A 54,920-nucleotide genomic window follows, 5' to 3' on the forward strand; every position below is an offset into this window, starting at 1 on the left:
CCGAGCCGGATGCAAGCAGGCGCGCGAGCGCGGCGGCGGCTTCGCCTGCATCGGGACCGGCGGCTTCGACGTGCAGTTTGTCGCCGAACTTCGTCGCGAGCGCCATCAGCGCGACGACGGACTTCGCGTTCGCGCTCTCGCTGCCGCGCACGACGCGGATATCGGATTTGTATTTCTTCGCTTCGGCGGCGAACACCGCGGCGGGCCGCGCATGCAGGCCTTGCGGATTCGGCAGCGCGACTTCGTCGGAAAGAATCGCGCCTGCCGCGCCGCCGCTCGCGCCCTCACGCGCGCCGCCAACGAACTCGACCGACAACGCCACGTCCTGGCCCGCCGTGACGAGGCCCGTCGCGGGCACGTAGCGCGTGACGAGCTCGCCGTTCGCGATGACCATCTGCGTGAGCAGGCTCACGGCCCGCGCACCGACGATGACGGGATCAAAGCGGATCAGCGGCTGGCCTGTGGTAACCGCGTCGCCTTCCTTGACGAGCGGCGTGAAGCCTTCGCCGCGCAGCATCACGGTGTCGAGGCCGATGTGTATCAGCACTTCGAGCCCGCTCTCGCCCGTCACGGTCACGGCATGCGCCGCGCGATGCAGTTGCGTGACCTTGCCTGGAAGCGGGCAGAGCAGTTCGTCGGATGTGGGATCGATCGACACGCCATCGCCGACCATCTTCTGTGCGAAAACCGGATCGGGCACGGTTTCGAGTTGCACCATCACGCCGGAAAGCGGCGCCATCAACTCGATTCGCGCCAAACGCTGAGGAGCTTTCATCTGAACGACTCCTTGTCCCTTGACGGTTTGAGGTCGATACCCAGGACGTGCTGGACGATGCGCTGCAGAAGGACTTGAACGGGCCTGTGCTAAATCATAGGCAACGCATGCGTGATTCGCTGAGCGAATGATCGTGCACGCGATTATTAATATTGCCGAAGCGTAATGCGATATTGATTCGAGTTTTGAAACGTGCGCGTAATGGCGCCTTGCATGAGCGGACGCTATTTGCCGAGGCGCTCGGCGAGCGCGTAGCGCCGCATGCAGCGCTCCATGCTGTCGAGAAACGCGTGATCGGCCGCGTTCATCTTCCGGTCGCGATGCCACAGCAGATGCACGTCGACATCGACGAGGCCTTCCTCCGGGGGCAAGCGCCACAGACGTTGCTGCGCGATGTCGTCGCGCACGATGTGCTCGGGCAGGCAGCCCACGCCATAGCCCGCGAAAATCAGCCGGCGCACTTCGTCGAGGCTCGGTGACGACGCCACGATGCGCCCCGTGAAGCCTTTCTGGTCACGAAAAACGGTGAGCGGCGAAAGGCTGTCGCCGATCTGATCGCTCGTGAACGACACGAAGTTCTCCGCGAGCAGATCGTCCATCGTCAAGGTCGACTTGCCGAACAGGCGATGATGCCGTCCGCAGAAAATCGCATAGCGCTGCCGCAGAAAACAGCGCATTTCGAGCTTTTCGTGCGGCGTGCGGCACAGGCCCAGCCCTGCTGTCGCCGTCTTCTGCAACAGCGACGAAATGATGTCCGATGAACGCATCACTTCGATCTGCAAGTCGATGCGCGGATACGCGCGATGAAAATCCGCGAGGAATTCATCGTAGACGGGCGACTCGATGCGGCTGATGGTCAACAGACGAATGGAGCCGTTGATGTCCTCGGTGCGGTCGTCGAGCTCGGTCTCGAGCCGGGAAATATTGCCGTAAATATCGCTTGCGATGCGGTAGACCTCTTCGCCCGCCTGCGTCGGCGCGAAATACGGGCCGCGCCGCTCGATCAGCTTGCGCTCCAGCGTTTCCTCGAGCCGCCGCAACGCCTGGCTCACCGCCGGCTGCGTCACATACAACCGCGCCGCCGCGCGGCTCAGGCTGCGCTCCTGCATGATCACGAGATACGTGCGCAGCAGGTTCCAGTCGAGCCGGTCGTTCAGAAAACGCGCGATGTCGGTACGCATCGGTCTAATCATTAGTCAAATTTATGCGCTGAATAATAACGCGAAATTTGACTAATAATTTATGGCTGACGATAAAGATGCGTATCGAACATGACTGCACGTGAAGTGCATCGGAGAGCGCATGACCCAAGCCATCAGCAATACCCGTCAGCCGGGGCGTGCCGCCACGGCCGCGTTCATCGGCACGATGATCGAGTGGTACGACTTCTATATCTACGCGACCGCCGCGGCGCTCGTCTTCGGCGAGCTGTACTTTCCGTCCAGTGACCCGTTCGTCAGCACGATGGCGTCGTTCGCGACCTTCGCCGTGGGCTTTTTCGCGCGGCCGCTCGGGGGCATCGTGTTCGGCCATCTCGGCGACAGAATCGGCCGCAAGAAAGCGCTGATGACCACGCTGATGATGATGGGCGTCGCGACCGTCGGCGTCGGCCTGCTGCCGGAGTATTCGAAGGTCGGGATACTCGCGCCGGTGCTGCTCGTGCTGTTGCGCGTGGTGCAGGGCATCGCGGTGGGCGGCGAGTGGGGCGGGGCGGTGCTGATGGCGGGCGAGCATGCGCCGCAAGGGCGTCGCACGTTCTTCGCTTCGTTCGCGCAGCTCGGCAGTCCCGCGGGACTGATTCTGTCGCTCATCGCGTTCCGAGCGGTCACGTCCATGGACAAGGCCGACTTCATGTCGTGGGGCTGGCGCGTGCCGTTTCTCGCGAGCGCGGTGCTGCTGATCGTCGGTATCGTGATCCGGCTCGGCGTGAACGAATCGCCGGAGTTCCAGCGCGTAAAGGAAGCGAAGCGCACGGCGAAGCTGCCCATCGCCGAAGTGTTCAGTTCCGCGTGGGGCCTCGTGCTGCTGTGCATCGGCGCGAATACCATCGGCATTGCGGGCGTGTACTTCACGAACACTTTCATGATCGCGTACACGACGCAATATGTTGGCGTGACGCGCTCGCTCATTCTCGATTGCCTGTTCGCGGTCGCGATCATTCAGTTCCTTGCGCAGCCCATTGCCGCATGGCTCGCGGAACGCATCGGCGGTGCGCGCTTTCTCAAGCTCGCGGCATTGCTCGCGATGATCTCTCCCTATCCGATGTTCATGCTCGTGCAAAGCGGCTCGGCCGTGCCGATGGTGATCGGCATCGCCATCGCCGTGATCTGCATGGCGAGCTTCTATTCCGTGATCGCCGGGTTCGTCAGCGGCGTCTTTCCGACGCGTGTGCGCTACTCGGGCATCTCGCTCGCCTATCAGGTGTGCGGCGCGGTGGCGGGCGGGCTGACGCCGCTCGTCGGCACGTGGCTCGCGCATCGCTACACGGGGCAATGGTGGCCGCTCGCGGTGTTCTATACGTGCCTCGCGGGGATTTCGCTCCTGTGCATCGTCGCGCTCGATGCACGCCGCGCGACGCATGCCGAGCAGGCCGAATCGGTCGGTGCGATGTAAAGCGATTTCAAGTTGAACGATACGGAATCAAGCATGAAAAACCTGTTGCAAATCGAAGGCACGCGTCTCTGGCAAAGCTTGATGGACATGGCCCGGATCGGCGCGACCGCGAAGGGCGGCGTGCGGCGTCTCGCGCTGACGGAAGAAGATTCGCATGCCCGCGATCTGTTCGCGCAGTGGTGCCGCGATGCGGGCATGACGGTCAGTGTCGATGAAATCGGCAACCTGTTCGCACGCCGCGAAGGCACGCAAAAGGATGCGGCGCCGGTTCTCATCGGCAGTCATCTCGACACGCAGCCCGAAGGAGGGCGCTTCGATGGCGTGTATGGCGTGCTGGCCGCGCTCGAACTCGTGCGTGCGCTGAACGATGCGGGCATCGTGACTGAGAAGCCCATCGAAATCGTTTCGTGGACGAATGAGGAAGGCGCGCGCTTCACGCCGGCGATGCTCGGCTCGGCGGTGTTCACCGGCGCAGCGTCGCTGGACGAGGCGCTCGCGAAGCAGGACGCGCAAGGCATCACGCTCGCCGATGCGCTCGTGCAAAGCGGTTATCGCGGCCCGCGCGCCGTGCGCGCCCAGAAGGTCGATTCATATTTCGAGGCGCATATCGAACAAGGGCCGGTGCTCGAAGCGAACGGCACGACGATCGGCGTCGTGACGGGCGGACAGGCGATCCGCTGGCTCGATGTCACCGTGACCGGCGTTGCGGCGCATGCGGGCACCACGCCCATGCCTTATCGCAAGGACGCGTATTTCGCGGCCACGCATATGGCGATGGAGCTGGAACGAATCGTCGAAGCGTATGCGCCGCGCGGGCTCGTGACGATCGGACAGGTGAGCATCGCGAATGCGTCGCGCAATACGATTGCGGGGAAGATCGCGTTCACCGTCGATCTTCGTCATCACGACGACGGCGAAGTCGATGCGATGGAGCGCGATCTGTGTGCGGCTTTCGCAAGCGTCGCGGCGGCGCGCGGCGTGAGCGTATCCGTCGATACATACTGGCGCAGTCCTGCTACGCCGTTCGATGCAGATTGCGTCGCGCTCGTCGCGCGGGCCGCCGATGCGCTGGGGTATTCGAACGAGCGCATCGTGAGCGGCGCCGGTCACGATGCGATTCATCTCGCGCGCCATTGCCCGACGGCGATGGTTTTCATTCCATGCGTCGATGGGCTTTCGCACAACGAAGCCGAAGACGCGTTGCCCGAAGACGTGACGCGCGGCGCGAACGTGCTGCTGAATGCGGTGCTCGCGCGCGCGGGCGTCGCGCTCACTGTCGTTGAGCAATAGAGGATTTCCGATGAAAACATTCTTTCACCCTGAACAACTCCTACATCATCCGCGCAGTTATATGTCGCGCGGACAGATGCGCGCGCCGCAGGAAGTGCCCGAGCGTGCGGCGCGGCTCGTCGCGGCCGCGAAGTCGCTCGATTTCGACGTGATCGCGCCGAAAGATCACGGCGCGGCCGCCATCGCTGCCGTGCATGACATGAACTATCTGCGCTTTCTCGAAGAAGGACATCGCGAATGGAAGAAGATGCCCGACGATTGGGGCGATGAAGTGATGTCGAACATCTATGTGCGCGATCCCAATCCGTTGCGCGGCATTCTTGCGAAGGCAGCGCGTTATCTCGCCGATGGCAGTTGTCCGGTTGGCGCGAATACGTGGCGTTCGGCGTACTGGTCGGCGCAGAGCGCGCTGGCGGCTGCGTACGCCGTGAATGATGGCGCGCACGCGACCTATGCGTTGTGCCGTCCGCCCGGACACCATGCGCGCGCCGATGCCGCGGGCGGATTCTGCTATCTGAACAACGCGGCGATTGCGGCACAGGCGCTGCGTGGCCGCTTCGGGCGCGTGGCGATCCTCGACACCGACATGCATCACGGCCAAGGTGTGCAGGAGATCTTCTACGGGCGCGACGACGTGCTGTATATCTCGATTCACGGCGACCCGACGAACTTTTATCCGGTCGTGGCGGGCTATGAAGAAGAACGCGGCGCAGGCCCGGGCGATGGCTTCAACGTCAATCTGCCGATGCCGCATGGCTCGTCGGAGGCGGTCTTCTTCGAGAAACTGGATGATGCGCTGGGCGTGCTGAAGCGCTTCGAGCCTGATGCGCTGGTGCTGGCGCTTGGGTTCGATATCTATAAGGACGATCCACAGGCGCAGGTTGCGGTGACGACCGAAGGGTTCGGGCGGCTTGGCTCGGTCATCGGGGGGCTGAACTTGCCTTCGGTGATCGTGCAGGAAGGCGGATATCACCTGGAAAGTCTCGAGGCGAATGCGCGGGCGTTTTTTGGCGGGTTCGAGGAAGGACGCGATTGACTGGAGTTGGAGCATCCTGAAAGCGGGAACGGTTTCGGTCAGGCCCGCGGGATGCTCGCATGCACTCTTCATACCAAATGAAAATGTGCGCTAATTTGTATTATGTCAAGCTAACGCCGCCAATCGAAGAAAGTTTGTTACAGCACGCCGATCCTCCACGATGGCAAACTGCGCGCTGGTCCGCGTGCGCTTACTCCCGGCGCGCGGAACGCGGATTGCAGCCGAGGGACGATTTCTCCTTCCGGCTTCACCGCACGAGTCGATCCCCGCCCCGATGAACACCCGACTGCTCGGTCTCACGCGCATTCCCTTCTTTCTGCCGCTTGCTGGCGCCACCTTGATGCTCGGCGTCGCGATGTCCTTCACCGCGCCGTATCTGTCGCTCTTCAGCGTGGAACAGGCGGACATGAGCCCATTGAAGCTCGGCGTCTTCATGACGGCGATCGCCGCGAGCGGCGTCGTGGCCAGCGCCTTCGCCGGCAAATGGTCCGACCGGCGCGGCCACCATCGCGAACTATTGCTTGCGGCGCTCATCGCTTCGTCGCTCGGTTTTCTGCTGCTGTGCGTGGTGCGCAATTACGCGGCGCTGGTCGCGATCGGCATCGTGTTTCTCGGCGCCGGCGGCTCCGTGATGTCGCTCGTGTTTTCCTTCGCGCGTGCAGCATTGCCCGTCGATGACGAAGCCGAACGTTCGCTCGCGCTCGCCACACTGCGCACCGTTCTTTCGATGGCGTGGGTCTTCGGTCCTTCCGTCGGCGCGCTCGTGCTGGCGGCCGCCGGCTTCTATGGCCTCTTTCTGTTCGCGGCGGCGTGTTTCGTCGCGTGCGGCGGGATCGTCTGGCGCATGCACGATTCGCCCAAGGGCGACCCGCACAGCGCGCCCGCGCACTATGCGGGCGATCCGTCGTCGCTGCTGGAAGTGACCGCGCCCGACACCGAGGAACTCGTGCCGCCGCACGCCGGCGCGTCGCATACGCGCGCGGAGATCGGACGCGCCACCGTCGCGATGACGCTCATCGGACTCGCCGCGAGCGCCACCATGATCGTGCTGCCGCTCTATGTCGTGCACGGCATGCACGGCACGCGCATCGACGTATCCGTCATGCTCGGGCTCGGCGCGCTGCTCGAAATCCCGATGATGCTCGCGCTCGGCGCGCGCGCCTCGCACCTCGACAAGCAGCGCTGGCTCGCGTCCTGCGCCGTGGTGCATCTGATCTATTTCGTCGCGGTCGCAGCCTCGCCGAATGTCCACTTCCTGATTCCGATGCAGGCCTTCAACGCGTTCGTCGTGTCCGTGACATCGTGTCTCGGCATGACCTACATGCAGGACCTGATGCCGCGAAGCCCCGGCTCGGCCACGGCGCTGTTCTTCAACGCATCGCGCGTCGGGTCGATTCTCTCGGGCGTGCTGTCGGGCGCGCTCGTGGCGGCGCTCGGCTATCGCGGCACGTTTCTGGTCTGCGGCTGCATCGCGCTGGGCGCGGCGTTGCTGTTCGCCAATCCGCCGTACAGGCTCGTCGCGGGGCGCATTCGGGACTGGTGGAAAGCGCGGCGCGAGCCGGTTCGCTGACCTCGCCGGCATCGAGGGATGGCAATATAGGCGCGAACGCCGTCGATCCCACACGCCAACATGCCCCTGCGCCTCCCTCCCCTCAACGCGCTGCGTCTCTTCGAAGCCGCGGCGCGCCATCGCAGTTTCAAACTCGCCGCCGCCGAGCTCAACGTGACGCCCGGCGCCGTGAGCCACGGCATCGGCGCGCTGGAGGAGATGCTCGGCGTCGAGCTCTTCGTGCGCGAGCCGCGCGGCCTGTCGCTGAGCGCCGCCGGCGAGCTGTATCTGCCGTATATCGCGGAGGCGTTCTCGCTCATCGCGGTCGGCACGCAATCGTTGCCCGACAAACGCAAGCGCCGCACGATCGCCGTTACGTGCGCGCCGACGCTCGCGGCCCGCTGGCTCGTCCCGCGTCTCGCGGATTTCCGCGCGCGCTGGCCCAACATCGATGTGAGCGTCGACACGTCACGGCGGCAAGCGGGCTTTCCCGTCGATGGCTTCGATTTCGGCCTGCGCCTCTCGCGCGGCCCGGTGGACGGCGCATCGTGGCAGCGTCTTTTCGGCGAGCGTCTGGTGCCGGTCTGCAGCCCGTCCTATCGCGCGATGCTGACCGGCGCCGACGGCACCGTCGATCTCACGCGCGCCGCGCTCATCCATGTCGATACCGCGAGCCAGGACTGGCAGGCATGGATGGATGGCGCGCGCGTCGATGGCCTCGATCTTCGTGGCGGCCTGCGCTTCGATACCGTGCAGCTCGCATTCGATGCCGCCGCGGCCGGGCTCGGCGTCGTGATCGGGCGGCGGCCGCTCGTCGATCGCGAGCTGGCGGCGGGCATGCTCGTCGAGGCATCCCCGATGCGCGTCGAGACGCAGACTGCGTACTGGCTCTGCGAGACGCCGCAAGCGAGCGCCCGCGCCGATCTCGCCGCGTTCCGCAACTGGCTCGTCGAGCAGGCTCAGGCGTTTGCCGATAGCGAGAAAAGCGAGCAAGCAGGCCGTCACGATTGAACTGCGCTCAACCGTCCGCGAAAACTTTTCGTTTGCCAGCACGGACGTTCGCCTGCGACGATGGCCGCAAGGAGGAATTCGAGCCATGTCGTCCCTGTCGAGCACCAACAGCAACACCAGCCCGAACACGAACCGCGCAACGGCGTGGGCGCTCATCGGCGCCGCCGCGTTGATCCTCAGCGCGGCCATGGGCGTGCGGCAGACCTTCGGATTGTTCATCGGACCGTTTTCCTTCGATCGCGGCTTGCCCGTCACGTTGATCGCTTTCGCGATCGCACTGCACAACCTCGTGTGGGGATTCGCGCAGCCGTTCGCGGGCGCCGCCGCCGACCGTTACGGCGCCGCGCCCGTCGTCGCGATGGGCGCGGCCACGTTCGCCGCCGGGCTCGCGCTCGCCGCCGCCGCGACATCGGGATGGATGCTCGTGCTCGGGCTCGGCCTGCTCGTCGGCATCGGCATCAGCTGCACGAGCTTCGGCGTCGTGCTCGCGACGGTCGGGCGCGTCGCATCGCCGCAAACGCGCAGTGTCGCGATGGGCCTCGCGAGCGCGGGAGGCTCGCTCGGGCAAGTGCTGATGGTGCCTTTCGCGCAGGAAGTGCGCGTGCATGCGGGCGTGCCGGCCTCGCTCTATGCGCTCGCTTTCGTGCTGCTGCTCGCCGCGCCGCTCGGCATCGTGCTCGATCGCGCGAGCCGCCGGCACAAGGCATTGGCATCGGCATCGGCGTCGCATGAAACGCATGCTCAGCCCGCAGCGATGCCGCTGCGCGAAACGCTCGCGTATGCATCGCGCCATCGCGGCTATCGGCTGCTGACGCTCGGCTTCTTCGCGTGCGGCTTCCAGCTCGCGTTCATCGCGACGCATCTGCCGGGCTATCTGATGCTGTGCCACATGCCCGTCGGGCTCGGCGCGACGGCGCTCGCGCTCATCGGCCTGTTCAACATGATCGGAAGCTGGGGATGCGGCTGGCTCGGCGGACGCTGGCGGCAGCATCACGTGCTCGCGTGGCTCTATCTGATTCGTGGCGGCACGATCGCGCTCTTCGTGCTGCTGCCGACGACGAGCGTTTCCGTCGTCGTCTTCGCGGCCGTGATGGGCCTGACGTGGCTCGGCACCGTGCCCCTGACCAATGGGCTGATCGCGAAGGTGTTCGGCACACGGCATCTCGGCACGCTGTTCGGCGTCGTGTTTCTGAGCCATCAGCTCGGATCGTTTCTCGGCGCGTGGCTCGGCGGCTATGTGTTCGACACGACCGGTTCGTACTCGCTGATCTGGGGCGCGACGGCCATCGCCGGTCTCGTCGCGGCGCTGCTGCACTTTCCGATCGACGACCGGCCTGTCACCGAGGAGTCGCTCGTTGCGGGCTGAGCGTTCGATCCTGGCGGCGATGCATCGGACGTTTCAGCAGCCAGCTCCGCAGATTCGCCGCATCCTGAAAGTGCCCGTGCACGCTCGGCGCGCCGAGGATGACGAAGAGCGTCGGACGCCCATGCACTGTCGCAATGACGATCAGGCAATGCCCCGCCTCGTTCGTGAATCCGGTCTTCTGCAAGCCCACGCCCCAGGCCGCGTTATAAACGAGCGGGTCCGTGTTGCGATACATCAGCGGCCCTGCTCCGCCGAGCACGAGCTTGTGGTGCGAGGTCGCGTATTCGCGGATCGTCGGATAGCGATACGCGGCGCGCGCGAGCTTCGTGAGATCGCGCGCGGTCGATACGTTGCGCGGCGAAAGACCGGTCGGATCGACGAAATGGCTGCGCTTCATGTGCAGGCGCTTCGCAGTGTGGTTCATCGCGCGCACGAAGCCCGTGCGGCCGCCGGGATAGTCGCGGCTCAATGCGAACGCGGCGCGATTCTCCGATGACATCAGCGCGATATGCAGCATCGTTCTACGCAAGAGCAACGAGCCGACCGGCAGACGCGAGCGCGACCATTTGAGGCGATCGACGTCGGCATCGGTGATGCGCGCGGGCTTGAGCAGCGAGCGTTTCGAATCGAGGACGACCATCGCGGTGAGCAGCTTGGTGAGCGATGCGACCGGCATGCGCTCGTCGGCGTGCTTCGAATAGAGCGTGCGGCCGCTCGTCAGATCGACCGCGATCGCGGCGCGAGCCTGCACGACGGGTTTCGCGATGACGCGCTTCGCGTGCGCAATGAGCGGCACGAGACTCACGAAGATGAAGACGATGAAAAAGAGATGGAGTTTGAGCATGACGCGATCAGATGCGCGTCATCGGTGGATGGATACGAGGATGTGGCGGCATGGGGCAGCGACGGGCGAAAGGAGTCCGCTACCGTAAGGCGTGAGTCTTAAACGAACCTTAAAGGAAGCTTAAGACGCGCGATGCGCGCGGCGCGCATCGCGCGAGCACGCTGCTTATCCGCGCTTCAACGCGGCGAACAGATCGACCGCCAGCGCAACCGCGAGCGCCGCCGCGCCAATCGCGAAGAGCAAGCGATAATCGCCGCCGCTGTTGGAGAAGAGGAACGACAATCCATAGGCCGCGACCGCCTGCAGCACTGCGAACCCGGTGGTCGCGCGGCTCCATGCGCCCTTCTGCGCCGCCGGATGATGCGCGAGCAGTTCGTTCACGCGTCCCAGCACGAGCGGCACGATGCCCGGCGTGAACGCACCGACCATCACGCTCGACACCATCAGCAAACCGGCACTCGACGATACCGCGGGCAACGCGACGGCAATGAGCTGAAGCAGATACGCGACCCGCAGCGCAGGCCCGAAGCCCGCGCGATCGGCGAGATGACCGGCAAGCAGCGGACCGGCAATCGCGCCGAGCCCGTACAGCACCCAGAACTCCGCGCCGGCATCGACGCCCTTTCCGAGACCGCGCGCGACGAAATCGACGAGAAAGATCATGTGCGGCACGAGACCGACCGCATTGAGCGCGTACTCGGCGAACAACGCGCGCAACGCGGGCGGCGACGGCGCTTTCGCCTGCTTGTGCTCATGCGGCTGCGCGGGCGCCGGCGCATCCTGCGTCGGCCATCCGTTCCACGCGACGATCGTCAGCAGCAGGGACACCATCGCGAGGCCGAGCCACGTCTCTGTGAGCCCTTGCCGAAGCAGCAGCGGCACGATCGTCCCCGACGCGGCGATGCCGAGCCCGATGCCCGTGAAGATCGCGCCGCTCGCGAAGCCGCGACGCGACGGCGCGACATGCGCGATGATCGTTGGCGCGGCGAGCACCATCAGCGCGCCGCCGGACATGCCCGACAGAAAGCGCCACGCGAAGAACCACAGAAACGACACGGGAAACGCGCACGCGACGAACGCGATGGTGGCGAGGACCATCATCGCGCGAAGAATGGTCGCCGCACGCGCGTGACGCGCGAACAGGCCCGCCGCCAGCGCGCCCGCGAGATAGCCGCCGAGATTGGCCGCGCCGAGATAAGCCGCCGTCGACGCCGGAAACCAGTGCGCGCCGATGATCGCCGGCAAGAGCGGCGTGTAGGCAAAGCGCGCAAGCCCGATGCCCACCAGACTCGCGCTGGCGCCGGCCAGCATGCCGCGCCAGACCTGGAACGCCCCGCGCTCCGATTGATTCAAGACTGCGTATCGCATTACTGCCTCCATCGCTGCATCGGGCGCGGTCTACGCACCCTTCGATGAAGGCCAGTCTATATTCCATCGTCCACAGAGAGAATCGACGAAACCGGGAAGACAATCTTCCGCTAGGCGGTTGAATCGAGCTGCAATTGCCTGAAGTGACGTCGCAGGCGCGGCGCGGCGAAATCGACGAACGCGCGCACTTTCGGCACCGCGAGCCGCCCATGCGGCGTCAGCAGATGCACGGGCAGCGGCGCGTGCTCGCTGTCCGGCAGCACGATTCGCAGGGACTCGTCCTTCACTTCCTTCGCGATGTGATAGGAAAAGAGCCGCGTGACGCCGTGCCCGTCCACAGCCGAAGCCACCGCCGCGCGCACCGTGTTCACGATGAAGCGCGGCGCGAACTGCACGACTTGCGGAATCGTCGAGCCGCTCGAGGTCGGAAAACTCCATGAGTCGAGGCCGAAATGCGTCATTGAAATGATCTGGTGCTGCGCGAGATCGGCGGGCGTTTTGATGCGCGGATGCTTCACGAGATAACGCGGCGACGCAGTCACGACGCGCCGCACTTCGCCGACGGGAGTCGCGATCAGCGTCGAGTCCGACAGATGCGCGATGCGCAGCGCGACATCGATGCCCTCGTCGATCAGACTCACGGGACGGTCGAGCATGTGCAGGCGCACGGATACGGCGGGAAAGCGCGCGATGAAATCATCGAGCATCGGGCGCAACAGGTCTTCGCCGGCCGCGACGGGCGCGGTGATCGTCAACAGCCCGCGCGGCGCGGAACGTTCATGCGCGATCAGCAGGTCGGCTTCTTCGAGATCGGTGAGAATGCGGCGGCACGCGGCGGCATAACGTTCGCCGGCTTCGGAAAGCTTGATCGTGCGCGTCGTGCGATGAAGCAGCGCCGTGCCGGTGTGCGCTTCGAGAAAGGCGATGGCCCGGCTCACGGCGGCGGGCGAACGGCCGAGCCGCCGCCCCGCGCCCGCCAGACTGCCCTCGTCCAGCGTGGCGATGAACACCTTCATCGCGTCGATTCGGTCCATGTCGGCTCGGTGCTTGGTCGATGAAGCGCCAAGTCTACCGGACCGGATCGCGCCGATGAATTGCGTCAGACCACCTTGATCGTCACGTCGATATTGCTCTTCAGCGCCTTCGAGTACGGGCAAGTCTGATGCGCCATGCTCGCGATCTCCTCGGCCACCGCGCGCTCGATGCCAGGCAGGCTCACGTTCAGGCGCGCGCGCAGCAGATACGCTTCGCCGGCCATGCCGAGGTCCACTTCCGCATCGACGGCGGTATCGGCGGGCAGACGCGTCTTCAGCTTGGCGGCCGCCTTGCCCATCGCGCCGATGAAACACGCGGACCAGCCCGCGGCGAGCATCTGCTCGGGATTGGTGCCCGCGCCCGTCGATCCGGGCGGCGAGAGCTTCACGTCGAGACGGCCATCGGTGCTCTTCGCGAAGCCTTCGCGGCCTCCGACGACGCGGGTTTTGCCGGTGTACAGGACGGTGTCGATCTGGGTCATGATGAATTCCTTGTTCGATGATGTTCGAAAGTCGATTGGCTTAGTGATGCGCGAAAAGCCTGGCGACGTCGTTCGTCGTCGCGCCGCGCGCGCCCGATTGCGAGACCGTGTCGCCCATGCCGCCGTAGGCTTGCATCGGCATGGCGGCGCTTTCGTTGGCAATGGTCTGCGCGCTCACGCCGCGCTGCGATGCGGGCGCGCCCGCGAGCGGGTCGTAATGCGGCGCGGGACCGTAACCGCTGCTGGCGAATGCGGAACCGGCGGCGACGGCGCTGACGGCGATGACTGCGGCGGTGACGAATTGCTTGATCATGATGTGCCTCTCTTCGAGAACTTGAAAACGGGTTGGCAGGCTAATCAACTGCCTTGGTACAGGCTGCGCAATGCGGCGATCTGGCCATCGCGCTGAGCCTGCACCAGCTCGCGTTTCACTTCGGCGCGCGTCTTGCCTTCGTACGCGTGCTTCGCGACGGCCTGTTCGGTCTGCACGCTCATCGGGTTGCTGGTCACGGCGGCGTGAGCCACACCCGTCAAAGCGCCGGCGACGAGAGCAAATGCAACGATCGTGGATTTCATGGTGTTTCTCCTTGAGCGGATCAATCAGTCGGTTGAACGAGTTACGTCACTTGGGCTTCCCGGTGCCTGTCTTGCGTTTCACTCGTGAGCCGTCGTTGTGTGTATTTGAATCCCCGGAGGTATCTGGCTTGTGTCGGGAAACCCGGTGCTGTGCAATGTTTTGTATCGCGTGCGTTCCAGATACATTGCGATACGAAGGCCCGCTCAGCGCTCGGCGAGCAGCTTCTGGATCGCGGCTTCGGTCTGCGCGTAATCGCCCTCGCCGACGTGCGTGTAGGCCACGCGCCCGTGTTTGTCGATGAGATAGAACGCCGGCCAATACTGATTGCCGTACGCGACCCAGGTCGCATAGCGGTTGTCCTGCGCGACGGGATATGTAATGCCGAAGCGCTCGATCGCGCGCTGCACGTTATGCGTGTCCTGTTCGAACGGAAACTCGGGCGTGTGCACGCCCACCACGACGAGCCCCTTGTCCTTGTACCTGGCGTGCCACGACTTCACGGCCGGCAGCGTGTTGACGCAGTTGCCGCACGCGAAGGTCCAGAAATCGACGAGCACGACCTTGCCGCGCAACTGAGCGAGCGTGAGTGGCTCGCTGTTGAGCCATGTGTCGATGCCGGCGAATTCCGGCGCTGTGTTGGCGTTGAGGTTGGCGCTTGCGGGCGCGGCGGCGTGCGCGGGCGCGATGGCGGCGCACGCGGCCAATCCGGCGCATGCGGCTGCCTTTCTGATTCCGGCGAGCATGACGAAGTCCTTTGAAATGCGGTGGAAATCGGGGCGGTCCGCGATGGACCTGTCGCCCCGGCAGGCCGACGTTCGCATCGGCATGACCGCATTGGACTGCGCGCGCGTATCCCGCTTGTGTCGGGACATGACGCATTGCGCAATGTTATGTATCGCGCGGCATGCGGGATACACTGCGATACAAAACATCCGCCGGGGCGCGCTATAACGCAGTCATCGCGTCATCAGCGGGAGCTTCGAATGAAACGCATGCTGGCGGTCCTCGCCTTTCTCGTCGGCGGGATCGCGACGGAAATGGCCCATCCGGTTCAGTGTCTGCTCGTCAGCCCGAGCCGGGTGCAACTCAAGCGTCAACGACAACGATCCATCGATGGAAACCACTGATCACGTATTGATCGTCGACGACGATCGCGGCATTCGCGAGCTGCTCGCGAGCTATCTGGAGAAGAACGGCATGCGCGTGTCGCTCGCGGCGAACGGCCGGCAGATGCGCGCCGTGCTGGAGCAGCACGGCGCGCCGGATCTGATCGTGCTGGATCTGATGCTGCCCGGCGAAGACGGTCTCGTGCTGTGCCGCGAGTTGCGCGCGGGCAAGTTCCGCGATGTGCCGGTGCTGATGCTCACCGCGCGCAACGAGGAAGCCGACCGCATTCTCGGCCTCGAAATGGGCGCCGACGATTACCTGCCCAAGCCCTTCGCCGTGCGCGAGCTGCTCGCGCGCATCCGCTCGGTGCTGCGCCGCACGCGCATGCTGCCGCCGGGGATGGAAGTGACGGAATCATCGCCGATGCTGGGATTCGGCGACTGGCGCCTCGACACCACCGCGCGTCATCTGCTCGACGCCGAAGGCACGATGGTCTCGCTCTCCGGCGCGGAATACCGGCTGCTGCGCGTGTTTCTGGATCATCCGCAACGCGTGCTCACGCGCGATCAACTGCTGAATCTGACGCAAGGCCGTCAGGCCGATGCATTCGACCGCTCCATCGACCTGCTCGTGTCGCGTCTGCGTCAGCGCCTGCGCGACACCGCGCGCGAGCCGCGCTACATCAAGACGCTGCGCAGCGAGGGCTACGTGTTCTCGGCCGAGGTCAAACCGCTCGGGTCTTCCGAATGAGCACGCTTTCGTCGCATTCCCTGCTGCACTGGCCGCGCACGCTGTTCGCGCGGCTCGCGCTGATCCTCGTCGTCGGGCTGGCGCTCGCGCAGACCTTCTCGTTCCTTCTGACGATGCGGGAACGCGACGAGTCGATGACCAACGTGATGATGGGCTACGTCGAGCGCGAGGTCGCGAGCTCGGTCGCGTTGCTCGATCATCTGCCGCCGGACGAACGCGCGGCGTGGCTGCCGCGTCTCGCGCGGCGCAGCTATATGTTCATCCTCGGGCCGGGCATCACCGACAAAAGCGGCGCGGCGCCCGATGCCGCGCTCTCGGAGCGCTTCGCCCGCTCGATTGGCGAAGGCCTCGGCAAGAAGTATCGGCTGACGGTCAATGCCGTGCCCGGCGATAAAGAGCGCTTCCAGGTGCATCTGAAGCTGTCGGACGGCTCGCCGCTCACCATCGACATGCGTCCGATGGTCGGCACGCCCCTGTCTGGCTGGCTGCCGCTGGTTCTGGTGCTGCAGCTGATCGTGATCGGCGCGTGCTGCTGGCTCGCGGTGCGTCTCGCGACCGGCCCGCTCAAGCGCCTCGCCAGCGCCGCCGATACGCTCGGCCCCGATCTCAAGGCCGAGCGCCTGCCCGAGTCCGGCCCGGAAGAAGTCGCGCGCGCGGCGAAGGCATTCAACGCGATGCAGGACCGCGTCTCGATGTACATGACCCAGCGCATGCAGATTCTCGCGGCGATCACGCACGACCTGCAGACGCCGATCACGCGCATGCGCCTGCGCGTCGACGTGATGGACGACGAGACGACCGGCGCGAAGCTCCAGCAGGACCTCAAGGAGATGGAATCGCTCGTGAAGGAAGGCGTGACCTACGCGCGCACGCTGCACGGCACGAACGAGGCGCCGCGCCGCATCGATCCGGACGCGCTGTTCGAAAGCATCGTCGACGATTATCTCGATGCCGGGCAGACTGTCACGCTCTCCGGCAGCATCGGCGGCGCGTTGATGGCACCTCCGCAGGCGTTGAAGCGCGTCGTGGGCAATCTCGTCGATAACGCGATCAAGTATTCCGGCGCGGCGGAGATAGAAGTCGCCACCCGCGACGATGGCCGCGCCGTGATCTCCGTGCTCGATCGCGGTCCGGGCATCCCCGACGAATCGCTGGAAGCCGTGTTCGAGCCGTTCGTGCGGCTCGAAGGCTCGCGCAACCGGCAGACGGGCGGCACGGGGCTGGGCCTCGCCATCGCGCGCCAGCTCACGCTCGCGATGGACGCGTCGCTCACGCTGCATCATCGCGAAGGCGGCGGGCTGGAAGCGCGGCTCGTGCTGAAGAAGGCTACATAAAAATACGATGTCTTATTTCGCAAACGGCCTACATGTTAGTCCCGCTTGACGCCGCCTAGCCAACTCCGCTAACGTTTGCTCACCGACGCGCGGCCCCACGCGCGCACCCCCACATGGCTGGAGACGTCATGGTTTGTCGCGCTACAGTTGTACGACATCGTTTCTTTATTCGGCAACGTCCTGCGCTGACGCCGCACTGACGCGCGGTTCCTCTTCCCTCACATATGCCCCAAATCGGCCGCCGCGCGTCCGCGCGTCGTCGCGCCTACAGAACACACAAGGAGACATCGATGAAGCAACCGAAAAATGCATCGGCGGTACGATCCGCCGCGCGCCGCACGTTCGTTAAATTCGCCGGCATCTCGGCGGGCGCGCCGCTCATCGGCGCGATGAGCACGTTCGGCGTGCTCGCGGGCTGCGGCGGCCACGACGACAACTCCGGCTCCAGTTCCGGCTCCGGCGCGACGCCGCCCGCCGCGCAAGACCCGATCTGGGGCCCGTCCGGCTCGGCGACGCAGATCGTGAATGCGCTGCAGAGCGTGTCGAAGTCGATGTTCCCCGACCGTCAGTTTCCCGTCACCGATTACGGCGCGAAACCCTGCGCGGTCATCGCGGCGACGAACCCGTACACCGACCCGGCGAAATCGCCGCTGTCCACCGGCGCGGACCAGACCAACGCACCCGGCTCGTTCGACTCGCGCCCCGCGTTCCTCGCGGCCATCGCGGCGTGCAACGCGGCGGGCGGCGGCCATGTTGTCGTGCCCGCGGGAACGTGGTACTGCGCGGGGCCGATCGTGCTGCTGTCCAACGTCGATTTCCATCTCTCCGCGAACTGCACGATCTACTTCAGCCCGAATCCCGCCGACTACGCGAAGGACGGCCCGATCGATTGCGGCGCGAACGGCAAGCTCTACTACAGCCGCTGGCAGGCCAACGATTGCCTCAACTATGGCCCGCCGGTCTACGCGCGAAATCAGAAGAACATCGCCGTGACGGGCGAAGGCGACACATCCGTGCTCAACGGCCAGGCGATGACACCGTTCGCGGGCAGCGGCAACACGGCGACCTGCTGGTGGACCTGGAAGGGCAACAACGGCGTCTACGGCTGCGTGAACGCGTCTACGCCTTCGCAGGCATCGGTCAATCCGAACAATGTCGATCTGAAAACCGCCGTGCCCGGCATCTCCGATGCGCTCTACGCCAAGCTCACCGATCGCGCCACGCCCTGGCAGCAGGACCAGAACTATCTGCCCGCGCTATCGGAGGCGGGCGTCGCCATCGAGAAGCGCATCTTCGGCATCGGGCATTATCTGCGGCCCTGCATGGTCGAATTCATCGGCTGCACCAACGTGCTGATGGAAAGCTATCGCACGAACAACACGCCGTTCTGGCAGCATCATCCGACCGATTGCGAGAAGGTCGTGATGCGCGGCGTGACCGTGGACAGCATCGGCCCAAACAACGACGGCTTCGACCCCGACGCGTGCGACACCGTGCTGTGCGAGAACGTCACGTTCAACACCGGCGACGACTGCATCGCGATCAAATCGGGCAAGGATCTCGACACGCAATACGGCCCGGCGCAGAACCACGTCATCCAGAACTGCACGATGAACAGCGGCCACGGCGGCATCACGCTCGGCAGCGAAATGGGCGGCGGCGTGCAGAAGATCTACGCGCGCAACCTGCAGATGCTCAACAAGTTCTGGGCGACGAATTCGCTGAACATCGCGATCCGCATCAAGACGAACATGAATCGCGGCGGCTTCGTGAAGGACTTCTACGTCGACAACGTGACGCTGCCCAACGGCGTGAGTCTCACGCCTTCGGGCTACGGCAGCAGCATGCTCGCGGGCAGCCCGATCAACTCGACGGTGCCCATCGGCGTGGTGACGGCGACGGCGGCGAATCCGTCGGCATCGCAAGGCGGGATCATCACGTTCGATTGCGACTATCAACCATCGAAGGACGCGATCCGCACGCGGCCCGCGCTCGTGCAGAACGTGAATATCTCGAACGTGAAGGCGAGCAATGTGTCGCTGAACGGCGTGACGGGGTCGTGCTTTCAGGCCATCGTCGCGCAGGGCCCGGTCGCGTTCGACTACAACGGCCCCGCGCCCACGCCGGCGGTTCCCGCGATCACGGGCGTCACCATCACCGATTGCGATTTCGGCACGCCGGTCGCCGCCGGTCCCGCGACCGCGACGACGCCCGGCCCGATCTACGCGTACAACGTGCACGACATCGCGTTGAAGAACACGGTGATCGCGGGCGTGACGATGAACTCGACGGTCAGCGATCCGCGCTGATCATCGTCCGCTGAGTCTTCGCAGGATGAGGAGCGGCAATCGCAGCACGAAGCCGAAGAACAGACGCGCGTGCATCCACGTGAGCAGCGCGTTGTCGCGGCCATAGTGAAAATGCGAGACGCCGCCCTCTTCCGGCGTGAAGTAGCGCACGGGCGCGTCGAGGTTGATCGGCCGCACGCCGCGCCAGCAAAGACGCACGACCGCTTCGGGATCGAAGTCGAAGCGGCGCATGAAGGGCTGCCTGCGCATCAGCGAAGCGAGCGGCGCGACCGGATACACGCGAAAGCCGTACAGCGAATCGCCGATGCCCATCCACAGTGTTTCGAGATTCGCCCAGCCGTTCGAGATGCGCCGTCCCTGCACGCGAAGCTGCGGCGCGCTGGCGTCGAATTTCGGGCGGCCGAGGATCATTGCGTCGGGCGCGTTCATCGACGTTTCCATGAACGTGCGGATCAGCGCGGCGGGATGCTGGCCGTCCGAGTCCATCGTGAGCGCGTGCGTGAAGCCGAGCTTCGCGGCTTCGTCGAGGCCCGCGAGAATCGCCGCGCCCTTGCCGCGATTCTCCGGCAGCACGATCACGCGCAGGCCCGGATCGGCTTCGGCCATTGTCACGAGGCGCTCGGCGCTGCCGTCCGTGCTGCCGTCGACGACGACCCACACCGGATTCCACTGCTCGCGCGCGCCGCGCACCGTTTCTTCGACTTTCTCGCCGGGGTTGTAGCTCGGAATGAGGACGAGATGCGTGGATGATGCGCGTGTCGAAGGCATTGAAAAAAAACGAAAAGCGGAAAGAGATGCGACGAATTTTAACGTCTGCCGACGCTGGCGTTTTCAGCCGGGCGGACGATGCGCGTCGAGCTCGCCCGCATAGAAGCGCTGCAATTCGCCGATGAACGTCTGCAATGCGGCGTGATCGCGTCCCGGCGGCGCGAAGCGGCGGCCGAGCGTCACGCGATAGGTGATCGGCAACGCGGGCTTTTTGAAGATCTGCCAGCCCTTGCCGAGAAAGCCCGAATCCGTTTCGATGATGAGCGTCTGCACCGGCACCTGCGCGCGCGCCGCGATCAACGCGATGCCGCCCTTCAGCGGATTCACGGCCGCCTGCCCGGTGCGCGTGCCCTCGGGAAACAGCAGCAGCGGCGAGCCGCGCTGCAACTCGGCGACGGCCGCGCGAATCAGCCCGACAGACGTATCGTTGACGATATAGCCCGCGAGCAGCGCGCCCGGCCCGAGGAAGACGTTGCCGGCGACATCGCCCTTCATCACGCAGCAGGTGTCGGGCACGCGCGACGCGATCAAGAGCGCATCGAGCAGGCACGGATGATTCGGCGCGAGGATCATCGCGGGCTGGCCCGCGAGCGAATCGAGTTCCGAGAGATCGAAACGGCATGCGCCGAGCGTGCGCAGCAGCGCGAAGTACATATGCCACACGCGCTGCACGACGGTGCGCCCGACGCGCCGCCCGGCATCGACGGTCAGCACGCGCCGCAGAATCAGCGCGAACGGAAACCACGCGAGACACACGAGCGCCAGCACGACGAGCGCGAAATAAAACGCCACGCATTGCCACGCCGATTCGAGCGCGGCCACGAACGACGGCTTCCCGTCCGCGCCGCCGATTTTCCGATGCGCGTCACTCATCGCTCGATACCATTTTCGACGACTGCCCGAACACCCACGCGAGCGCCACGCCGCCCGAGAGCACGCTCTTCTGCCGCACGAGCGGGCTGTCCGCGAAGCTCGCGCCCGCGAGGTTCGCATAGCGCATGAACGCGCCGACCCAGTATCGGCTGAAGCGCCGCGACATCGACACGAGCGCCTGAGTGCCCGCGTAGCCGCCGCTCGCCTGGAACGCGGGACGGCCCGGCGTCGCGTATTGCGGCGCGACCGTGTAGTAGTGGTCGCTGTACCTGCCGTCGGCGAACATCGGCCCCGCGAGCATGCCGACGCGCAAGCCTGAAACGCCCGCGACATCGACGATATCGAGGTTCAAGTTCGGCTCGAACTGCCAGCCGACCGTCTTCGGCGACGATTCCAGCGTGATCCCCATGCGCACCGGCAGACGCAGATCGAGCAGCATGTCGCGCGATGGCGTGCGCCACAGATGCACTTCCACCGACGGGCCGATTTCGATCGTCGGCTTGAGATCGGGCATGCCGGCGCGCGCGTTGTCGTCGCGGCTGGAGACGGGCAGCGAACCGAGCAGGCTGATATTGAAGTTGACGCGGTCGGTGTCGAGCAACTGACCGCGCACGCCGTCGCGGTCCGCCCGGAAGAACTTGCCGCGATAGATCACATACGGCAACGGAAAGACCCACGCGCGCGTCTGGTCCGAGCCGGGATAGTGCGCAAACGCGGCCACGCCCATGCCGATGCCGAGCTCCCACAGCGGCTTGCTCGGCGGCGGCATGTCTTCCGCGCGCGCCGCCCCGCTCGCGATGAGCAGCAGCAACAGCGCCACGCGCGGCGAACGGATTACCGGCATCGTCATCAATTGGCCGACAACTCCGCGCGTTCCGCTTCGGTCAGATTGCGGCGGCGCTGGCGGTATGCGCGCAGCGAGTTGCGCCAGTCGAGCGCCGCCGAGATGTAATAGATGCCCTTGAACGCGCGCAGCGAATGCCAGATCGGCGTCGTGCCGAAGATATCGCCCGCGAGCAGCGACAACAGCGCTTCCTTCATGCGCAGCGGATTCCTCGGGCCCATGAAGAGATTGCGCATCGTCGGCGAGGTCATGCGATAGATGAACCACGAGAACTCGCGCGGACCGTGGCGCATGTCGCGATCGAACTTCGCGAGCGCGGCTGGCGCGCTGGCCGGATTCGCAAGCGCCTCGTCGATGGCTTCCGCGCCCGCGAACGCGCTTTGCATCGCGAGCATCACGCCGGACGAGAACACGGGATCGATGAACGCGAAGGCATCGCCGAGCAGCAGGAAGTTGCGCCCGTGCGTCATGTCGCCGGTGTACGAATAGTTGCCCGTCGCGTGGACTTCGCTGATCAGTTCGGCGTCTTTCAGGCGCTCGGCGAGCGGCGCGCACAGCGCGATGGTGTCGCGAAAGAACGCCTCGACCGACGTGCCCTTCGGACGCTGCTTCAGATACGCGGGCCACACGACCGCGCCGACGCTCGTCACGCCGTCCGCGAGCGGAATGAACCAGAACCAGCCGTGCTCGAACCAGAACACGGTGATGTTGCCTTCGTTCGCGCCTTCGTTGCGACGCGCGTTTCTGAAGTGGCCATACAGCGCCGACGAGTTGTGACGGTCGTTACGGCGCTTCGTCTTGAAGTGATTCGCAAGCAGCGTGTCGCGGCCCGATGCATCGACGACGAAACGCGCCCGCACTTCCTCCGTGCGGCCATCGTCGTGCTCGGCGTTGATCGTCGCGCTGGAACCGTCCGGCGCGAACGCGACATCGCGCGCGCGGCAGCCCTCGCTCACCTGCGCGCCGTGCTTCGCGGCATTGCGCAGCAGGATTTCATCGAGTTCGGAGCGGCGCACCTGATACGCGCTCGGCATCGACTTGTCCCAGGCATCGGCGAAGAGAAAGCGCTGCATGCGATTGTCGTGCTGCGGCGACACGAACTCGGCCGCGAGCTTGACCATGCCGATGGCGCGCACTTCATCGGCGACGCCGAGCTTGTCGAAGAGCCGCAGATTCGCGGGCAGCAACGATTCGCCGATATGAAAGCGCGGATGCCGCGCCTTCTCCAGCACGCGCACGCGATAGCCGCGGTCGGCGAGCAGCGTCGCCGCCGTCGATCCGGCGGGACCGCCGCCGATCACGACGACATCCCAGGTTTGCTGCGTTTGCGTCGCTTCGCTCATCCCGCTCCTCTGCGTTGTGTTCGCCTTACGCGATTCCGCCGTTGATCGACAAGACCTGACCGGTGACATACGCCGCCGCGTCCGACACCAGATACGCGACCATGCCCGCGACTTCCTCCGCCGTGCCCGCGCGCTGCGCCGGCACAAGCTGCTTGATGCGCTCGTGCGGAAACGCCTGGCCGAGCATCGGCGAATCGATGACGCCGGGCGCCACCGCATTCACCGTGATGCCGCGCGACGCGAGTTCCTGCGCGAGCGCGCGCGTCGCACCGATGAGGCCCGCCTTCGCCGCCGCGTAGTTCACCTGCCCGCGATTGCCCATCATCCCCGACAGCGACGACATATTGACGATGCGCCCCCAGCGCGTGCGGATCATCGGCATCAGCAGCGGCTGCGTGACATTGAAAAAACCGTCGAGCGTGACGTCGAGCACGCGTTTCCATTGCTGGCGCGTCATGCCGGCCATCGGCGCGTCATCGTGGATGCCCGCGTTGTTGACGAGAATCTGCACCGGGCCGTCCGCCAGAATGCGCGCGAGCGCGGTTTCGGTCGCGTCGGGATCGGTTACGTCGAAGGCGATCGCATGCGCCGTGCCGCCCGCCTCGCGGATCGCCTGCGCGCAGCTTTCAGCGCGGTCGATGCCGCCGTTCGCGTGAATCCACACTTCGTGCCCCGCCGCCGCGAGCGAGCGGCTCACCGCCTGTCCGATCGCCCCGCTGCCGCCCGTCACGAGCGCGCGCATGGCGTGGCTCCCGTCATCGATTCCATTTCGCTTATCCGTTTCCCGTGTTGCGTGGCCGCATCGGGAGCGCACGAGCGTGCGCGTCGTTCAGTCTCGATGCGGCGGATTTCACTTGCGTGACAGCGGGGCGCGCCCGCCTCAGCGCGTGCGATGCGCGGCGACATGCGCCGCGAGCGCGCCGAGGTTCGCGAAGATCTTCTGATTGTCCGGATTGTCCGAGCGCAGCTCGAAGCCGTATTTCTTCGAGATCAGGAGCGCGATCTCCAGGATGTCGATGGAATCGAGCCCGAAGCCTTCTTCATACAGGCGCGTATCGGCCGAGACGGCCTTGGGATCGACATCCTCGAGATTCAGTTCGGCGACGATCAGCTCGGCGAGCTCTCTTTCCAGTTCATTCATCGTATGCACAGACCAGCGCAAAAACGTGCGGCAAAGGCCGCTCGCAAGACGTGCTGGCTGCCTGTTTTCGAGATAATTGCAGTGGCGAAATTCTAGACGATGCCCTATCGGGACGCCTAGTAGAAAAGGTAACCGGCCGTGCGCTTTGCCGCGCCGCGATATTTTCGAGAAAAATCAGTGGTTTCCCGCGCCGGTCGGGTGGCCGCGCCGGTAGGGTAGAATCCGCCCGTCTGACGAATGTAAGATCATCGAACAATCGGTTACAGACCGGGCTCGCACCCGCGCGAGAAAATATCCTTCAGGCAGGCGACTGCCGTCTTTTTGTCCAACGAACGAGCGCTCATAAAGAGCGCCGCAGCCGCATCCATGTTGCGTACCTTTTTCCTTCGACCGGCCTCTTCGAGCCAGTCTTCGCCAGCGTCGCGTGCGGCGCGAGTGCGCTCATGAGCGCCGCCCGGCTCACCCGTTTCCTGCGCGCGGCGGGCGTCGTGGGCGCGATCGCCGCGTATCAGCTCGGCGCGCACCATGCCGCGTCGACGCCCGGCGCGCACGGCCTCGGCCTCGCGCTCGTGCTCGCGCCCCTGTTGCTCATCGCGCTGAACGCCGCCGTGCGCTCGCCGGCGCGCGCGTGGCTGCTGCCGTTGTGGGCGCTCGCCTGCGCCGTGTTGTGGCTCGGCCGCGCGCCGCTGACCGCGCATTTCGGCTGGGGCCTGTGGCTCGAGCACGCGAGCTTCAATCTCGCGCTGGCGTGGATGTTCGGGTGCACGCTCGGCCAAGGCCGCGAGCCGCTCTGCACCCAGTTCGCGACCATGGTCCACGGCAAGCTCGAACCGCGCGTCGCGCGCTATACGCGGCGCGTGACCGTCGCGTGGACGCTCTTTTTCATCGCCACCGCACTCGTCTCGACGGTGCTGTTCGCGTGCGCGTCGATCGTCGCGTGGTCCACGTTCGCCAACTATCTCGCGCTGCCGCTCGTCGGGCTGATGTTCGTCGCAGAGTACGGCTGCCGCCGCATCGCGCTGCCGGGCATGGAGCCGTCGAGCATCATGGACGCGGTTCGCGCGTACACGCAGTCGATGCAGATGCGTCGCAGCGGGGCGCAGTGATGCCGACGAAGTCATCGCACATGCAGACCTTTCCGCTGGTTTTCCATTCGTCGCCGGATCAGGTGATCGCCTGGCGCAGCGGCGCGCCCGTCACCGTGCGCGAATTTATTGCCGATGTGCAGCAACTTGCCGATGCGCTCCCCGAAGGCGGGCATGTGTTCAACGTCTGCACGGACCGTTACCGCTTCACGGTTAGCCTGTGCGCGACGCTCGTCGCGGGGAAGACGAGTCTGCTGCCGTCCACGCATACGCCGGAAATGGTGCGCGCCCTCGCCTCGTTCGCGCCCGACGCCTTCTGCCTGCACGACACCGACGATTGCTCGATCGATCTGCCGCGCTTCCGGTATCCCGAATCCGCCGCGGCCCGCGTTGACGGCGAAGCGAAGGTTCCGCAGATCGACGCCGCGCGCGTCGTGGCTTACGTGTTCACGTCCGGCTCGACCGGCGTGCCGGTGCCGCATCGCAAGACGTGGGGTTTTCTCGTGAAGAACGTGCGCGCGGCGGCGGCCCGGCTGGGGCTGCTCGGAGAAGCACGCGCCACGCTCGTCGGCACCGTGCCGCCGCAGCATATGTACGGTTTCGAATCGACGGTGCTGCTCGCGCTGCTCGGCGGCCTCGCGTTCAGCAACCGCCAGCCGTTCTACCCTGTCGATATCCGCGCGGAACTCGACGCCATCCCCGAGCCGCGCGTCCTCGTGAGTTCGCCGATTCACCTGCGCGCGCTGTTGGCGAACGAGGACGTCTTGCCGCGTGCGTCGCTCGTGCTGTCGGCGACCGCGCCGCTTTCCGAGAAGCTCGCGCTCGACGCCGAAGCGCGTCTGCAGGCGCCGCTGATGGAAATCTACGGCAGCACCGAAACCGGCCAGATCGCGACGCGCCGGACCGCGCGCACCGCCGCGTGGGAATTGTTCCCCGACATTGCGCTGACACCGCGCGCCGATGATTCCAACGATAGCGGTGAACCGACGATGTGGGCATCGGGCGGCCACGTGGAAGTGCCCGTGCCGATGGGCGACGCGCTCGAACTCATCGACGGCGCGCATTTCCTGCTGCACGGGCGCAAGGCGGATCTCATCAACATCGCGGGCAAGCGCACGTCGCTCGCGTATCTGAATCACCAGTTGAACGCGGTGCCCGGTGTCGTCGACGGCGTCTTTCACATGCCCGACGACGCGCATCACGCCGATAGCGAGCCCGTGCGCCGCCTGATGGCGCTCGTCGTCGCGCCCGGACTCGCGGCGGCGGACTTGCAGCGCGCACTGCGCGAGCGCATCGACGCCGCGTTCATGCCGCGTCCGCTGCTGTTCGTCGATTCGCTGCCGCGCAACGCCACCGGCAAGCTGCCGCGCGAGGTGCTCACGCAACTGATCGAGCAGGAACGCAATCGACGCGCGGCGCTCACGTTCACCGTGCCGCCGGAGCATCCCGCGCTCGCCGGACATTTCCCCGGCCGTCCCATCGTGCCGGGCGTCGTGCTGCTCGATCACGCGCTCGACGCGATCGGCTCCGTGCTCGGCCGCAACGTCGACGCGTGCAGGATCGAATCCGCGAAATTCCTGAGCCCGGCCGAACCGGGCGAGACGCTGGACATCGCTTACGAAACGGCGGCGAGCGGCGCGATCCGCTTCACGATCCGCGCAGGCGGGCGCGCGGTGGCGAGCGGCGCGCTCGCGGCGCCGATGACCGCCGCCACGGACACGGACGCATCGTGAACGAGCCGCGCAACCGCGACGACTGGGCCGACCGCCAGGAACGCAGCAATCTCGCGCTGCTGCGTTTCATGACGTGGATATCGCTGCGCTTCGGGCGGCGCATCGGGCGCGTGCTGCTGCGGGTCATCACCGCGTATTTCGTCGCGTTCGCGCCGCGCGCGCGGCGTGCGTCGCGCGCTTATCTGAACCGCGCGCTCGGGCGGCATGCGGGCTGGCGCGATGGTTACCGTCATGTGTTTTCGTTCGCGTCGACGATTCACGATCGCATCTATCTGCTGAACGAGCGCTTCGATCTGTTCGATATCCGCACGCACGGCGTCGAAGACGTGGAATCCGCGCTCGCCGGCGGGCGCGGCGCATTCCTGATGGGCGCGCATCTCGGCAGCTTCGAAGTGGTGCGCGCGATCGGGCGGGCGCAGCCGCATATCCGCATCGCGATCACGATGTACGAGGAAAACGCGCGCAAGATCAACGCGATCCTCGCCGCCGTGAATCCTTCCGCGCATCACGATGTGATCGGCCTCGGCAAGGTCGATGCGATGCTCAAGGTGCGCGAGCGGCTCGACGCGGGCAGTCTCGTCGGCATATTGGCGGACCGCACGCTGCGCCAGGCCGGCGACACCCTGAAGGAACGCGATTTCCTCGGCACGCCCGCCGCGTTTCCGCTCGGGCCGCTGCATATGGCGGCGGTGCTGCGCCGTCCGGTCGTCTTCATGACGGGGCTTTATCTCGGCGGCAACCGCTACGATATCCACTTCGAAACGCTCGCGGATTTTTCGAAAGTCGAGCGGGCTGATCGCGCCGCCGCCGTCGATGCCGCGCTCACGCGCTATGTCGCGCTGCTCGAAAAATATTGCCGTGCAGCGCCGTATAACTGGTTCAACTATTTCGACTTCTGGCAGACGAACGCCGCGCAGGAACCCGCCCGCGCACCCGATGGCGGCCTGCGGGAAGCAACGAGGGATTCCTGATCTCATGCGAGTTTTCGCCGCCGTTTTGACGGCCGCTTTGCTGTCGGCTTTTTCGACGACCGGTGTCGCCGCCGACGCGCCCTGGACGCTCGATCGCCTCATGAACACGCTCGGCGCGAAGAAATCCGGCCGCGCGCACTTCACCGAGACGCGCTATCTGAAGATCGCGCAGGAGCCGCTCGAATCGTCGGGCGAACTGGTGTTCGTCGCGCCCGATCATCTGGAAAAGCATACCGTCAGCCCGAAGCCGGAAAATCTCGTCGTCGATGGCGACATGCTCACCGTCGATCGCAGTGGCCGCAAGGTCACCATTCCGCTGCGCAATTATCCGGAACTGGGCGCGTTCATCGAAAGCATCCGCGCGACGCTCGCGGGCAACCGCTTCGCGCTGGAAAACGCGTACAAGGTGTCGATCGATGGCAAAGGCGAAGACTGGACGCTCACCCTCGTGCCGATCGATTCGCGCATGAAGCAGAAAGTCAGCTCGATCACGCTCGCGGGCACGGGCGCGGCGCTCGCGCGCGTCGAAATCCGGCAGGCCGACGGCGACCGCTCGCTGATGCGCCTGCAAGACGCGTCGGCGCACTGACACGGCATGCGCGCGGTTCTTCGTCAGCCTGCGGTCATCGTCTGGCTGGGCTTCCTGGCTGTGTGTGCGGCGATCATCGCGCGCACCAGTTTCTCCGCCGATCTCTCCGCTTTCCTGCCGCGCTCGCCGAGCGAGCAGCAGCGCGTGCTCGTCGAGCAGTTGCGTGACGGACTGGTGTCGCGGCTGATACTCGTCGGCATCGAAGGCGGCGATACCGCGGGCCGCGCGGATATTTCGCGCAAGGTCGCGTCCCGGTTGCGCGAGGACAAGCGCTTTTCGGCGATCAACAACGGCGAGCCGGTCGGCCAGGCGCGCGACGAGCGCTTCGTCTTCGAGCATCGCTATCAGCTGAGTCCCGCCGTGACGCCCGAGCGCTTCAGCGAAGCGGGCCTGAAGGATGCGCTCGCCGACAGCCTCGATCTGCTCACCTCTTCCGCCGGCATGATGGCGAAGGATCTCTTGCCGCACGATCCGACCGGCGAAGTCACCGCGCTCGTCAGTCAACTGGACAGCGCCGCGCAGCCCGCGATGCAGGACGGCGTGTGGGCCTCGCGCGACGGCAAGCGCGCCGTGCTGCTCGCGCAGACCGCGAGCGCCGGTTCCGACACCGACGCGCAAGCCAGCGCGATGGCCGCGATCCGCGATGCGTTCCGGCAGGCCGCGCCGGGCGCGTCGCCGTATCGCCTGGTGATGACGGGCCCCGGCGTCTTCGCCGTCGAAACGCGCGACACGATCATGCGCGACGTGCGCTGGCTGTCGGCGGCGAGCATCGTGCTGATCGTCGTGCTGTTGCTGGCGGTGTATCGCTCGGTGCCGACCTTGCTGCTCGGGCTGATGCCGGTTCTTTCCGGCGTCGCGGCGGGCGTCGCCGCCGTGAGCCTCGCGTTCGGCACCGTGCATGGCCTCACGCTCGGTTTCGGCACGACGCTGATCGGCGAGGCCGTCGATTACTCGATCTATCTGTTCGTGCAATCGGCGGGCATGACGTTCAGCGGGCGGCGCGGATCGCTCAAGGACTGGGTCGCGGGCTTCTGGCCGACGATCCGCCTCGGCGTGCTGACGTCGATCTGCGGCTTCGCGTCGATGCTTTTCTCGGGCTTTCCCGGCCTCGTGCAACTCGGGCTGTATTCGATCGTCGGTTTGTCGACGGCGGGCATCGTCACGCGCTTCGTGCTGCCGCATCTGTTGCCGCAAGGCTTCGCGATCCGCGATGTCTCGCGCCTCGGCAATCTGCTCGCGGGTTTCGCTGCGCACGCGTCGCGTTTGCGTGTGCCGCTCGCGGTCTTGCTCGTCGGCGCGGTCGCGGCATTGCTGATGCAGCGGCACGGACTGTGGAGCCAGGAGTTGTCGGCGCTGAGCCCGGTTCCCCAAGCGAGCCAGGATCTCGACGAACGCCTGCGCGCGGATGTCGGCGCGCCGGACGTGCGCTATCTCGTCGTCGTGTCGGCGGCGACGGAACAGGCCGCGCTCGAACATGCGGAAGCGCTCGCGAATCGGCTGCAGCCTTTGATCGATGCGCGCGTGATCGCGGGTTACGAAAGCCCGGCGCGTTATCTGCCGAGCGATGCCGCGCAGCGCGCGCGCATCGCGAGCCTGCCGCCCGCCGATGTCTTGCGCGCGCGTCTCGCCACGGCATTGCGCGATCAGACGATCCGCGTGAAGCCCGAGGTCTTCGAGCCTTTCATCGCCGATGCCGAAGCGGCGCGCGCGCAGCCGCTCCTTCGCCGCGCCGATCTGCAAGGCACGTCGATGGCGCTCGCGGTCGATTCGCTGCTCACCGAACGCGACGGCCGCTGGACCGCGATGCTCCCGTTGCGCGCGGCGGAAGGCTCGGACGTGCAGGCGCAGAAGATCCGCGCGGCGGTGGCCTCGGCGCAGGTGCCGGATGCGCTTTTCGTCGACATGAAAAACGAGGCCGACCGCCTGTACCAGAACTACGTGCACGAGGACATTCGCCTCTCGCTCGGCGGATTCGCCGGGATCGTCGTGCTGCTCGTGCTCGCGCTTCGCTCTCCCGTGCGCGCCGCGCGCACGCTCGCGCCGCTCGTCGCGGCGGTGATCGTGGTGATCGCGGGGCTGGCGGTCGCGGGCAAGTCGCTCACGATCCTGCATCTGATCGGTATGCTGCTGATCGTCGCGGTCGGGTCGAACTATGCGCTCTTCTTCAACTATCGCGCGCACGCCGAGGACAACGCGATCTCGCCGCAAACGCTCGTGTCGCTCGTGATCGCGAATCTCGCGACGGTGCTCGGCTTCGGCCTGCTTGCGCTCTCGAAAGTGCCGATGCTCGAGACCTTCGGCCTGACCGTCGGCCCCGGCGCGATTCTCGCGCTGCTGTTCTCGGCGATTCTCGCGCCGCGCTCGGGGTTCACACGATGAACGCGCCCGGCACGCCACGCCGATGGACACCCGCGCCCCTGATCGGCGGCGCGGCGGCCGTCCATGCGGGTGCGCTCGCGGCGCTGGCCGTTGCGCCCGCGACGTGGCCGTGGGCGGCGGGCGGCGTGATCGCGTCGCATCTCGCGCTGACGGCGGCCGGACTCTGGCCGCGCAGCGCCCTGCTCGGCCACAACTGGACGACGCTGCCGGAATCGGCGGGCGCGCGCATCGCGATCACGATCGACGACGGTCCCGATCCCGATGTCACCCCGCGCGTGCTCGATCTCCTCGACGCGCATCGCGCCCGCGCGACGTTCTTCTGCATCGGCGAGCGGGCGCAGCGATATCCGCGCATCGTCGAGGCGATCGTCGCGCGCGGACATGCGGTCGAGAATCACAGCCAGCGGCATCGGCATAATTTTTCGCTGATGGGACCGGGCGCGATGCGGCGCGAGATCGACGCGGCGCAAGCGACGCTCGGCGAGATCGCGGGCACGCGGCCGCTCTTCTTCCGCGCGCCGGCGGGATTGCGCAACCTGTTCCTCGAACCGGTGCTGTGCGGCCTGGGCCTGCATCTCGCGAGCTGGACGCGGCGCGGCTTCGATACCCGGACGGGCGATGCGGCGCTCGTCGCGCGGCGTTTGCTGCACGGGCTCGCCGCGCGCGACATCCTGCTCGTCCACGACGGCCACGCCGCGAAGGATGCGAACGGCGCGCCCGTCGTGCTGGCCGCGCTCGATACGGTGCTGCGCGCGGCGGCGGATCGCGGGCTCGGCACGGTGACATTGCGCGAAGGGATTGTGGGCTAGACTGCACGAGCCCACCGCTCACCCATCGTCCGCATGGTGCCGACCGCGCTCATCGAAACGGCCAGCCGTCCTTACCGCGCCGCGGGCCGTTTCGCGTGGCATTTCGCCTGCGCAAAACTCCGCAGCGATCCGTTCTTCGCGCATATCCTCGCGCACGGCCTGATTCCCGATGACGCGCGCATCCTCGATCTCGGCAGCGGCCAGGGCCTGCTCGCCGCGTGGCTCGTCGGCGCGCACGCGTGGCATCGGCAAAACGCCGAATCGGCATGGCCCGCGCGCTGGCCCGTGCCGCCCGCGCCGCGCTCGATTCATGGCATCGAGCTGACGCCGCGCGATATCGAACGGGCGCGCATCGCCTTGAAGGCGCACGACGCGCGCATCCGCTTCGTCTGCGGCGACATTCGCGTGGCGCCGTTTCCGCGAGTCGATGTCGTCGTCGCATGCGATGTGCTGCATTACGTCGACGCCGCTTCGCAGGCATCGATTCTGCGCCGCGTGCGCGCGAGCCTCGCGCCGGACGGCGTGCTCCTGCTGCGCGTGAGCGATGCCGACGCGGGCTGGCGCGCGGGCTTCGATCGCGCCGTCGATTTCGGCATGCAGATTGCGCGCTCGGGACGCGCGGGCCGCCTCACGTGCCGCAGCGAATCGCAATGGCTGGCGCTGCTCGGCGATCTGCGCTTTCGCGTGACGGTCCGTCCAATGGGCAACGGCACGCACGACGCGAATCGTCTGCTCATTGCGACGCCCGCTGGCTGAGGCGCGCCGGGGCCCAACGGCCCGCTTTGTTACAATTCATCGCACTGAACGTCACCGGATTTTTGGGGATCGAGCTCGTAGTGAACCCTCTTCTGCTTACGCATTTCACCGCCACGAGTTGCGCGGGCCGCGGCGTGGATGCAACGCTCGCCGCGCTCGTCGAAGGACGCGGCGGCCTCGCGCCGTGCGACTTCGAAGGCGCCGTGCTCAAAACGTACACGGGCCGCGTCGACGGCATCGAGGAGGCGCCGGTGCGCGCCGGTCTCGCCGAATTCGACTGCCGCAACAACCGCCTCGCGCAACTCGCGATGACGCAGGACGGCTTCGACGCACGCGTGCGCGAAGCCATCGCGCGCGCTGGCGCGGAGCGCGTCGGCGTGTTCATGGGCACGAGCACCGCGGGCATTCTGGAAACCGAGCTCGCCTATCAGCGCCGCGACGCGCAAACCGGCGCCCTGCCCGCCGACTTCAATTACGCGAGCACGCACAACCCCTACTCGCTGGCCGCCTTCGTGCGCGCGTACTTCGGGCTGCGCGGGCCGGCGGTGTCGGTGTCGTCGGCGTGTTCGTCGGGTGCGAAGGTGTTCGGCTCGGCGCGGCGCATGCTCGAAACCGGTCTCATCGATGTGGCCGTGGTCGGCGGCGTCGATACGCTCTGTCTCACGACGCTCTACGGCTTCAACTCGCTCGAACTGCTCGCGCCGGGGCCGTGCAGGCCGTTCGACGTGAAGCGCGACGGCATTTCGATTGGCGAGGCGGCGGCGTTCGGGCTGCTCGAGCGCGATTCGACCGATGCCGATGACGACGCCATCCGTCTGCTCGGCATCGGCGAATCGAGCGATGCGTATCACATGTCGTCGCCGCATCCCGAGGGACTCGGCGCGCGCATGGCGATGGAGCAGGCGCTTGCGAGCGCCGGGCTCGATGTGAGCGACATCGGCTACGTGAACCTGCACGGCACCGCGACGCCGAGCAACGATGCCGCCGAAAGCCGCGCGCTCACGAGCCTCTTCGAGCGCGTTCCGTGCAGCTCGACCAAGGGCGCGACGGGCCATACGCTGGGCGCGGCGGGCGCGCTCGAAGCGGTGATCGCCGCGCTCGCCTTGCGGCATCAACTGATTCCGGCGGGCACGAACACGAGCGAGCCCGATCCCGCGCTCGGCCTCGACTACGTGCTCACGACGCGCGAAGCGCCGTTGCGCGCGGTGCTGTCCAACTCGTTCGGCTTCGGCGGGACGAACTGCAGTCTCGTGTTCGGACGCAAGGGAGCGGCATCGGCATGACTCCACTGCGTGCATATATCGAAGGCATCGGCGTGATCGGGCCGGGGCTCGCCGACTGGCCCCGCACCGCCGACGTGCTCGCGCAACGCGCAACGCACGAAGCCGCGACGACGGTGCTGCCGCCGCCGGCGGGGTTGCCGTCCGCCGAGCGCCGCCGCACCGGGCCGGTCGTGCGCGCGGCGCTCGCGGCCGCGCACGAAGCGGTCGCGCAGAGCGGGCGCGACGCCGCCACGCTCGCCGCCGTGTTCGCGGCATCGGGCGGCGACGGCGGGAATTTCCACGCGATCTGCGAGACGCTCGCGAGCGACGAGCCGCAACTCTCGCCGACGCGCTTTCACAACTCCGTCCACAACGCGCCCGCGGGCTACTGGAGCATTGCGACACGCGCGATGGCTTCATCGAACGTGCTGTGCGCGTACGACGGCAGCTTCGCGGCGGGCTTGCTGGAGAGCCTCGCGCAAGTGAGCGTCGATGGCGCCGCGACGCTGCTCGTCGCGTACGACACGGACTATCCCGAGCCGTTGCGCCACGTGCGCCCGATCGTCGATGCGTTCGGCGTCGCGCTCGTGCTCGTGCCGCAGGAAAGCGAGCGGACGCTCGCGCGCATCGAGGCCCGCCTCACGGACGCCGATGCGTTCACCTTCGCCGATGCCGGTCTCGAAGCGCTGCGCCTGTCGAATCCGGCCGCGCGTGCGCTGCCGCTGCTCGACGCACTGGCGCGCGGGCAGGCAGCGAACGTCGTGCTCGATTATCTCGATGGCACGCGCGTCGCCGTGGATATCGAACCGTCATGACGGCTGCGCAAAATCTCGATCGCGACTGGATCGCCGCGCGCATTCCGCACAGCGGCTCGATGTGTCTGCTGGATGCCGTGGTCGCGTGGGATGCGCAGCGCATCCGCTGCACGGCGACGAGCCATCTTTCCCCCGACAATCCGCTGCGCTCGAAAGGCCGGCTCGCGTCGGTGTGCGGCATCGAGTATGCGGCGCAGGCAATGGCGACGCACGGCGCGCTCGTCGGCGAAGAAGCAAAGCGGCCGCGCGTGGGCATGCTGACGAGCGTGCGCGGCGTGCAAACGCACGTGGAGCGGCTCGACACGCTCGCCGGCCCGCTCGATATCGAAGCCGAGCGCATGGGCGGCGACGACAACACGGTGCTTTATCGCTTCAACGTGTATTGCGCAGGACGATTGCTGTTGAGCGGCCGGGCCGCCGTGATTCTCGACGCTGCTCAGGCCGCGGGTTTGGTCGCGCAATAGGCCGAGAAAATGCCGAGCTCGACATCGCGGCGCACGTTCGCGAAACCCGCGCGCCCGATGGCGGCGAGTACGGTGTCGGGCGGCACGCAGGCTTCGATCGTGTCCCAGTAGTAGCGCATCAACTCGACGCTTTCCTCTTTCTTCCCGACGACGCGCGCGATCAGCGGCACCACGCCGCGCATGTAGAACCTCAGCGCGGCGACGCCCAGGCCATGCGCGGGGCGCGTGATTTCGAGCACGCAGAGCCGTCCGCCGGGCGCGAGCACGCGGAAGTATTCATCGAAGGCACGCGCGAGATCGCTCACGTGGCGCAGCGCGAAACCCATGCACAGAAAATCGTAGGCGGCGCTGTCGCAGGGCAGATTCTCCGCGGTGCCGATGCGCGTCTCGACGCCGATCGGCAGATGCGCCTCGCCGACCATGCCCGGACTCGGATCGATGCCCGTGACGAGCGCCGGATCGCCCGTGATCGCGACCGCTTCCTTTGTGACGAGTCCCGTGCCCATGCCGACATCGAGCACGCGCATGCCGCGCGTGAGACCCGCCGAGCGCAGCGCACGATTGCGATACCACGGGCCGGAGCCGAAGGCCATCGCGCGTTCGATCGCGTCGTAGTCGGAGGCCGTGCGGTCGAACATGCCGCGCAACCACACGCGGCGGCGCGATTCGTCGGGATAGTAGGTCGTGAGGGGCTCGTGCGGGGCCTTCTGATCGATGCGTTCGATGGGGTCGCGCCGGGGGGAAGTCATCGAGTCTCCTGTTTTTGCTGAGCCGCAGGACGTTCGTCGATTGCTTTTACCACAGCGCGCGGGATCAGTGGATCGCGGTCCACGCGAGGGCGACGGAGAACGTCGCAAGAATGATCGACGCGCCGCGCTGCACGCGCTCCGGACTGAGCCACGCGAGACGTCCGGTGCCGAGCGCCGCGCCGAAGGTGATCCACAGGAAGCCGATGGGAATCAATGCGGCGGCGAAGATCGACATCGTGCGGAGATATGTGATGGGATCGGCGAAGGCGCTTGGCGGAAAGATGGCGCTCGCGAACAGCATCGCCTTGGGATTGAGCAGCGTGGTGACGAAGAGCGCGCGGATGCCGACGGAATTGCGCGCGGACGTGGGCAACGAGACGGCGGCGCGCCACATCGCGACCGCGAGATACGCGATGTAGATGCTGCACGCGATGCGCATGAACGTCGGCAGCCAGGCGAGGAAGCTCGCCGCGTGCGTGACGAGATAGCCCCAGGCGGAGATCGCGATCAGGTAGCCGGCGAGTTCGGCCGCCATGAGCGGAATTGATCGTTTGATGCCGCGGCGCAGGCCGGCGGCGGCGAGCAGCGTGTTGGTGGGGCCGGGGGTGATCAGGATGATGATGATGCCGAGCAGGAGCAGGGATGACTGCGAAGGTGCGTGCATGGATGAGGGTGAGTTTTGAAGGCGGGATGGTTAATACCATAGATTCGGCGGTTTATTGGCGTTGGCACGCTTTCTTGCCGATGGTTATCGCGAGGGAGCTGGGCCGGTGGGCTCGCTTGGACCGCTGGGGTTCAACGCACGCCGAGGGTGTTCCGCGAGCGTCTTGCCGATTCGCCTTATCTGGCGTGTCTATAAGCTTTGGGAGCGCGGCGCCTTGATGCCGCAGTTCGAATCGCGCAAACGCTGCAAACCAGCGTGGATGCGCTCATCGGACTTGGCCGCCCACCGGGTTGCACATTCATAATCCGCGGCTGCATGAGCTTTATGAACGGATGATTTGCTTTCGCACGAAGTGCGGAACGCTTCGTGACCATTCAGCAGTCACGGCGATTCAACCGCAACTGGCATAAGGCCGCCCATCTGCGCACCGAACCGCCGCTCTATCCGTGGATGAAGCTCGCCGGTCGGTGGATCGAGCAGGCGGGATTTCACGCAGGACAGCGCGTCAAGGTCAACGTTGAACACGGAAGACTTGTAATTAGCGCAGAGTAGACGAACAAAAGGGCCGCTAAGCGGCCCTGCCAAAGATCATCAGTGATTCAGTACAGGTCAATATTTACTGCACTCGATAGTAAGGTCCCTCAAAAAATCATTAGCCTTGACCACTGGCGTATCCGATCGTCCATTGACGTTAAAGACACCAATTTTAATATTGTCATCAGCCAGTCTCGGGAGAAGATCATCCATCAAATCATCGAGAAATATTTCCTTCGGAACAGAACTCGAATTTTCTTTTGAAACGCAAAGTCGAGCAAAGTCCTTCGCAGGCCAGATAGGGAAAATCAGATTCCCCTCGCCGTCCGCTAACATTGTCCAACCATCTTCGTATAAACCCCAAGCTTCTGCCCAATCAACAATTTTCTTCACGGAAAATTCATACCGACTCTTCCCGTCCGATGAAAGTAGCTTCTCAATTTGCACTTTATTCAGTTTCAGCATATCTCTCGCTGTTATCCTTCAAGCGTTTCTTCGAGCGCGGCCGCGATCAAACATCCCTTTTTACTAGACCGCTTCTTATTTTTCTTGCCGTGGTCATCATGCTTATGTTGGGTTTGATGCAGCTTTGTCAAGTTCAGGTCAGTGAAGTTGTAGTCGAAACCCTTTGCAGACTCATAACCACGCCAATGAGCCACAAATCCTGGAGGAACGCGAATCCTGCTTTTTACGTTTCCTCTCTTATTTTTGCTCTTTCCTTCCATTGCATTAATCTCTTGACGAATCCAGCCCCTAACGTAGCTAGGTTGCTTGGGATCGTTAGCGATGTCTCGTAACCGCGCCTGTCTTCCTGCCGTCGATGTAGATAGACCGAAGGGATCTATCCATCCGAACGCGTTCGGCGCATAACCATATTGATTGGTACCGCGGTTTAGTCCGATCGGATCCTGACTGATGGAATTGACCGGCCTGCGGATCAAAGTACCGATAGCGGTTGTAAACAAAGGGCCGCTTTTAGGCGGCCCTTTAGTCACGACTTATTTCATTCTTCGGACACCCCGATATATTCAAGTCCATTCATGGCTGACGCTAATCTTAAAGCACGCCCACCCGTTACGGAACGTCTCGTGACTATTCAGCAGTCACTCCGATTCCAGCGCAACTGGCATAAGCCCGCCCATCTGCGCACCGAACCGCCCGATTTCCCGTGGATCAAACTCGCCGGACGGTGGATCGAGCACGCGGGGTTTCAGGCAGGGCAACGCGTCAAGATCAACGTTGAACACGGAAACCTTGTGATTACCGCTGGGAGACGACCAAAGGGCCGATTTTCAGCGGACCATAACTTAGCCAACCGCACCTTTAACGGTGAACTTTAGACCAGTGAGGTTGGCATCTTTAGTTTCATCGATAAATTTTTGCGTACAAAAATATAACTTATTGTATTTTTTATCTCTAAAAATTTCTCTGCCCTCAATATTTTTAATATTGAATCTCATCTCTCCCGCTCTAAACAAATCCATAAAATCAGTTCCTGATAGCCCCTCATCCTCAATCGCATTTATTGGGTCAACCAGATTCGCAACACAGAAATTCCTCGGAAGCTCTGGCGTAGTTATCTCCAAGAACTCAACTTTTCCACCCGCAAGCTTCAGGATTAAATCTTTATAACTACTCTCAATTATCAGTACACCAGAGTGGTAACAACTAGCCATAAAATCAACTTTTCGTTTATCGGCCCTGCGCCGTGGATCTTTGAACAAAAAATAATCAACCGGCCGCCAACCCTCAATGAGCGAACTTCCATCTGTACTAATCACCCCAGCTTTATCGTCAATAGGAAGCAAAAATCTATAGCTTTCGTAATCAGATCCAATTGAATAAATATTCATCTCGATCACCAAATTTTTTGTTGAAAAGCAAATCGCTTTGAATTGATTCCAACTCGTCTAGTACAGTCTGTTTCGCACCAACAGAATCTGCCATAGAAATTCTTTCGTTGACATTTTCGTAATACTTATCCGTGTGTATTGCACGGTGATAGGCTCCGGGCTGCTGGCTGTTTTTATCCATATGCTTAAGATAAATGCCATTATGTTCACTGTTAATGCCGATATTTGTTTTTGCAATATTTGTCTTGCCGGATCCGCTCGATCATCGTCCGCAGCGACCATATGGTGAGCTGCAGAGCCTTTGTACTTCTTCCATGCCCGTTTCATGTAGTCTGACTTCTTGGCAAGCTCTCGATTCGCCTTATTCATGTTCTTTTTTAGTTCTTTTGTGCAGCTAAGGCCAAACGGATCTATCCAGCCAAATACGTTGGACGCAAACTCATATGGATTCAGCCCACCAGCAAGGCCAATCGGATACTGCGATACGAATATGCCGGTGTTGGGATCAAAGTGCCGATATCGGTTATAAAGGGCCGCTTTTGAGCGGCCTTTTCAATAAATCATCTCAATCTTTAACCCTTAATTAATGAATCACCTTCCACATCTTCTATATAGCGCTCTATATCAAGATTAACTTCCACCTTCTTTCCCAACCCTTCGCTCAGAGCATTTATTAGAAGAATATCAGAGAGAACATCAATTTTGCACAAGAACTGCCCTTCATGATCGTCCGCCTCAACATTTCGCCTCAATCCCTCTAGCGATAACTCAAGAAGCTTTCCACTTAATATGTCAGGGATATAGTTTTCACCCATCTCTGGAAATTTTAGCTTCGAATATCGCTCCGGCGAGGTCAGCTTAGCAAGTGCAACATCTTTATTCTTTTTGCTGCCCACATAATATTCCAAAGCCAAGCAGTAACTCGCAATATCCCACACGTTGAATTTGCCATCAAACTCTATCTGACAAACATCAGATAGAACTTCCTTCAATTCATCGGATTTTTTAGCAACAAAAAATAAATAGGCAAGAGTTTTCGCATCGGCCACATCTCTCTCGCTTTTAAGCGAGAATTTCTTCTCCAGTTTTTTTGCGATCCGTGCTTCTCGTTTGGAAAAGGCTTTTCTCTGTATCTCCGAGAATTTCATAATCCCCTCATTTAACAACAAATTTAACCTTTGTTCCATTTTTAAGATGAGCCACGGCCGCCCTAATCGAGCTACCGGCCCCCGTATTATCTGATGGTTTGATGCATTTAACGCTAGCCTTTCCGCCAGGACTGGATTTATTACTACCTCCCTCGGCAAACATGGCCATTGGCCATTCATCTCTGTGTTTGCCTTTTTGCGTGGCCTCTCCGACCATTGACTGAGAACGTCTCGTGCTCGCCCGTGATCCTCTATCAATCGTCACGACAGAGGGATGCCCTTGGGCAATAGCTTGCCTGATATGACCAGCAGTTTCAGGGTAAACAGAGCTATCAAGTTCCACAATGTGCGAAAAGCCCGAACCCGCGGGAGCTGGCTTAACTGTAACGCCCTTTAAGCCCCAAGGATCAACCCACCCAAAAGTGTTAGGTGCAAATTCATATATATTGAATCCGCCATTGAGTAGGATCGGGTCTTGAGATATGAATATGCCCGTCTGCGGATCGAAATACCTGTGGCGGTTATAAACAAACCGCTTAGACGCACTTCACCCGCACACGAGCTGCAACTCCTTACCCGGCAAGGCTTCCAGCCGACAGACCCACTTAAAGAGCAAGATTTTTCCCTAGACGCGAGTCTAGCCGATCATCGGCACCCCGAACCAGTCGATTTGTCCGAGTCGCCCCCAACATCGACCCGACGTGTCTGACGGCGGCCGCAGGCCGACGGCAGGCACGGCGGAACCGGGCCGACGCATTCCCACTTGCCACACTTGCAACCACCTGCCTTAACCGGATTTCGCGGATGTCCCATGGTGCCGGAACCCGTCAAGGCCGCGCAGCGCCCGCTAGGGCTTGGCCTTGACGGCGATCGGTTCACCACGCTCGGCAATGCGGTGCAAGACGACTTGGCGGCTTGCACCGCATGCAGACCGCGCTTTTTCGTGTTGTTGATTTCGCCGCGCAGCGGCGCACATCGGGGAGCCCCTTGGGGGCGGACGGGAGGCAGGCTGCGAGCACGGAGCGTAAGCCCGCAGGGCTGAAGCCCGAGCGCAGCAGACAGCCGGGCGGGCGGGGCCGTTCACCCTCGCGCGCAGCGCGCTGAATATGCTTTATTCGTTCTTCAATGATTTGGCCGCGACGCGGCCACTGGATTGACCTTGCGAAGCACAACCTTGGGCCGGGGGCGCAAGACATAGCGCGTATTAGCGAATTCTGAGGCGCGGGCCAGCGGCAAGCCGTTCCTTGCTGCTTGTGCCCGCGCCTCAGAATTCGCTAATGCGCCTTTGCGTTATGTTAAATGGGCGAAGCCCATTTACCCCCGGCCCTTCGTGCGCTCTCGGCCCAACGGGCCGCACTTCCTTCTATTGCTCACCGCTCGCAGCCGCGTCGATGAGGCCGGTTTTTCGTTCCTCACTTTCTTACTGCGCGTCCTCGTCCGCTTCGGCGTCGATGGCGGCTAAGAGTGAAGCGGCTGCATCATCGTCGTGCGTTCGCGCGAGCCTCGCCGGATGCGTGGCCGCGTGAATCTCTTTGAGCTTGCCAATCGCCACCTGCGTGTAAATCTGCGTGCTCGACAGATCCGCGTGTCCGAGCAACGCCTGGATGAATCGCACGTCCGCGCCGTTCTCCAGCATGTGCGTCGCGCACGCGTGGCGTAGCGCGTGGCATGCGCCATCGCGTATTCCGGCGAGTTCCATATAGCGCTTCACGAAGTCCGTCAGCCGATTGCCGCTGTACGGCTCGCCGTAGTCCGTCAGGAACAGCGTCCAATCCTCCTGGCGCACGATCAGCATTGGCCTGATTTCATCCAGATAGCGCTCGACCCAATAACACGCCCGCTCGCCCATCGGGATATACCGGTCGCGTCGGCCTTTGCCCTGGCGAACCATCACCGTGCGCCCTTCCAGATCGATGTCCGATAGCGTCAGGTTCATCAGCTCCATGCGCCGCATTCCGGTGCTGTACAACACTTCCAGCATCGCGCGATCACGCGCGCCGGTCAGTTCGCTCACGTCCGGCTGCGCCATCAGGCGCTCAACCTGCGTAACAGACAGCACCCCGCGCTCGATATCGGCATGGTAGGTCCACTTGCTCGCTCTCAGATGCGACATAAACTCGCTCCCAATGATTCGTTCCATTGCGCGTCCGCCTCGTTCAGGCCGCGTCGTTCGCGTCCACGAGTGCTCACGCCTCAGTGCTCCATTTCTCGATCAGATCGACGGGAATGGCCCCGACGATCTCCGCATAACCTTTGCCCACCAGGCTTTCCGAACGCCGCAGCAAGAGCGGAATCGGGCTGCTCGGTTCATGCTCCTCGAACCATAAGCGTGCAGTGCGTATCGAATCGAGCGCCTGGTCGCGTCCCTGCGGCCGCGCCTTGGAGCATGGCATCGGCGCTGACAGCTCGACCGGCACGTCATGAAAATCGGGGGCGCTCGTATGCATCTGCTCGTCATCGACGGCTGGCCCGCTACCGAAGGTATCCTCCATGACCAACGCCAGCGCTTGCTTCGCAGGCTGTTTCGCTCCGGTCACACGGCCTAATACGCGGCTAAGCATCGAAAGGTCCGCCGCATAGACGCCCAGGTGCTGCTGATTCCACACATCGATTTCGCCGAGACTCGCGACTGAGGCATCGAAACCAGCGAGAACCGCCGGCTGTTGCGCACGCAGGTCTTCGAGTTGCCGCGTCACGGATTCGACCGTGAGCGCGTCGCTCGCACGCGGCTGCGCGAACGCGCGCTCGACATCTCGCACCTGCAGCCGCGCGGCGCCGGTGCGCACCAGTGCAATCTCCCGCACGTCGGACAGCAGACCTTCGGTGTCGGTCAGCGCCTGCAACGCGTTCATGCGAATTTCCAGCGCAGCGTCGCGGTCCTCGTCCACACCCGGCTGCGGATGAATGGTGTCCGGAAACGCGCCGAGCCAGGAAGCGAGGAGCCGCAGCCCTTCTGCCAGACCCGCCGCGCCGGCAAGGCGGGTGCGGCAACGCGCGAACAGGACCGCAATGCGGATGTCCTTGCTGCGCATCATCATCCGGCGGCAATCGCGGTCGACATCGCTCCAGTTGACAGGCTCCGCGCTGCCGACGAAATCGCCGTACTGCACGTCCATCTTCGCCGCGACCTGTGCCGTCAGAACGACGAATTCCGGGTCGTATTCGAGATCGACTCCGCAGGGCGAATCGGGATTGATTGCGGCCAGCCAGTCGTGCGTCGGACTCTCGTTGGCTATGCGGTTCTGCGCGGCCTGTTGTTGCGGCATACGCGTGTTGCTCTTCCTGTTCATCCCTTTCCTCTGCCGGCATGCGATGTGTCGCGCTCGCGTGGGCGCCGTGCGAATTGATCGACATATCGCTCCGGATCGAAACGCATGCCCGTGACGGGCTGACCGTCCGGCGAACGTCCCAGCCACCCCGACCAGCCCAACTGCTGTGGTCCGCCAATTTTCGCGGGAGGCGCGCTATCGGAGAGAATGCGTAGTTCGAGCTCCCACTCGAACTCGTACCCAACGAAGCTGCGCACCCAATCGACCAGCATGGGCAAATCCTCGCCACGCGGCGTGAATCGCAGATACCGGTCCAGCTCGATGGGACCGATGACGATGCGAAACCGGTACTGCCGGTCCGGAACCTGCTCGCCCAGCAATGCGCCGACGCCCATCGTCGCGGCGGGGCCCGCCCGTCCGAGATGGGTATGCTCCTCGGGCGCGACTTCGATCCAGTGAAACACGTATTCCTCGATGCCCACCGGCACGCCGAAGTAGCGCTCGAGCGTCATGCGAAGGCCGTCGGGATCGCGCACCTCGCGCACGAGATTCGCCGCGGCGGCCAGTTGCGCGTGCGCCGGAAGCGCACGCCTTGTTATTTCATCGGGATCCTGTCCGGTGATGCTCGCCACATAGAACGAGAACTGCTCGTCATCGGACCGGTCGAGACCCGCAGCCGCCTGTGCGCACGACCACGCCCGGTACAGCAACGTCAGATAGCGATGGTGGAAGATATCGAGGAAATCGACGAGCGTCCTGTCGCGCCGCGACTCCTGGCGCTCGCGCGCGATTTCGGTCACGTGAAGCGGCAATGGCCCGTTGGGCCCCAGCATGCCGAGTCCGAACAGACGAACCTGCAGACGTCCGTCAAGGACGCCCACGCTCGCGATTTCCCGCGGCGCGAACGTCAGGCTCGGCTGCTGGCCGAGACGAAAAGGCTCCGCGCCCGGGCGTCGCGCCGTGCCGATCGGATCGAGAGCGGCGTTGGCGCCGATGCGGCGCATGAGCGGCAGGAAGCCATAACGCCACGGCTCGGCCTCCAGACGCGAGATCGTCTCCGAAGAGAGCCCCGAATCGCGCAGCAACGGCGCAACAGGCAGACGTTCCATCAGGCCACTCCGCGCGTGCCCATGCGCACAGGCCAGCGCATCACGCGGCCGCGCTGCATCGAGTGCAATTCGGTCTGCGTGAAAGAGTTGATCGACACATGACGCGCCAGGTAATGCTCGAGAATCAGGCCGAACAGGTATGGACTCACACCGGAGAATCCTGTTTCGTCGACGGTCAACTGGCATTCGACGCCACGACCGAAAACGAGGGGCCCACCGCCGGGCAACTTTCTCGTGACGGGATGCGTCTTGACGCCAACCAGACTCTCGATCTGACGCTGATGCTCGGTGTCCTCGGCGTTCAGGAAAAGCCTGAGCATGTCGCGAAGTCCCTGACCGCCCGGGCGATGGTCGATGTCCTCCATCGGCAGGTAGTTGAAATTGAGCTGCCGGATCAGGCGCCATGCCACCTCTCCGTCCGCATAAGGCGGTCGCGGCGCGCTAGGCGCGCGAATCAGTCCGATGCTCGCGATGGGTGCCGATTGCACCTTTTCGAAATCGTCGACACCGTTACGTGGCACGAGGCTCGGCAAGTCGCGATTGGTGAGCCACGCGTCGACCGACAGATAGCGCATGCTCTCCCGATACGGCGCCTCCTGCTGGTCGACCAGCGACACGAACGTCTCGGTGCCGATATAAGGCGTGCGCGATCCATAGCGACGCGCCGAGTCCGACAAGAGCCGGCGCTCGCGACGCAGTGAAAAGTACCGCCCGTGATTGCCTTCGTCCTCGTTGAGCGTCTGATAGAGCGGACGGAATTCCAACTTGGCCGGATTTTCCGTCACCTGACCGTATAGCGTCTCCACCGAAAAGACTTCATAGTCCAGCGGTGCGGCGCGCTTCGGCACCAGATGAAACTCCGACTCGTTGTTCGACAGTTCGACGCGATCGAGTTTTTGCGGAAAGAGATTGATGACCGGCGTGCAGAAGAGCGCGAAACGCGAGGCATCGACGAGCCCCGCGAGACGATCCGTGGACCGGTCTAGCAACACCACGATTTCTGCTTCGTTGCCGCGCGCCTTCTTCAGCCCTTCACTCAAACCCGTGAGCGTAAAGAAATAGAAGCGGCTCGGACAGGCGAAATACTCCTGAAGCAGGTTGTGCCCATGAAACTTCGACCAAACGAGCGGCAACATGCCCTGGTCGACGCCGAGCCCTTCGTGAACGACCGCTTGCGAGCTGACCGCGGCGAAGCGCCGTTCCGGCTCACCGAATGCGCCCGGCTCGCCGATGATCGACGCGACGCTTCCCGCATGCAGGAGTTCGAAGAGATTCGATGCGACCTGCTCGTCGCCAGCCAGGTAGATGGGCAACCGGTCCAGTCCCTGAAGCTGCGAGATGCGCGTGCCGCCCGTGGTCCGCACGCGCAGTCGCAGCGCACCGCGCACTTGCGCATGCGCGCTCACGTAACGCTCGAGAGCGGGAATGTCCGGCGGCACACCCGTAAGGCGCGCCCCGACGATCTCCAGCGGATAGAGCACGACGTCCTGGCTCGTGCGAAACGTGCACGCCGTGCGTTCGCCGCGCGGCACATGGGTCTTGAAGGGCGTTCCGCGCGCGATGGGGAGGCCTTCGGTGAGCGTGCCTTCACTCGTACCGGGAAAAAACCGGGCAACGGCCATCGACGGCGTCGGCGCGACATAGTTCGGATACACGACCTCGAGCAAACGCTGCGTGAAGCGCGGAAACTCCGCATCGAGCTTGATCTGCACGCGCGCGGCCATGAAACAGAACGACTCGATCAACCGCTCGACATAGGGGTCCGTCATCTCCTCGGCCTGCATGCCGAGACGCCGCGCGATTTTCGGATGAGCTCGCGCAAATTCGCTGCCGCTCTCGCGCAGGTAGAGCAACTCCTGGTTGTAGTAGTGGAGCAGGCGCGGATCCATGGATACTTGGTTAGCTGATGAAGATGACTCAGGCGCGCTGCGACGTGGCGTGCAGGCGGCTCGTTTCCAGGTCCAGCGTGCTCTGCACGAGGAACTCCAGCGGATACGGGTCCATGCGGATCAGTCCGCGGATTTCGAACGTCAGGTTGGCATGTCTGCCCAGCTTCTCTTTGTCCTGCAAGGGAACGATAGATAGCGAGTTCGCGATCAGGCGCGGCTCGAAATCCTTGATGGCCCGTTTGACGATCGCTTCGATATGCGTCCACTCGCGCGAAGCCATGAACGCTCCAGCAAGCGCCGGCACGCCAAAATTCACGGTAGATGCGGCGGCGAGCGGGTATCGCTCGCGGTCGATCTGATCCTCGAGATTAGCCGCGTTGAGCAGATAGGCCAGGTCACGTTGAATGATGTCGCGTATCTGCATGCGCGTCATCGCGTATTCCTCCGGCGCTTCGGTCTGCCGGTAAGGTGCATCGTCACGCAGACGATCGATGAGCGTCGGCAACAGATGCGCATCCGCCCTACGCGGCGCGCCGGTTGAGCCGTTTCCCTGCTTCCGCCTGGTCATTGCGCGAGCCCGCTGCCGGCACCGCCGCGTGCGCTCTCGTCCGCACGCGGCGTATCACCGAATGTGCACTCCACGAGATCGAACACCCCGAAGTCTCCCGCGCTCGTCGCCCAGGTTTTGCACCCCGACGCGAACACGCCGGTGCGGCCGGCCTCGCGCCAGACCGTGCAGCGGCCCAGCAGCAGGGCGTCGCGCTCGGTCTGCGCAAGCGCCGGCGCGTCCGGATATCGTGCGGGCAGAAAGCCATTGAGTTCCGTACCGTCGACGAGCGTCAGCGTGCCGGGCGCCCAGATCAGATCGACAAGCGAGCCCGGGCGCGTGATGCGCCAGGCCGCGATATCGGCGATTGGAACCCACCTGTAGCGCCCGGCGGCGACGAATTCGCAGACCGGCCCGAGCCTGCTGTCGCTGTCGCCGATCCACTCGAAAGAACCGAGCTGGCTCGACCCGGGGGTCAGCGGGGCCGCGTCGAGTGCGCTTTCCCGGGCGGCATCCGCTTCTTCCAGATTGCCGCATGCTGCGAGACCGAGGGCGGCATGCAAGCCGTGCATCCAGGCGGGATTGTCGTCGAAGACGAAACCCGGTTCCTGCGCTCCGGACATGACCTTGGCACGAACACGTTCGGCGCGCACGAGATCGCGATAAACGTGCGCGATCTTGCCTTGTGTCTCGTCCAGTTGCGCGAAGGCCTGCAGCTGTCGGATCGCTCGATCCCATTGCTGCATGATGCAGAGCCACTGAAAGAGCGCCCAGCGATGCGCCGCGACTGCCGGTTCAGCGCGGATTAGCGCTTCCGTCTCCCCGATCGCCCGTGAAGGCGGCAGGCTGGCGCCATGCGACACATGGCTTGTCACGATTTGTTCCATCATTTGCTATCCGAAACATACTGCTCGAGATTCCTCGCGCCATTGATTGTTTGTTGCATCGGGCTATCGATCGCGAGCGTATGGTGATCACGGCGCGCCAGTTCGGGCGCGCTGCGTGCGTTCGCCTGCGCAGCGCCCATGTGATAGTGCTCGGGCGCAAAGACTTCGAGAATGTCCGGTATGGCCCGAGGGTCCGCCATGGCGTTCTCGATGTCCACCAGCGGCCCGAAGGCCTCCTCGATCTTTTCGAAAGCGCCGAGCCATTCACTGATCGGCACATGCCTCGCCGGGTCGACGTCAGGAGCATGCGCTTCCAAGGCCGCGAGCGGCCGTGCCGCACTCGTCTGCGCCTGATCCCAGCTGTCCGCCGGCAATATGCGTGCGTTCTCCAGTGCATCGTAATAGCCTGCGGCAAGGGCGCTGATGATATCTCCCGAGCCGCCGTCCACGAACGCGGGCGCGCGTGCGACCGCTGCATCACCACGCGGACGTGCCTTGCGCACCACGCCATCTTGCAAAAAGGACGCGAATTCGAGGTCCTCGGAATTCGGATCATCGCTAAATGCAATGCAACTTTCCGCAGAAACAAGCCCAACCGGCTCCATCCGCTCTTTCATGACCATATTCGCTTCTGAAGTCCACGAGATAGGACTTCCGCCTTAATAAAAACCCGGGCAATTTTTCTGAAAATCTATATGGAGCAATTAACGCATGGTTATAGCACTTTGTCCACCGCTAATTAACTGCAAAAAAGCAGTATTATTGGATTAATTTTGGAACAGTTTCGGAAGTAATCCTTCTCCTCAGCTTTCAAAACGTAAGACAAATCTCATTTTTTGATTGACCCAAGCCAAAACCCTCGTTCTTTTAGAGCCTTACGGAGGCCATTTAATTTATCTCGCATGAGCTATTGCCGATATTTTTCAAAGCATTAAAGCAGGCGATCAGGCATATGATTGCCTTTAAGCATCGATATTGAATATTAGGCAAATATATCGGCAAGCATTGACACGCCGAAATTCGTTATTCAATAATTAATAGAAAGGTGGCAAATCGAAATATATCGTCAAGGCGAATTTCATTTCCACGTGAATCACTCGAGCAATAGTTTTTATGACGTCGCAATCGCGACGATCACCGCTCTCGCGTAACTCATGCCGGCATTTCCAAATGATTTCTCGCCACGCACTATTCGGTAAGCTCGGGTCGACGCTCTTTCGCAGCGTCGAGTCCGCAACCGCCTTCTGCAAGCTGCGCGGCAATCCATATGTAGAACTCGTGCATTGGCTGCATCAGCTCATGCAATCGGGCGACAGCGACCTGCACCGCATCCTGCGTCATGCGGACATCGATATCGCAGCGCTCGAGCGCGATATCGGACGTGCGCTGCTGACCCTGCCCTCCGGCGCCAGTTCGATCAACGACTTCTCCCATCACGTCGAAGCCGCTATCGAGCGCGCCTGGGTCCTTTCGTCGCTAGCGTTCGGCGACCGCCGGATTCGCGGCGCTTGGCTCGTCGCCGCATTGGTTGGCACACCTGAGCTACGGCGGGTGCTGCTGTCGATTTCCCCCTTGTTCGCTCGCATTCCGGTCGAAAATCTTCACGAGATACTGCCGGCATGGATCAGCGGCTCGCCGGAAACCGACGACGCGCCCTACGACAAGAGCGACTTCGCACCCGCGGTGCCGGGCGAAGCATCTCACGCGTTGGCGCCATCCAGCAAGGGCGTGCTCGACCAGTATTGCACGGACCTGACCGCGCAGGCGCGCGCAGGCGAAATCGACGCCGTGACGGGCCGCGAGCAGGAAATTCGGTCCCTTATCGATGTCCTGTTGCGCCGGCGCCAGAACAATCCGCTGCTCACCGGAGAAGCCGGTGTCGGCAAGACCGCCGTGGTCGAGGGGCTGGCGCTCGCACTCGCGAATGGCAACGTTCCCGCCGCGCTGTCCGACGTTCGGCTCATGACGCTCGACGTCGGCGCCCTGCTTGCCGGTGCGAGCATGAAAGGCGAATTCGAGGCGCGCCTCAAGAGCGTGCTGGAAGCCGCTACGAAAGCCACGGTGCCAGTCATTCTCTTTGTCGACGAGATTCATACGCTCGTCGGAGCGGGCGGACAAGCCGGAACCGGCGATGCCGCCAACCTGCTCAAGCCCGCACTGGCGCGTGGCACGGTTCGCGTCATTGGCGCCACGACGTGGTCGGAGTACAAGCGCCACATCGAAAAGGATCCCGCGCTGACGCGCCGCTTCCAGGTCATGCAGGTCGCCGAGCCTGGCGAGGCCGCTGCAATCGACATGGTGCGCGGACTCGCTCAGGCATTCTCGCGGCATCACCGCGTGATCGTGCGCGATGAGGCCGTGCGCGCAGCCGTGAAGCTGTCGCATCGCTTCATTCCTTCACGGCAACTGCCCGACAAGGCGATTAGCCTGCTGGACACCGCGTGCGCGCGCGTTGCACTGTCCCAACACGCGCCGCCGCGCGAATTGCAGGATGTGCGGCAGCGTCTGCAGGCGGCGCGCGTCGAATACGACCTGCTGGAGCAGGAGGCCCGCATCGGCATCGGAGAGGGTGACCTGCCTCGCGCGCAGGCGTACATCGATACGCTGCTCGCCGAGGAACACGCTCTCGATGCGCACTGGTGCGCACAGGCTGCGGCCGCGCAGTCGCTCGCGAGCGCGCGTGAGGCCGCGTTGACTGCGGAGCCCGGCAATGAGCACAGCGAGCCGCGTCCCCTTCTCTCTTCGTTGCGCGAGCTGGAGCGTTCCTTACGCGATCTGCAAGGCGAGACACCAATGGTCTTTCCGGAAGTCGATGAAGCCGTCGTCGCGGGCATCGTCTCCGACTGGACGGGCATCCCCGTCGGCCGCATGGTCACTGACGAGATCGCCGCGGTCCGCGCGCTGCCCGAGACGCTCGCGCACCGCGTGATCGGACAATCCGACGCGCTTGCCTTGATCGGTGAGCGCGTCCAGACGGCACGCGCCGGGCTCTCGGATCCGAGGAAGCCACTCGGTGTGTTCCTGCTTGCGGGTCCTTCAGGGGTGGGCAAGACCGAAACGGCCCTCGCACTCGCCGAGGCACTGTATGGCGGCGAGCAGAACCTGATCACCATCAACATGAGCGAGTATCAGGAAGCGCACACGGTCTCCGGCCTCAAGGGGGCGCCGCCGGGCTATGTCGGTTATGGGGAGGGCGGCGTACTCACCGAGGCGGTACGTCGGCGGCCTTACTCCGTCGTGCTGCTAGACGAAATAGAGAAGGCGCATCGCGACGTGCACGAGATGTTCTTCCAGGTATTCGACAAGGGATACATGGAAGACGGTGACGGCAGATATATCGACTTCCGCAACACGACGATTCTGTTGACGAGCAATGCAGGCTCCGAACTGACGGTGAGCCTGTGCGCCGACGCCGCTCTCATGCCCGATCAGGACGGACTTCGGGAAGCGCTGGCCTCCGAACTGCTCAAGACATTTCCCGCAGCATTCCTCGGACGGGTCACCCTCGTGCCGTACCGCCCTCTGGCGGATGCGTCGCTCGCGAGCATCGTGCGCCTGCACCTCGAACGCGTGGCGCAGCGCATGTCCGGCAGTCACGGCATTGCCGTCGCGTACGGTGACGCGCTCGTCGATTACATCGTCGGCCGCTGTCTGGTGCAGGAGACCGGCGCCCGCGTCCTGATCGGCTTCATCGAGCAACACGTTCTGCCACGGCTTTCCGCACTGTGGCTCGATGCACTCGCCGCAAATCGCGCGTTGCACCGGATCGACATCGAAATTGCCGATTCGGCCGCGGCGCCGCGCTCCGCGATCGTCCTGCACGCTTCGGAAACGACGCGTACGGACACGCGGATCGCCGTGGAAGCCACTCAATAAACCTGTCAAGTAGCTTCAACTTTAGAGAGCACGGAGTCACGCATGTCCCAGTCCAACAGTTCGCAGAAGTTCATTGCGCGCAACCGCGCCCCGCGCGTGCAGATCGAGTACGACGTCGAGGTGTACGGCTCGCAGAAAAAAGTCGAGCTTCCGTTCGTGATGGGCGTGCTCGCCGATCTCTCCGGAAAGGCAGTGGAGCCTCTGCCTCCCGTGGCCGACCGCCGCTTCCTCGAAATCGACATCGATAATTTCGACGACCGCATGAAGGCGATCAGACCGCGCGTCGCGTTCGCCGTGCCCAACACGCTGACCGGAGAAGGCCAACTGATGGTCGACATGACCTTCGAAAGCATCGACGACTTCGCGCCCGCGGCAATCGCCCGCAACGTCGATTCGCTGCGCCAGTTGCTCGAGGCACGCACTCAGCTCGCCAACCTGCAGACCTACATGGATGGCAAATCGGGAGCCGAGGCGCTCGTCAGCCAAATGCTCGCCGATCCCGCGCTGCTCAAGTCGCTGGCGTCGGAGCCGAAGCCGAAGAAGGCCGAAGCGGCGCCCGAATCGGACGTCTCGGAACAGTCCACGCACTAATCGGCACCGGCAGCGCTCGCGCCCTGCCGCACCACGCCGCGACCGAATCAAGAATGAGGAAACCCATGGCAGTCAATCAGGCACAGCACAAGGCCGCTGAGAGTACGACGCACTCCGAATTTACGCATCTCCTCGCGCAGGAATTCCGCACCAAGACCGATCAGGCACGCGAGGCTGTCGAACAGGCGGTGCAAACGCTCGCAGAGCAGGCGCTGCGGCAATCGATGACCATGAGCGACGATGCCTACAAGAGCATCGAGGCCATCATTGCGCAGATCGATCACAAGCTTTCAGAGCAGATCAACCTGATCCTTCACCATGCGGACTTCCAGAAGCTGGAATCGGCGTGGCGCGGTCTGCATCATCTCGTGTCGAACACCGAAACGGATGAGCGTCTGAAGATTCGCTTCATGGATGTTTCGAAGGATGACCTGCGCCGCACGATGAAGCGCTATAAGGGCATTGCATGGGATCAGAGCCCGCTCTTCAAGCAGATCTACGAGGAAGAGTATGGACAGCTCGGCGGTGAGCCCTATGGCTGCCTCGTCGCAGATTATTACTTCGACCACACGCCGCCCGACGTCGATCTGCTCGGTTCTATCGCGAAGGTGGCGGCGGCCGCGCATACGCCTTTCATCTCGGGTGCGTCGCCGTCCGCGCTGCAGATGGAATCGTGGCAGGAACTCGCCAATCCTCGCGACCTGACCAAGATCTTCGCCCAGAACCTCGAATACGCGCCCTGGAATTCGCTGCGCAGCACCGAAGATGCACGCTATGTCGGTCTTGTCATGCCGCGTTTCCTGTCACGTCTGCCGTATGGCGCCAAGACCAATCCGGTCGACGAATTCGACTTCGAGGAAGAAACGCACGGCGCCGATCACCGCAACTATGCGTGGGCCAACGCGGCTTACGCAATGGGCGTGAACATCAATCGCTCTTTCAAGCACTACGGCTGGTGCTCGCTGATTCGCGGCGTCGAGTCGGGCGGCACGGTCGAAAACCTGCCGTGCCATACCTTCCCAACGGACGATGGCGGCGTGGACATGAAATGCCCGACGGAAATCGCAATCTCCGACCGGCGCGAGGCCGAGCTTTCGAAGAACGGGTTCATCCCGCTGATTCATCGCAAGAACACGGACCATGCCACGTTCATCGGCGCGCAGTCTCTTCAGAAGCCCGCCGAGTACTACGACCCGGACGCGACCGCGAACGCGAACCTGTCCGCTCGCCTGCCTTACCTCTTCGCGTGCTCACGCTTCGCACACTACCTGAAGTGCATCGTGCGCGACAAGATCGGCTCGTTCCAGGAGCGCGAGGACATGCAGAAGTGGCTCAACGACTGGATCATGAATTACGTCGATGCCAACCCGAACAACTCCACCGAAGCGACGAAGGCGAGCCGTCCGCTTGCCGCCGCTGAAGTGGTCGTCGAAGAGGTCGAAGGAAACCCCGGCTATTACCAGGCGAGGTTCTTCCTGCGTCCGCACTTCCAGCTCGAGGGCTTGACGGTGTCGCTGCGGCTGGTTACGCGCCTGCCTTCGGTCAAGGAAGCGGCCTGAGCAGGACGCACGGCAATTATGTTCGCTCAGCCAGGCAACCGTAGAGGGGCGGCCTGACTAGCGAACCGGCGAAGAGCGCCAAGACCGCGATGGGTGGGCCCGAAGCAACAGGGTCACCGCACATCCAGCGAGTGAGGCGTGAAGTAAAGCAGTAGTTGGCATGTTGTTTCAACCAGGAAGGAGCTAATAAATGGCACAAGACATCTTCATCAAAATCAATGGTATCGAGGGTGAGTCGCAAGACGCCAAGCACAAGGGCGAGATCGACGTATTGAGCTGGGGTTGGAGCGTCGCGCAGCAATCATCGAGCGGCGGCAGCGGTCGTGGTCACGGGAAGGCCACCGTTGGCGATCTGGCATTCGAGCACTTCGTCGACAGGTCCAGCCCGAACCTGGTTTCCTACTGCTTCAGCGGCAAGCACATCGATCAGGTCGTGCTGACGGTGCGCAAGGCCGGCGGCAGTCCGCTCGAATTCCTCAAGATCACGATCAGCGACGTGATCGTCACGCTCGTGCAGCCGTCCGGAAGCAATAGCGATTCGGGCATACGCGAGCAGGTTCATTTGTCGTTCTCCAAGATCAAGGAGGAATACATCGTTCAGAACAAGGATGGCGGCAATGGCGGCGCGGTGAGCACCACGCTGGATGTGGCTGCCAACAAGGTGATCTGAACACCCGTCAGTTCCGGAGCCCTGCCGTCGCGGCAGGGCTTCCTTTTTCTTCCCTGTTTCTGGATTTCGAAGATGCGCTCGCCCGCTCGCATCGCCGCGCTGACCTCCCTGCTTCTCTTCGCCGCGTGCGCCGGAAGCGAAAGCAAGCCACAGCGTGAGCCGGTCAAGCTCGACATGTCCATCGTCGCATCCTCCGGGGTCAACCCGGATGATCAAAAGCGTGCTGCGCCCATCGTCGTGCGCGTCTATGAACTCAAGGACGCCGACGCCTTCAATCAGGCCGATTTCTATTCTCTTC

Annotated in this window: 57 protein-coding genes and 2 pseudogenes (2 of these 59 running past the window's edge); 27 read left to right on the forward strand and 32 right to left on the reverse strand. The window is 63.7% G+C overall.

Annotated features, from left to right (window positions below):
* Both ptsP and AC1Z32_RS03420 read right to left on the reverse strand, forming a co-directional pair.
* Positions 1–775 carry the 5' portion of a phosphoenolpyruvate--protein phosphotransferase gene (gene ptsP / locus AC1Z32_RS03415; protein ID WP_483477294.1) on the reverse strand. The gene continues 1,757 nt to the left of window position 1, outside the view, so the window shows 775 of its 2,532 coding nt (coding positions 1–775); the start codon lies at positions 773–775; its stop codon lies beyond the left edge, outside the window.
* Between the two features lie 224 nt (positions 776–999).
* Positions 1,000–1,956, reverse strand: a complete 957-nt coding sequence (locus tag AC1Z32_RS03420) for a LysR family transcriptional regulator (RefSeq protein WP_483477295.1) — start codon at positions 1,954–1,956, stop codon at positions 1,000–1,002.
* 121 nt (positions 1,957–2,077) lie between these two features.
* Here AC1Z32_RS03420 and AC1Z32_RS03425 point away from each other — a divergent pair, with 121 nt between their 5' ends.
* The 6 genes from AC1Z32_RS03425 (at position 2,078) to AC1Z32_RS03450 (ending at position 9,640) form a co-directional block, all read left to right on the forward strand.
* Positions 2,078–3,388: an MFS transporter gene (locus AC1Z32_RS03425; RefSeq protein WP_483477296.1), complete on the forward strand. Its 1,311-nt coding sequence runs from the start codon at positions 2,078–2,080 to the stop codon at positions 3,386–3,388.
* A 33-nt stretch (positions 3,389–3,421) separates the two neighbouring features.
* Complete coding sequence (locus tag AC1Z32_RS03430) at positions 3,422–4,678, forward strand: Zn-dependent hydrolase (RefSeq protein ID WP_483477297.1); 1,257 nt, start codon at positions 3,422–3,424, stop codon at positions 4,676–4,678.
* 10 nt (positions 4,679–4,688) lie between these two features.
* Entirely contained in the window at positions 4,689–5,714 is a 1,026-nt protein-coding gene (locus AC1Z32_RS03435; protein WP_483477298.1) for a histone deacetylase family protein, read from the forward strand.
* Positions 5,715–5,988: 274 nt separating this feature from the next.
* The gene (locus AC1Z32_RS03440) at positions 5,989–7,284 is read left to right on the forward strand and encodes a sugar efflux transporter (RefSeq protein ID WP_483477299.1); all 1,296 of its coding nucleotides are present in this window, start codon (positions 5,989–5,991) and stop codon (positions 7,282–7,284) included.
* Positions 7,285–7,344: 60 nt separating this feature from the next.
* Entirely contained in the window at positions 7,345–8,274 is a 930-nt protein-coding gene (locus tag AC1Z32_RS03445) for a LysR substrate-binding domain-containing protein (RefSeq protein WP_483477300.1), read from the forward strand.
* Positions 8,275–8,359: 85 nt separating this feature from the next.
* The gene (locus AC1Z32_RS03450) at positions 8,360–9,640 is read left to right on the forward strand and encodes an MFS transporter (protein ID WP_483477301.1); all 1,281 of its coding nucleotides are present in this window, start codon (positions 8,360–8,362) and stop codon (positions 9,638–9,640) included.
* Here the strand turns inward: AC1Z32_RS03450 and AC1Z32_RS03455 are convergent.
* From AC1Z32_RS03455 to AC1Z32_RS03485, 7 genes are all read right to left on the reverse strand, one after another.
* Positions 9,612–10,484: a serine hydrolase gene (locus AC1Z32_RS03455; protein ID WP_483477302.1), complete on the reverse strand. Its 873-nt coding sequence runs from the start codon at positions 10,482–10,484 to the stop codon at positions 9,612–9,614. The two genes, AC1Z32_RS03450 and AC1Z32_RS03455, sit on opposite strands and share 29 nt — an antisense overlap.
* A gap of 165 nt (positions 10,485–10,649) precedes the next feature.
* Complete coding sequence (locus tag AC1Z32_RS03460; protein WP_483477303.1) at positions 10,650–11,852, reverse strand: YbfB/YjiJ family MFS transporter; 1,203 nt, start codon at positions 11,850–11,852, stop codon at positions 10,650–10,652.
* Between the two features lie 110 nt (positions 11,853–11,962).
* Positions 11,963–12,886, reverse strand: coding sequence for a LysR family transcriptional regulator (locus AC1Z32_RS03465; RefSeq protein WP_483477304.1), 924 nt, complete (start codon positions 12,884–12,886; stop codon positions 11,963–11,965).
* A gap of 65 nt (positions 12,887–12,951) precedes the next feature.
* Entirely contained in the window at positions 12,952–13,368 is a 417-nt protein-coding gene (locus tag AC1Z32_RS03470) for an organic hydroperoxide resistance protein (RefSeq protein ID WP_483477305.1), read from the reverse strand.
* A 40-nt stretch (positions 13,369–13,408) separates the two neighbouring features.
* Positions 13,409–13,681 carry a hypothetical protein gene (locus tag AC1Z32_RS03475; protein WP_483477306.1) on the reverse strand — a complete coding sequence of 91 codons (273 nt, stop codon included), beginning with the start codon at positions 13,679–13,681 and terminating at the stop codon, positions 13,409–13,411.
* Positions 13,682–13,725: 44 nt separating this feature from the next.
* Entirely contained in the window at positions 13,726–13,944 is a 219-nt protein-coding gene (locus AC1Z32_RS03480; protein WP_062608192.1) for a DUF4148 domain-containing protein, read from the reverse strand.
* A 204-nt stretch (positions 13,945–14,148) separates the two neighbouring features.
* Positions 14,149–14,688, reverse strand: a complete 540-nt coding sequence (locus tag AC1Z32_RS03485; protein ID WP_483477307.1) for a thioredoxin family protein — start codon at positions 14,686–14,688, stop codon at positions 14,149–14,151.
* A 240-nt stretch (positions 14,689–14,928) separates the two neighbouring features.
* Between AC1Z32_RS03485 and AC1Z32_RS03490 the strand changes: the two genes are divergently transcribed.
* The 4 genes from AC1Z32_RS03490 to AC1Z32_RS03505 all read left to right on the forward strand — a co-directional run bounded on the left by AC1Z32_RS03490 (position 14,929) and on the right by AC1Z32_RS03505 (position 19,445).
* Positions 14,929–15,072 carry a hypothetical protein gene (locus AC1Z32_RS03490; RefSeq protein ID WP_167390430.1) on the forward strand — a complete coding sequence of 48 codons (144 nt, stop codon included), beginning with the start codon at positions 14,929–14,931 and terminating at the stop codon, positions 15,070–15,072.
* Entirely contained in the window at positions 15,059–15,802 is a 744-nt protein-coding gene (locus tag AC1Z32_RS03495) for a response regulator (protein WP_483477308.1), read from the forward strand. Before AC1Z32_RS03490 ends, AC1Z32_RS03495 begins: the two co-directional genes overlap by 14 nt.
* Positions 15,799–17,136 carry an ATP-binding protein gene (locus AC1Z32_RS03500; protein WP_483477309.1) on the forward strand — a complete coding sequence of 446 codons (1,338 nt, stop codon included), beginning with the start codon at positions 15,799–15,801 and terminating at the stop codon, positions 17,134–17,136. The genes AC1Z32_RS03495 and AC1Z32_RS03500 overlap by 4 nt, the downstream gene beginning before the upstream one ends.
* Positions 17,137–17,426: 290 nt before the next feature.
* The gene (locus AC1Z32_RS03505) at positions 17,427–19,445 is read left to right on the forward strand and encodes a glycoside hydrolase family 28 protein (protein ID WP_483477310.1); all 2,019 of its coding nucleotides are present in this window, start codon (positions 17,427–17,429) and stop codon (positions 19,443–19,445) included.
* On the opposite strand, the gene AC1Z32_RS03510 is transcribed toward AC1Z32_RS03505, so the two are convergent.
* The 6 genes from AC1Z32_RS03510 to AC1Z32_RS03535 all read right to left on the reverse strand — a co-directional run bounded on the left by AC1Z32_RS03510 (position 19,446) and on the right by AC1Z32_RS03535 (position 24,414).
* Complete coding sequence (locus tag AC1Z32_RS03510) at positions 19,446–20,213, reverse strand: glycosyltransferase family 2 protein (protein WP_483477311.1); 768 nt, start codon at positions 20,211–20,213, stop codon at positions 19,446–19,448.
* A 63-nt stretch (positions 20,214–20,276) separates the two neighbouring features.
* The gene (locus tag AC1Z32_RS03515) at positions 20,277–21,086 is read right to left on the reverse strand and encodes a lysophospholipid acyltransferase family protein (RefSeq protein WP_483477312.1); all 810 of its coding nucleotides are present in this window, start codon (positions 21,084–21,086) and stop codon (positions 20,277–20,279) included.
* The gene (locus AC1Z32_RS03520) at positions 21,079–21,936 is read right to left on the reverse strand and encodes a MipA/OmpV family protein (RefSeq protein WP_483477313.1); all 858 of its coding nucleotides are present in this window, start codon (positions 21,934–21,936) and stop codon (positions 21,079–21,081) included. Before AC1Z32_RS03520 ends, AC1Z32_RS03515 begins: the two co-directional genes overlap by 8 nt.
* Positions 21,936–23,273 (reverse strand): NAD(P)/FAD-dependent oxidoreductase, encoded by a 1,338-nt coding sequence (locus AC1Z32_RS03525; RefSeq protein ID WP_483477314.1) that lies wholly within the window; start codon positions 23,271–23,273, stop codon positions 21,936–21,938. Before AC1Z32_RS03525 ends, AC1Z32_RS03520 begins: the two co-directional genes overlap by 1 nt.
* Positions 23,274–23,298: 25 nt before the next feature.
* A complete protein-coding gene (gene fabG / locus AC1Z32_RS03530) occupies positions 23,299–24,015 on the reverse strand; it encodes a 3-oxoacyl-ACP reductase FabG (RefSeq protein WP_483477315.1) in 717 nt (238 codons plus the stop codon).
* Positions 24,016–24,153: 138 nt separating this feature from the next.
* Positions 24,154–24,414: a phosphopantetheine-binding protein gene (locus tag AC1Z32_RS03535; protein ID WP_014252231.1), complete on the reverse strand. Its 261-nt coding sequence runs from the start codon at positions 24,412–24,414 to the stop codon at positions 24,154–24,156.
* A 443-nt stretch (positions 24,415–24,857) separates the two neighbouring features.
* Here AC1Z32_RS03535 and AC1Z32_RS03540 point away from each other — a divergent pair, with 443 nt between their 5' ends.
* From AC1Z32_RS03540 to AC1Z32_RS03585, 10 genes are all read left to right on the forward strand, one after another.
* On the forward strand, positions 24,858–25,520 hold the full coding sequence (locus AC1Z32_RS03540) for a COG4648 family protein (RefSeq protein ID WP_483477316.1): 663 nt from the start codon (positions 24,858–24,860) through the stop codon (positions 25,518–25,520).
* A 20-nt stretch (positions 25,521–25,540) separates the two neighbouring features.
* Positions 25,541–27,232 carry an ApeI family dehydratase gene (locus AC1Z32_RS03545; RefSeq protein WP_483477317.1) on the forward strand — a complete coding sequence of 564 codons (1,692 nt, stop codon included), beginning with the start codon at positions 25,541–25,543 and terminating at the stop codon, positions 27,230–27,232.
* A 68-nt stretch (positions 27,233–27,300) separates the two neighbouring features.
* Complete coding sequence (locus AC1Z32_RS03550; protein WP_483478196.1) at positions 27,301–28,203, forward strand: LpxL/LpxP family acyltransferase; 903 nt, start codon at positions 27,301–27,303, stop codon at positions 28,201–28,203.
* Between the two features lie 4 nt (positions 28,204–28,207).
* Positions 28,208–28,792 (forward strand): LolA family protein, encoded by a 585-nt coding sequence (locus tag AC1Z32_RS03555; protein ID WP_483477318.1) that lies wholly within the window; start codon positions 28,208–28,210, stop codon positions 28,790–28,792.
* 6 nt (positions 28,793–28,798) lie between these two features.
* Positions 28,799–31,171: an MMPL family transporter gene (locus AC1Z32_RS03560; RefSeq protein WP_483477319.1), complete on the forward strand. Its 2,373-nt coding sequence runs from the start codon at positions 28,799–28,801 to the stop codon at positions 31,169–31,171.
* On the forward strand, positions 31,168–31,980 hold the full coding sequence (locus AC1Z32_RS03565; protein WP_483477320.1) for a polysaccharide deacetylase family protein: 813 nt from the start codon (positions 31,168–31,170) through the stop codon (positions 31,978–31,980). The genes AC1Z32_RS03560 and AC1Z32_RS03565 overlap by 4 nt, the downstream gene beginning before the upstream one ends.
* A gap of 33 nt (positions 31,981–32,013) precedes the next feature.
* Positions 32,014–32,736 (forward strand): class I SAM-dependent methyltransferase, encoded by a 723-nt coding sequence (locus AC1Z32_RS03570; protein WP_483477321.1) that lies wholly within the window; start codon positions 32,014–32,016, stop codon positions 32,734–32,736.
* Between the two features lie 80 nt (positions 32,737–32,816).
* Positions 32,817–34,019 (forward strand): beta-ketoacyl-[acyl-carrier-protein] synthase family protein, encoded by a 1,203-nt coding sequence (locus AC1Z32_RS03575; protein WP_483477322.1) that lies wholly within the window; start codon positions 32,817–32,819, stop codon positions 34,017–34,019.
* Positions 34,016–34,813 (forward strand): beta-ketoacyl synthase chain length factor, encoded by a 798-nt coding sequence (locus AC1Z32_RS03580; protein WP_483477323.1) that lies wholly within the window; start codon positions 34,016–34,018, stop codon positions 34,811–34,813. The genes AC1Z32_RS03575 and AC1Z32_RS03580 overlap by 4 nt, the downstream gene beginning before the upstream one ends.
* On the forward strand, positions 34,810–35,277 hold the full coding sequence (locus tag AC1Z32_RS03585) for a hotdog family protein (RefSeq protein WP_483477324.1): 468 nt from the start codon (positions 34,810–34,812) through the stop codon (positions 35,275–35,277). Before AC1Z32_RS03580 ends, AC1Z32_RS03585 begins: the two co-directional genes overlap by 4 nt.
* Here the strand turns inward: AC1Z32_RS03585 and AC1Z32_RS03590 are convergent.
* Both AC1Z32_RS03590 and AC1Z32_RS03595 read right to left on the reverse strand, forming a co-directional pair.
* Complete coding sequence (locus AC1Z32_RS03590; RefSeq protein ID WP_483477325.1) at positions 35,250–36,026, reverse strand: class I SAM-dependent methyltransferase; 777 nt, start codon at positions 36,024–36,026, stop codon at positions 35,250–35,252. The genes AC1Z32_RS03585 and AC1Z32_RS03590 overlap by 28 nt on opposite strands.
* Positions 36,027–36,090: 64 nt before the next feature.
* The gene (locus AC1Z32_RS03595) at positions 36,091–36,690 is read right to left on the reverse strand and encodes a LysE family translocator (RefSeq protein ID WP_483477326.1); all 600 of its coding nucleotides are present in this window, start codon (positions 36,688–36,690) and stop codon (positions 36,091–36,093) included.
* A gap of 366 nt (positions 36,691–37,056) precedes the next feature.
* Here AC1Z32_RS03595 and AC1Z32_RS03600 point away from each other — a divergent pair, with 366 nt between their 5' ends.
* Complete coding sequence (locus tag AC1Z32_RS03600) at positions 37,057–37,242, forward strand: SymE family type I addiction module toxin (protein ID WP_483477327.1); 186 nt, start codon at positions 37,057–37,059, stop codon at positions 37,240–37,242.
* A gap of 57 nt (positions 37,243–37,299) precedes the next feature.
* Here AC1Z32_RS03600 and AC1Z32_RS03605 read toward each other — a convergent pair whose 3' ends face one another.
* On the reverse strand, positions 37,300–37,689 hold the full coding sequence (locus AC1Z32_RS03605; RefSeq protein WP_483477328.1) for a DUF2750 domain-containing protein: 390 nt from the start codon (positions 37,687–37,689) through the stop codon (positions 37,300–37,302).
* Between the two features lie 11 nt (positions 37,690–37,700).
* The gene (locus tag AC1Z32_RS03610; protein WP_483477329.1) at positions 37,701–38,219 is read right to left on the reverse strand and encodes a polymorphic toxin type 8 domain-containing protein; all 519 of its coding nucleotides are present in this window, start codon (positions 38,217–38,219) and stop codon (positions 37,701–37,703) included.
* 45 nt (positions 38,220–38,264) lie between these two features.
* On the opposite strand from AC1Z32_RS03610, the gene AC1Z32_RS03615 reads away from it, so the two are divergent.
* Positions 38,265–38,564 carry a SymE family type I addiction module toxin gene (locus AC1Z32_RS03615; RefSeq protein WP_483477330.1) on the forward strand — a complete coding sequence of 100 codons (300 nt, stop codon included), beginning with the start codon at positions 38,265–38,267 and terminating at the stop codon, positions 38,562–38,564.
* Here AC1Z32_RS03615 and AC1Z32_RS03620 read toward each other — a convergent pair.
* The 13 genes and pseudogenes from AC1Z32_RS03620 to AC1Z32_RS03680 form a co-directional block, all read right to left on the reverse strand.
* Positions 38,532–39,077: a hypothetical protein gene (locus AC1Z32_RS03620; RefSeq protein ID WP_483477331.1), complete on the reverse strand. Its 546-nt coding sequence runs from the start codon at positions 39,075–39,077 to the stop codon at positions 38,532–38,534. The genes AC1Z32_RS03615 and AC1Z32_RS03620 overlap by 33 nt on opposite strands.
* Complete coding sequence (locus AC1Z32_RS03625) at positions 39,052–39,315, reverse strand: AHH domain-containing protein (RefSeq protein WP_483478197.1); 264 nt, start codon at positions 39,313–39,315, stop codon at positions 39,052–39,054. The genes AC1Z32_RS03620 and AC1Z32_RS03625 overlap by 26 nt, the downstream gene beginning before the upstream one ends.
* A 170-nt stretch (positions 39,316–39,485) precedes the next feature.
* Positions 39,486–39,599, reverse strand: a pseudogene (locus AC1Z32_RS03630) (RHS repeat-associated core domain-containing protein); the annotation flags it as partial.
* Positions 39,600–39,649: 50 nt separating this feature from the next.
* The gene (locus AC1Z32_RS03635; RefSeq protein ID WP_483477332.1) at positions 39,650–40,225 is read right to left on the reverse strand and encodes a DUF6707 family protein; all 576 of its coding nucleotides are present in this window, start codon (positions 40,223–40,225) and stop codon (positions 39,650–39,652) included.
* 7 nt (positions 40,226–40,232) lie between these two features.
* The gene (locus AC1Z32_RS03640; RefSeq protein WP_483477333.1) at positions 40,233–40,442 is read right to left on the reverse strand and encodes a NucA/NucB deoxyribonuclease domain-containing protein; all 210 of its coding nucleotides are present in this window, start codon (positions 40,440–40,442) and stop codon (positions 40,233–40,235) included.
* Between the two features lie 171 nt (positions 40,443–40,613).
* Positions 40,614–40,751 (reverse strand): annotated as a pseudogene (locus AC1Z32_RS03645) (RHS repeat-associated core domain-containing protein); the annotation flags it as partial.
* Between the two features lie 894 nt (positions 40,752–41,645).
* The gene (locus tag AC1Z32_RS03650) at positions 41,646–42,338 is read right to left on the reverse strand and encodes a tyrosine-type recombinase/integrase (RefSeq protein WP_483477334.1); all 693 of its coding nucleotides are present in this window, start codon (positions 42,336–42,338) and stop codon (positions 41,646–41,648) included.
* A gap of 73 nt (positions 42,339–42,411) precedes the next feature.
* On the reverse strand, positions 42,412–43,515 hold the full coding sequence (locus tag AC1Z32_RS03655; protein WP_483477335.1) for a type VI secretion system protein TssA: 1,104 nt from the start codon (positions 43,513–43,515) through the stop codon (positions 42,412–42,414).
* Positions 43,512–44,603 (reverse strand): type VI secretion system baseplate subunit TssG, encoded by a 1,092-nt coding sequence (gene tssG / locus AC1Z32_RS03660; RefSeq protein WP_483477336.1) that lies wholly within the window; start codon positions 44,601–44,603, stop codon positions 43,512–43,514. The genes AC1Z32_RS03655 and tssG overlap by 4 nt, the downstream gene beginning before the upstream one ends.
* Positions 44,603–46,492 carry a type VI secretion system baseplate subunit TssF gene (gene tssF / locus AC1Z32_RS03665; RefSeq protein ID WP_483477337.1) on the reverse strand — a complete coding sequence of 630 codons (1,890 nt, stop codon included), beginning with the start codon at positions 46,490–46,492 and terminating at the stop codon, positions 44,603–44,605. The genes tssG and tssF overlap by 1 nt, the downstream gene beginning before the upstream one ends.
* 28 nt (positions 46,493–46,520) lie before the next feature.
* Positions 46,521–47,060 carry a type VI secretion system baseplate subunit TssE gene (tssE, locus tag AC1Z32_RS03670; protein ID WP_483477338.1) on the reverse strand — a complete coding sequence of 180 codons (540 nt, stop codon included), beginning with the start codon at positions 47,058–47,060 and terminating at the stop codon, positions 46,521–46,523.
* Positions 47,057–47,926, reverse strand: coding sequence for a type VI secretion system accessory protein TagJ (locus AC1Z32_RS03675; RefSeq protein ID WP_483477339.1), 870 nt, complete (start codon positions 47,924–47,926; stop codon positions 47,057–47,059). Before AC1Z32_RS03675 ends, tssE begins: the two co-directional genes overlap by 4 nt.
* A complete protein-coding gene (locus AC1Z32_RS03680) occupies positions 47,926–48,549 on the reverse strand; it encodes a TagK domain-containing protein (RefSeq protein WP_483477340.1) in 624 nt (207 codons plus the stop codon). The genes AC1Z32_RS03675 and AC1Z32_RS03680 overlap by 1 nt, the downstream gene beginning before the upstream one ends.
* Before the next feature lie 547 nt (positions 48,550–49,096).
* Here AC1Z32_RS03680 and tssH point away from each other — a divergent pair.
* From tssH to tssJ, 5 genes are all read left to right on the forward strand, one after another.
* Positions 49,097–51,802 carry a type VI secretion system ATPase TssH gene (gene tssH, locus AC1Z32_RS03685; protein WP_483477341.1) on the forward strand — a complete coding sequence of 902 codons (2,706 nt, stop codon included), beginning with the start codon at positions 49,097–49,099 and terminating at the stop codon, positions 51,800–51,802.
* Between the two features lie 42 nt (positions 51,803–51,844).
* Positions 51,845–52,393, forward strand: a complete 549-nt coding sequence (gene tssB / locus AC1Z32_RS03690; RefSeq protein WP_483477342.1) for a type VI secretion system contractile sheath small subunit — start codon at positions 51,845–51,847, stop codon at positions 52,391–52,393.
* 65 nt (positions 52,394–52,458) lie between these two features.
* Positions 52,459–53,952, forward strand: a complete 1,494-nt coding sequence (gene tssC / locus AC1Z32_RS03695; RefSeq protein WP_483477343.1) for a type VI secretion system contractile sheath large subunit — start codon at positions 52,459–52,461, stop codon at positions 53,950–53,952.
* Between the two features lie 190 nt (positions 53,953–54,142).
* On the forward strand, positions 54,143–54,622 hold the full coding sequence (locus AC1Z32_RS03700) for an Hcp family type VI secretion system effector (RefSeq protein WP_483477344.1): 480 nt from the start codon (positions 54,143–54,145) through the stop codon (positions 54,620–54,622).
* Positions 54,623–54,694: 72 nt separating this feature from the next.
* Positions 54,695–54,920, forward strand: the start of a protein-coding gene (gene tssJ / locus AC1Z32_RS03705) for a type VI secretion system lipoprotein TssJ (RefSeq protein ID WP_483477345.1). Its footprint extends 284 nt past the window's final position; 226 of the gene's 510 nt are visible here — the first part of the coding sequence; it begins with the start codon at positions 54,695–54,697; its stop codon lies off the right edge, out of view.

The sequence above is a fragment of the Caballeronia sp. 11_S32 genome (assembly GCF_056930355.1).

Bases quoted from the DNA above. Each gene is read 5' to 3' on its own strand.
- AC1Z32_RS03420 (WP_483477295.1), bottom strand. From the start codon at position 1,956: ATGCGTACCGACATCGCGCGTTTTCTGAACGACCGGCTCGACTGGAAC.
- AC1Z32_RS03425 (WP_483477296.1), top strand. From the start codon at position 2,078: ATGACCCAAGCCATCAGCAATACCCGTCAGCCGGGGCGTGCCGCCACG.
- AC1Z32_RS03430 (WP_483477297.1), top strand. From the start codon at position 3,422: ATGAAAAACCTGTTGCAAATCGAAGGCACGCGTCTCTGGCAAAGCTTG.
- AC1Z32_RS03435 (WP_483477298.1), top strand. From the start codon at position 4,689: ATGAAAACATTCTTTCACCCTGAACAACTCCTACATCATCCGCGCAGT.
- AC1Z32_RS03440 (WP_483477299.1), top strand. From the start codon at position 5,989: ATGAACACCCGACTGCTCGGTCTCACGCGCATTCCCTTCTTTCTGCCG.
- AC1Z32_RS03445 (WP_483477300.1), top strand. From the start codon at position 7,345: ATGCCCCTGCGCCTCCCTCCCCTCAACGCGCTGCGTCTCTTCGAAGCC.
- AC1Z32_RS03450 (WP_483477301.1), top strand. From the start codon at position 8,360: ATGTCGTCCCTGTCGAGCACCAACAGCAACACCAGCCCGAACACGAAC.
- AC1Z32_RS03455 (WP_483477302.1), bottom strand. From the start codon at position 10,484: ATGCTCAAACTCCATCTCTTTTTCATCGTCTTCATCTTCGTGAGTCTC.
- AC1Z32_RS03460 (WP_483477303.1), bottom strand. From the start codon at position 11,852: ATGCGATACGCAGTCTTGAATCAATCGGAGCGCGGGGCGTTCCAGGTC.
- AC1Z32_RS03465 (WP_483477304.1), bottom strand. From the start codon at position 12,886: ATGGACCGAATCGACGCGATGAAGGTGTTCATCGCCACGCTGGACGAG.
- AC1Z32_RS03470 (WP_483477305.1), bottom strand. From the start codon at position 13,368: ATGACCCAGATCGACACCGTCCTGTACACCGGCAAAACCCGCGTCGTC.
- AC1Z32_RS03475 (WP_483477306.1), bottom strand. From the start codon at position 13,681: ATGATCAAGCAATTCGTCACCGCCGCAGTCATCGCCGTCAGCGCCGTC.
- AC1Z32_RS03480 (WP_062608192.1), bottom strand. From the start codon at position 13,944: ATGAAATCCACGATCGTTGCATTTGCTCTCGTCGCCGGCGCTTTGACG.
- AC1Z32_RS03485 (WP_483477307.1), bottom strand. From the start codon at position 14,688: ATGCTCGCCGGAATCAGAAAGGCAGCCGCATGCGCCGGATTGGCCGCG.
- AC1Z32_RS03490 (WP_167390430.1), top strand. From the start codon at position 14,929: ATGAAACGCATGCTGGCGGTCCTCGCCTTTCTCGTCGGCGGGATCGCG.
- AC1Z32_RS03495 (WP_483477308.1), top strand. From the start codon at position 15,059: ATGGAAACCACTGATCACGTATTGATCGTCGACGACGATCGCGGCATT.
- AC1Z32_RS03500 (WP_483477309.1), top strand. From the start codon at position 15,799: ATGAGCACGCTTTCGTCGCATTCCCTGCTGCACTGGCCGCGCACGCTG.
- AC1Z32_RS03505 (WP_483477310.1), top strand. From the start codon at position 17,427: ATGAAGCAACCGAAAAATGCATCGGCGGTACGATCCGCCGCGCGCCGC.
- AC1Z32_RS03510 (WP_483477311.1), bottom strand. From the start codon at position 20,213: ATGCCTTCGACACGCGCATCATCCACGCATCTCGTCCTCATTCCGAGC.
- AC1Z32_RS03515 (WP_483477312.1), bottom strand. From the start codon at position 21,086: ATGAGTGACGCGCATCGGAAAATCGGCGGCGCGGACGGGAAGCCGTCG.
- AC1Z32_RS03520 (WP_483477313.1), bottom strand. From the start codon at position 21,936: ATGACGATGCCGGTAATCCGTTCGCCGCGCGTGGCGCTGTTGCTGCTG.
- AC1Z32_RS03525 (WP_483477314.1), bottom strand. From the start codon at position 23,273: ATGAGCGAAGCGACGCAAACGCAGCAAACCTGGGATGTCGTCGTGATC.
- fabG (WP_483477315.1), bottom strand. From the start codon at position 24,015: ATGCGCGCGCTCGTGACGGGCGGCAGCGGGGCGATCGGACAGGCGGTG.
- AC1Z32_RS03535 (WP_014252231.1), bottom strand. From the start codon at position 24,414: ATGAATGAACTGGAAAGAGAGCTCGCCGAGCTGATCGTCGCCGAACTG.
- AC1Z32_RS03540 (WP_483477316.1), top strand. From the start codon at position 24,858: ATGAGCGCCGCCCGGCTCACCCGTTTCCTGCGCGCGGCGGGCGTCGTG.
- AC1Z32_RS03545 (WP_483477317.1), top strand. From the start codon at position 25,541: ATGCAGACCTTTCCGCTGGTTTTCCATTCGTCGCCGGATCAGGTGATC.
- AC1Z32_RS03550 (WP_483478196.1), top strand. From the start codon at position 27,301: ATGACGTGGATATCGCTGCGCTTCGGGCGGCGCATCGGGCGCGTGCTG.
- AC1Z32_RS03555 (WP_483477318.1), top strand. From the start codon at position 28,208: ATGCGAGTTTTCGCCGCCGTTTTGACGGCCGCTTTGCTGTCGGCTTTT.
- AC1Z32_RS03560 (WP_483477319.1), top strand. From the start codon at position 28,799: ATGCGCGCGGTTCTTCGTCAGCCTGCGGTCATCGTCTGGCTGGGCTTC.
- AC1Z32_RS03565 (WP_483477320.1), top strand. From the start codon at position 31,168: ATGAACGCGCCCGGCACGCCACGCCGATGGACACCCGCGCCCCTGATC.
- AC1Z32_RS03570 (WP_483477321.1), top strand. From the start codon at position 32,014: ATGGTGCCGACCGCGCTCATCGAAACGGCCAGCCGTCCTTACCGCGCC.
- AC1Z32_RS03580 (WP_483477323.1), top strand. From the start codon at position 34,016: ATGACTCCACTGCGTGCATATATCGAAGGCATCGGCGTGATCGGGCCG.
- AC1Z32_RS03585 (WP_483477324.1), top strand. From the start codon at position 34,810: ATGACGGCTGCGCAAAATCTCGATCGCGACTGGATCGCCGCGCGCATT.
- AC1Z32_RS03590 (WP_483477325.1), bottom strand. From the start codon at position 36,026: ATGACTTCCCCCCGGCGCGACCCCATCGAACGCATCGATCAGAAGGCC.
- AC1Z32_RS03595 (WP_483477326.1), bottom strand. From the start codon at position 36,690: ATGCACGCACCTTCGCAGTCATCCCTGCTCCTGCTCGGCATCATCATC.
- AC1Z32_RS03605 (WP_483477328.1), bottom strand. From the start codon at position 37,689: ATGCTGAAACTGAATAAAGTGCAAATTGAGAAGCTACTTTCATCGGAC.
- AC1Z32_RS03615 (WP_483477330.1), top strand. From the start codon at position 38,265: ATGGCTGACGCTAATCTTAAAGCACGCCCACCCGTTACGGAACGTCTC.
- AC1Z32_RS03620 (WP_483477331.1), bottom strand. From the start codon at position 39,077: ATGAATATTTATTCAATTGGATCTGATTACGAAAGCTATAGATTTTTG.
- AC1Z32_RS03635 (WP_483477332.1), bottom strand. From the start codon at position 40,225: ATGAAATTCTCGGAGATACAGAGAAAAGCCTTTTCCAAACGAGAAGCA.
- AC1Z32_RS03640 (WP_483477333.1), bottom strand. From the start codon at position 40,442: ATGGTCGGAGAGGCCACGCAAAAAGGCAAACACAGAGATGAATGGCCA.
- AC1Z32_RS03650 (WP_483477334.1), bottom strand. From the start codon at position 42,338: ATGTCGCATCTGAGAGCGAGCAAGTGGACCTACCATGCCGATATCGAG.
- AC1Z32_RS03655 (WP_483477335.1), bottom strand. From the start codon at position 43,515: ATGAACAGGAAGAGCAACACGCGTATGCCGCAACAACAGGCCGCGCAG.
- tssG (WP_483477336.1), bottom strand. From the start codon at position 44,603: ATGGAACGTCTGCCTGTTGCGCCGTTGCTGCGCGATTCGGGGCTCTCT.
- tssF (WP_483477337.1), bottom strand. From the start codon at position 46,492: ATGGATCCGCGCCTGCTCCACTACTACAACCAGGAGTTGCTCTACCTG.
- tssE (WP_483477338.1), bottom strand. From the start codon at position 47,060: ATGACCAGGCGGAAGCAGGGAAACGGCTCAACCGGCGCGCCGCGTAGG.
- AC1Z32_RS03675 (WP_483477339.1), bottom strand. From the start codon at position 47,926: ATGGAACAAATCGTGACAAGCCATGTGTCGCATGGCGCCAGCCTGCCG.
- AC1Z32_RS03680 (WP_483477340.1), bottom strand. From the start codon at position 48,549: ATGGTCATGAAAGAGCGGATGGAGCCGGTTGGGCTTGTTTCTGCGGAA.
- tssH (WP_483477341.1), top strand. From the start codon at position 49,097: ATGATTTCTCGCCACGCACTATTCGGTAAGCTCGGGTCGACGCTCTTT.
- tssB (WP_483477342.1), top strand. From the start codon at position 51,845: ATGTCCCAGTCCAACAGTTCGCAGAAGTTCATTGCGCGCAACCGCGCC.
- tssC (WP_483477343.1), top strand. From the start codon at position 52,459: ATGGCAGTCAATCAGGCACAGCACAAGGCCGCTGAGAGTACGACGCAC.
- AC1Z32_RS03700 (WP_483477344.1), top strand. From the start codon at position 54,143: ATGGCACAAGACATCTTCATCAAAATCAATGGTATCGAGGGTGAGTCG.